This is a genomic window from Bacillus paralicheniformis, assembly GCF_001042485.2.
GTDB lineage: Bacteria > Bacillota > Bacilli > Bacillales > Bacillaceae > Bacillus > Bacillus paralicheniformis.
The window spans coordinates 173015-230685 of sequence record NZ_LBMN02000035.1; the positions used below are offsets into that span (position 1 = coordinate 173015).

General features: G+C 44.6%; 61 protein-coding genes, 1 other RNA gene and 3 pseudogenes (2 of these 65 running past the window's edge). 47 read left to right on the plus strand and 18 right to left on the minus strand.

From position 1 onward, the window contains the following. The 14 genes from recA to ACH97_RS17745 all read left to right on the plus strand — a co-directional run. On the plus strand, nt 1-942 hold the 3' portion of the coding sequence (recA, locus tag ACH97_RS17680) for a recombinase RecA (protein WP_020451456.1). It extends 105 nt beyond the left edge of the window; the window shows 942 of its 1047 coding nt (coding positions 106-1047); its start codon lies off the left edge, out of view; it ends in the stop codon at nt 940-942. A gap of 341 nt (nt 943-1283) precedes the next feature. After that, nucleotides 1284-2843, plus strand: a complete 1560-nt coding sequence (rny, locus tag ACH97_RS17685; protein WP_020451457.1) for a ribonuclease Y — start codon at nt 1284-1286, stop codon at nt 2841-2843. 86 nt (nt 2844-2929) lie between these two features. Continuing rightward, entirely contained in the window at nt 2930-3727 is a 798-nt protein-coding gene (locus ACH97_RS17690; protein WP_020451458.1) for a TIGR00282 family metallophosphoesterase, read from the plus strand. A gap of 201 nt (nt 3728-3928) precedes the next feature. Next, a complete protein-coding gene (spoVS, locus tag ACH97_RS17695) occupies nt 3929-4189 on the plus strand; it encodes a stage V sporulation protein SpoVS (protein ID WP_003181955.1) in 261 nt (86 codons plus the stop codon). A gap of 105 nt (nt 4190-4294) precedes the next feature. Continuing rightward, complete coding sequence (locus ACH97_RS17700) at nt 4295-5215, plus strand: dipeptidase (RefSeq protein ID WP_020451459.1); 921 nt, start codon at nt 4295-4297, stop codon at nt 5213-5215. A 124-nt stretch (nt 5216-5339) separates the two neighbouring features. Next, nucleotides 5340-6383 carry an L-threonine 3-dehydrogenase gene (gene tdh / locus ACH97_RS17705; protein ID WP_095323568.1) on the plus strand — a complete coding sequence of 348 codons (1044 nt, stop codon included), beginning with the start codon at nt 5340-5342 and terminating at the stop codon, nt 6381-6383. A gap of 14 nt (nt 6384-6397) precedes the next feature. Next, nucleotides 6398-7573: a glycine C-acetyltransferase gene (locus tag ACH97_RS17710; RefSeq protein WP_020451461.1), complete on the plus strand. Its 1176-nt coding sequence runs from the start codon at nt 6398-6400 to the stop codon at nt 7571-7573. Nucleotides 7574-7716: 143 nt separating this feature from the next. Then, nucleotides 7717-9246, plus strand: coding sequence for a tRNA (N6-isopentenyl adenosine(37)-C2)-methylthiotransferase MiaB (gene miaB, locus ACH97_RS17715; protein WP_020451462.1), 1530 nt, complete (start codon nt 7717-7719; stop codon nt 9244-9246). 1 nt (nt 9247) lies between these two features. Continuing rightward, nucleotides 9248-9679 (plus strand): regulatory iron-sulfur-containing complex subunit RicA, encoded by a 432-nt coding sequence (ricA, locus tag ACH97_RS17720; RefSeq protein ID WP_020451463.1) that lies wholly within the window; start codon nt 9248-9250, stop codon nt 9677-9679. 243 nt (nt 9680-9922) lie between these two features. After that, nucleotides 9923-10471, plus strand: a complete 549-nt coding sequence (gene cotE, locus ACH97_RS17725) for an outer spore coat protein CotE (RefSeq protein WP_020451464.1) — start codon at nt 9923-9925, stop codon at nt 10469-10471. 110 nt (nt 10472-10581) lie between these two features. Continuing rightward, a complete protein-coding gene (gene mutS / locus ACH97_RS17730) occupies nt 10582-13191 on the plus strand; it encodes a DNA mismatch repair protein MutS (protein WP_020451465.1) in 2610 nt (869 codons plus the stop codon). Between the two features lie 17 nt (nt 13192-13208). Beyond that, nucleotides 13209-15119: a DNA mismatch repair endonuclease MutL gene (mutL, locus tag ACH97_RS17735; protein ID WP_020451466.1), complete on the plus strand. Its 1911-nt coding sequence runs from the start codon at nt 13209-13211 to the stop codon at nt 15117-15119. 311 nt (nt 15120-15430) lie between these two features. Next, the gene (locus ACH97_RS17740) at nt 15431-15712 is read left to right on the plus strand and encodes a putative quinol monooxygenase (RefSeq protein ID WP_020451467.1); all 282 of its coding nucleotides are present in this window, start codon (nt 15431-15433) and stop codon (nt 15710-15712) included. 407 nt (nt 15713-16119) lie between these two features. Next, nucleotides 16120-16581: an SMI1/KNR4 family protein gene (locus ACH97_RS17745; protein WP_020451468.1), complete on the plus strand. Its 462-nt coding sequence runs from the start codon at nt 16120-16122 to the stop codon at nt 16579-16581. Between the two features lie 250 nt (nt 16582-16831). Here the strand turns inward: ACH97_RS17745 and ACH97_RS17750 are convergent, their stop codons facing one another. Then, the gene (locus tag ACH97_RS17750) at nt 16832-17221 is read right to left on the minus strand and encodes a hypothetical protein (RefSeq protein WP_020451469.1); all 390 of its coding nucleotides are present in this window, start codon (nt 17219-17221) and stop codon (nt 16832-16834) included. Between the two features lie 192 nt (nt 17222-17413). Here ACH97_RS17750 and ACH97_RS24100 point away from each other — a divergent pair. The 4 genes and pseudogenes from ACH97_RS24100 to ACH97_RS17765 form a co-directional block, all read left to right on the plus strand. Continuing rightward, nucleotides 17414-17527: pseudogene (locus tag ACH97_RS24100) on the plus strand (ArpU family transcriptional regulator); the annotation flags it as partial. Nucleotides 17528-17731: 204 nt separating this feature from the next. Beyond that, nucleotides 17732-18859: a response regulator aspartate phosphatase gene (locus ACH97_RS17755; protein WP_155519901.1), complete on the plus strand. Its 1128-nt coding sequence runs from the start codon at nt 17732-17734 to the stop codon at nt 18857-18859. Nucleotides 18860-19187: 328 nt separating this feature from the next. Continuing rightward, on the plus strand, nt 19188-20996 hold the full coding sequence (locus ACH97_RS17760) for a T7SS effector LXG polymorphic toxin (RefSeq protein WP_020451472.1): 1809 nt from the start codon (nt 19188-19190) through the stop codon (nt 20994-20996). Nucleotides 20997-21007: 11 nt separating this feature from the next. Then, nucleotides 21008-21400, plus strand: coding sequence for a CDI toxin immunity protein (locus tag ACH97_RS17765; protein ID WP_020451473.1), 393 nt, complete (start codon nt 21008-21010; stop codon nt 21398-21400). Nucleotides 21401-21721: 321 nt separating this feature from the next. On the opposite strand, the gene ACH97_RS17770 is transcribed toward ACH97_RS17765, so the two are convergent. Continuing rightward, nucleotides 21722-22714, minus strand: a complete 993-nt coding sequence (locus tag ACH97_RS17770) for a CobW family GTP-binding protein (protein WP_023857669.1) — start codon at nt 22712-22714, stop codon at nt 21722-21724. A 10-nt stretch (nt 22715-22724) separates the two neighbouring features. Continuing rightward, on the minus strand, nt 22725-23117 hold the full coding sequence (locus tag ACH97_RS17775; protein WP_020451475.1) for a (2Fe-2S) ferredoxin domain-containing protein: 393 nt from the start codon (nt 23115-23117) through the stop codon (nt 22725-22727). Between the two features lie 531 nt (nt 23118-23648). Between ACH97_RS17775 and ACH97_RS17780 the strand changes: the two are divergent. Next, nucleotides 23649-24135: pseudogene (locus ACH97_RS17780) on the plus strand (YjdF family protein). Between the two features lie 182 nt (nt 24136-24317). On the opposite strand, the gene ACH97_RS23110 reads toward ACH97_RS17780, so the two are convergent. Further along, complete coding sequence (locus ACH97_RS23110; RefSeq protein WP_020451477.1) at nt 24318-24428, minus strand: YjcZ family sporulation protein; 111 nt, start codon at nt 24426-24428, stop codon at nt 24318-24320. Nucleotides 24429-24663: 235 nt separating this feature from the next. On the opposite strand from ACH97_RS23110, the gene ACH97_RS17785 reads away from it, so the two are divergent. From ACH97_RS17785 to ACH97_RS17810, 6 genes are all read left to right on the plus strand, one after another. Beyond that, nucleotides 24664-26082: a flavin monoamine oxidase family protein gene (locus ACH97_RS17785; RefSeq protein ID WP_023857667.1), complete on the plus strand. Its 1419-nt coding sequence runs from the start codon at nt 24664-24666 to the stop codon at nt 26080-26082. A gap of 410 nt (nt 26083-26492) precedes the next feature. Further along, nucleotides 26493-27170: a YoaK family protein gene (locus ACH97_RS17790; RefSeq protein WP_020451479.1), complete on the plus strand. Its 678-nt coding sequence runs from the start codon at nt 26493-26495 to the stop codon at nt 27168-27170. 126 nt (nt 27171-27296) lie between these two features. Further along, entirely contained in the window at nt 27297-28766 is a 1470-nt protein-coding gene (locus ACH97_RS17795; RefSeq protein ID WP_020451480.1) for a potassium/proton antiporter, read from the plus strand. Between the two features lie 293 nt (nt 28767-29059). Continuing rightward, entirely contained in the window at nt 29060-30430 is a 1371-nt protein-coding gene (locus ACH97_RS17800; RefSeq protein ID WP_235442595.1) for an MFS transporter, read from the plus strand. Nucleotides 30431-30831: 401 nt separating this feature from the next. Next, on the plus strand, nt 30832-31344 hold the full coding sequence (locus ACH97_RS17805; protein WP_025811465.1) for a ClbS/DfsB family four-helix bundle protein: 513 nt from the start codon (nt 30832-30834) through the stop codon (nt 31342-31344). A 279-nt stretch (nt 31345-31623) separates the two neighbouring features. Beyond that, nucleotides 31624-31935 carry a YbjQ family protein gene (locus tag ACH97_RS17810; protein ID WP_003182008.1) on the plus strand — a complete coding sequence of 104 codons (312 nt, stop codon included), beginning with the start codon at nt 31624-31626 and terminating at the stop codon, nt 31933-31935. A gap of 49 nt (nt 31936-31984) precedes the next feature. Here the strand turns inward: ACH97_RS17810 and ACH97_RS17815 are convergent, their stop codons facing one another. From ACH97_RS17815 to ACH97_RS17820, 3 genes are read right to left on the minus strand one after another with little or no spacing between them, the layout of a single operon-like run. Beyond that, nucleotides 31985-32635, minus strand: a complete 651-nt coding sequence (locus tag ACH97_RS17815; RefSeq protein WP_023857664.1) for a TVP38/TMEM64 family protein — start codon at nt 32633-32635, stop codon at nt 31985-31987. 33 nt (nt 32636-32668) lie between these two features. After that, nucleotides 32669-32980, minus strand: coding sequence for a serine hydrolase domain-containing protein (locus ACH97_RS24105; RefSeq protein WP_241494267.1), 312 nt, complete (start codon nt 32978-32980; stop codon nt 32669-32671). Then, on the minus strand, nt 32941-33675 hold the full coding sequence (locus tag ACH97_RS17820) for a serine hydrolase domain-containing protein (RefSeq protein WP_241494268.1): 735 nt from the start codon (nt 33673-33675) through the stop codon (nt 32941-32943). The genes ACH97_RS24105 and ACH97_RS17820 overlap by 40 nt, the downstream gene beginning before the upstream one ends. A gap of 454 nt (nt 33676-34129) precedes the next feature. Here ACH97_RS17820 and yjiC point away from each other — a divergent pair, with 454 nt between their 5' ends. Both yjiC and ACH97_RS17830 read left to right on the plus strand, forming a co-directional pair. Further along, nucleotides 34130-35320 (plus strand): UDP-glycosyltransferase YjiC, encoded by a 1191-nt coding sequence (gene yjiC, locus ACH97_RS17825; RefSeq protein ID WP_020451485.1) that lies wholly within the window; start codon nt 34130-34132, stop codon nt 35318-35320. Between the two features lie 126 nt (nt 35321-35446). Next, nucleotides 35447-37024 (plus strand): APC family permease, encoded by a 1578-nt coding sequence (locus tag ACH97_RS17830; RefSeq protein ID WP_020451486.1) that lies wholly within the window; start codon nt 35447-35449, stop codon nt 37022-37024. Nucleotides 37025-37070: 46 nt separating this feature from the next. Here the strand turns inward: ACH97_RS17830 and ACH97_RS17835 are convergent, their stop codons facing one another. The 3 genes from ACH97_RS17835 to ACH97_RS17845 all read right to left on the minus strand — a co-directional run bounded on the left by ACH97_RS17835 (nt 37071) and on the right by ACH97_RS17845 (nt 38938). Next, entirely contained in the window at nt 37071-37370 is a 300-nt protein-coding gene (locus tag ACH97_RS17835; protein ID WP_020451487.1) for a spore coat protein, read from the minus strand. Continuing rightward, nucleotides 37367-37567 carry a spore coat protein gene (locus ACH97_RS17840; RefSeq protein ID WP_023857660.1) on the minus strand — a complete coding sequence of 67 codons (201 nt, stop codon included), beginning with the start codon at nt 37565-37567 and terminating at the stop codon, nt 37367-37369. Before ACH97_RS17840 ends, ACH97_RS17835 begins: the two co-directional genes overlap by 4 nt. A gap of 111 nt (nt 37568-37678) precedes the next feature. Further along, entirely contained in the window at nt 37679-38938 is a 1260-nt protein-coding gene (locus ACH97_RS17845) for a glycosyl hydrolase family 18 protein (protein WP_050820745.1), read from the minus strand. Between the two features lie 181 nt (nt 38939-39119). On the opposite strand from ACH97_RS17845, the gene ACH97_RS17850 reads away from it, so the two are divergent. The 3 genes from ACH97_RS17850 (at nt 39120) to ACH97_RS17860 (ending at nt 41078) form a co-directional block, all read left to right on the plus strand. Beyond that, the gene (locus tag ACH97_RS17850; RefSeq protein ID WP_020451490.1) at nt 39120-39704 is read left to right on the plus strand and encodes a TetR/AcrR family transcriptional regulator; all 585 of its coding nucleotides are present in this window, start codon (nt 39120-39122) and stop codon (nt 39702-39704) included. A gap of 88 nt (nt 39705-39792) precedes the next feature. Further along, a complete protein-coding gene (locus tag ACH97_RS17855; RefSeq protein WP_025811473.1) occupies nt 39793-40209 on the plus strand; it encodes a nuclear transport factor 2 family protein in 417 nt (138 codons plus the stop codon). 17 nt (nt 40210-40226) lie between these two features. Beyond that, the gene (locus tag ACH97_RS17860; protein WP_025811475.1) at nt 40227-41078 is read left to right on the plus strand and encodes an NmrA family NAD(P)-binding protein; all 852 of its coding nucleotides are present in this window, start codon (nt 40227-40229) and stop codon (nt 41076-41078) included. 54 nt (nt 41079-41132) lie between these two features. On the opposite strand, the gene ACH97_RS17865 is transcribed toward ACH97_RS17860, so the two are convergent. Continuing rightward, complete coding sequence (locus ACH97_RS17865; RefSeq protein ID WP_020451493.1) at nt 41133-41438, minus strand: hypothetical protein; 306 nt, start codon at nt 41436-41438, stop codon at nt 41133-41135. Nucleotides 41439-41603: 165 nt separating this feature from the next. Here ACH97_RS17865 and ACH97_RS17870 point away from each other — a divergent pair, with 165 nt between their 5' ends. After that, nucleotides 41604-42059, plus strand: coding sequence for an OsmC family protein (locus ACH97_RS17870; RefSeq protein ID WP_020451494.1), 456 nt, complete (start codon nt 41604-41606; stop codon nt 42057-42059). Here the strand turns inward: ACH97_RS17870 and erbB are convergent. The 3 genes from erbB to ACH97_RS17885 form a co-directional block, all read right to left on the minus strand. Continuing rightward, a complete protein-coding gene (gene erbB / locus ACH97_RS17875; RefSeq protein WP_020451495.1) occupies nt 42056-42415 on the minus strand; it encodes an SMR family multidrug efflux transporter EbrB in 360 nt (119 codons plus the stop codon). The two genes, ACH97_RS17870 and erbB, sit on opposite strands and share 4 nt — an antisense overlap. A gap of 13 nt (nt 42416-42428) precedes the next feature. Next, nucleotides 42429-42767 (minus strand): SMR family multidrug efflux transporter EbrA, encoded by a 339-nt coding sequence (erbA, locus tag ACH97_RS17880; protein WP_080131392.1) that lies wholly within the window; start codon nt 42765-42767, stop codon nt 42429-42431. A gap of 373 nt (nt 42768-43140) precedes the next feature. Further along, entirely contained in the window at nt 43141-43362 is a 222-nt protein-coding gene (locus ACH97_RS17885; RefSeq protein ID WP_020451497.1) for a hypothetical protein, read from the minus strand. 124 nt (nt 43363-43486) lie between these two features. On the opposite strand from ACH97_RS17885, the gene ACH97_RS17890 reads away from it, so the two are divergent. The 8 genes from ACH97_RS17890 to ACH97_RS17925 all read left to right on the plus strand — a co-directional run bounded on the left by ACH97_RS17890 (nt 43487) and on the right by ACH97_RS17925 (nt 50161). Then, the gene (locus ACH97_RS17890; protein WP_020451498.1) at nt 43487-43888 is read left to right on the plus strand and encodes a YmaF family protein; all 402 of its coding nucleotides are present in this window, start codon (nt 43487-43489) and stop codon (nt 43886-43888) included. A gap of 101 nt (nt 43889-43989) precedes the next feature. Then, nucleotides 43990-44934 carry a tRNA (adenosine(37)-N6)-dimethylallyltransferase MiaA gene (gene miaA / locus ACH97_RS17895; RefSeq protein WP_025811482.1) on the plus strand — a complete coding sequence of 315 codons (945 nt, stop codon included), beginning with the start codon at nt 43990-43992 and terminating at the stop codon, nt 44932-44934. A 41-nt stretch (nt 44935-44975) separates the two neighbouring features. Next, nucleotides 44976-45197 (plus strand): RNA chaperone Hfq, encoded by a 222-nt coding sequence (hfq, locus tag ACH97_RS17900; RefSeq protein WP_020451500.1) that lies wholly within the window; start codon nt 44976-44978, stop codon nt 45195-45197. A 313-nt stretch (nt 45198-45510) separates the two neighbouring features. Beyond that, complete coding sequence (locus ACH97_RS17905; protein WP_020451502.1) at nt 45511-45723, plus strand: hypothetical protein; 213 nt, start codon at nt 45511-45513, stop codon at nt 45721-45723. Between the two features lie 250 nt (nt 45724-45973). After that, nucleotides 45974-46369, plus strand: coding sequence for a class Ib ribonucleoside-diphosphate reductase assembly flavoprotein NrdI (nrdI, locus tag ACH97_RS17910; RefSeq protein ID WP_020451503.1), 396 nt, complete (start codon nt 45974-45976; stop codon nt 46367-46369). After that, nucleotides 46326-48428: a class 1b ribonucleoside-diphosphate reductase subunit alpha gene (gene nrdE / locus ACH97_RS17915; RefSeq protein WP_020451504.1), complete on the plus strand. Its 2103-nt coding sequence runs from the start codon at nt 46326-46328 to the stop codon at nt 48426-48428. The genes nrdI and nrdE overlap by 44 nt, the downstream gene beginning before the upstream one ends. A gap of 20 nt (nt 48429-48448) precedes the next feature. Next, nucleotides 48449-49426 carry a class 1b ribonucleoside-diphosphate reductase subunit beta gene (gene nrdF / locus ACH97_RS17920; RefSeq protein WP_020451505.1) on the plus strand — a complete coding sequence of 326 codons (978 nt, stop codon included), beginning with the start codon at nt 48449-48451 and terminating at the stop codon, nt 49424-49426. 117 nt (nt 49427-49543) lie between these two features. Then, nucleotides 49544-50161 carry a hypothetical protein gene (locus ACH97_RS17925; RefSeq protein WP_020451506.1) on the plus strand — a complete coding sequence of 206 codons (618 nt, stop codon included), beginning with the start codon at nt 49544-49546 and terminating at the stop codon, nt 50159-50161. Between the two features lie 18 nt (nt 50162-50179). Here ACH97_RS17925 and ACH97_RS17930 read toward each other — a convergent pair whose 3' ends face one another. Next, a complete protein-coding gene (locus tag ACH97_RS17930) occupies nt 50180-50980 on the minus strand; it encodes an MBL fold metallo-hydrolase (protein WP_020451507.1) in 801 nt (266 codons plus the stop codon). Between the two features lie 202 nt (nt 50981-51182). On the opposite strand from ACH97_RS17930, the gene sufU reads away from it, so the two are divergent. The 4 genes from sufU to ACH97_RS17950 all read left to right on the plus strand — a co-directional run bounded on the left by sufU (nt 51183) and on the right by ACH97_RS17950 (nt 53865). Next, nucleotides 51183-51614, plus strand: coding sequence for a Fe-S cluster assembly sulfur transfer protein SufU (gene sufU / locus ACH97_RS17935; RefSeq protein ID WP_048350644.1), 432 nt, complete (start codon nt 51183-51185; stop codon nt 51612-51614). Between the two features lie 94 nt (nt 51615-51708). After that, complete coding sequence (locus ACH97_RS17940) at nt 51709-52173, plus strand: Fur family transcriptional regulator (RefSeq protein WP_026579698.1); 465 nt, start codon at nt 51709-51711, stop codon at nt 52171-52173. 44 nt (nt 52174-52217) lie between these two features. Further along, nucleotides 52218-52883: a GntR family transcriptional regulator gene (locus ACH97_RS17945; protein ID WP_048350649.1), complete on the plus strand. Its 666-nt coding sequence runs from the start codon at nt 52218-52220 to the stop codon at nt 52881-52883. Nucleotides 52884-52890: 7 nt separating this feature from the next. Beyond that, nucleotides 52891-53865, plus strand: a complete 975-nt coding sequence (locus tag ACH97_RS17950; protein ID WP_020451510.1) for a DMT family transporter — start codon at nt 52891-52893, stop codon at nt 53863-53865. Between the two features lie 54 nt (nt 53866-53919). Here ACH97_RS17950 and ACH97_RS17955 read toward each other — a convergent pair whose 3' ends face one another. Continuing rightward, nucleotides 53920-54681: an N-acetylmuramoyl-L-alanine amidase gene (locus ACH97_RS17955; protein ID WP_023857646.1), complete on the minus strand. Its 762-nt coding sequence runs from the start codon at nt 54679-54681 to the stop codon at nt 53920-53922. 159 nt (nt 54682-54840) lie between these two features. On the opposite strand from ACH97_RS17955, the gene ssrS reads away from it, so the two are divergent. Then, a non-coding RNA gene (ssrS, locus tag ACH97_RS23125) (6S RNA) lies at nt 54841-55024 on the plus strand. 173 nt (nt 55025-55197) lie between these two features. On the opposite strand, the gene ACH97_RS17960 is transcribed toward ssrS, so the two are convergent. Beyond that, nucleotides 55198-55683, minus strand: a complete 486-nt coding sequence (locus ACH97_RS17960) for a DMT family transporter (RefSeq protein WP_020451514.1) — start codon at nt 55681-55683, stop codon at nt 55198-55200. Between the two features lie 21 nt (nt 55684-55704). Then, the gene (locus ACH97_RS17965) at nt 55705-56154 is read right to left on the minus strand and encodes a DMT family transporter (RefSeq protein ID WP_048350645.1); all 450 of its coding nucleotides are present in this window, start codon (nt 56152-56154) and stop codon (nt 55705-55707) included. A gap of 442 nt (nt 56155-56596) precedes the next feature. On the opposite strand from ACH97_RS17965, the pseudogene ACH97_RS24525 reads away from it, so the two are divergent. The 3 genes and pseudogenes from ACH97_RS24525 to ACH97_RS17980 form a co-directional block, all read left to right on the plus strand. Next, a pseudogene (locus tag ACH97_RS24525) lies at nt 56597-56719 on the plus strand (hypothetical protein); the annotation flags it as partial. Between the two features lie 298 nt (nt 56720-57017). Continuing rightward, nucleotides 57018-57641, plus strand: a complete 624-nt coding sequence (locus ACH97_RS17975; RefSeq protein ID WP_048350646.1) for a TetR/AcrR family transcriptional regulator — start codon at nt 57018-57020, stop codon at nt 57639-57641. 2 nt (nt 57642-57643) lie between these two features. Further along, nucleotides 57644-57671 carry the beginning of an OsmC family protein gene (locus ACH97_RS17980; protein WP_020451518.1) on the plus strand. The gene runs 359 nt beyond the window's last position, so the window shows 28 of its 387 coding nt (coding positions 1-28); it begins with the start codon at nt 57644-57646; its stop codon lies beyond the right edge, outside the window.

A 57671-nucleotide genomic window follows, 5' to 3' on the forward strand; every position in this document is an offset into this window, starting at 1 on the left:
TCAACAGTTCCGAGCGGTTCTTTAGCGCTCGACACGGCTCTTGGAGTGGGCGGATACCCGCGCGGCCGGATTATTGAAGTATACGGGCCTGAAAGCTCCGGTAAAACGACGGTGGCGCTTCATGCGATTGCCGAAGTTCAGCAGCAGGGCGGACAGGCGGCGTTCATCGACGCCGAGCACGCGCTCGACCCCGTCTATGCACAAAAGCTGGGCGTCAACATTGATGAGCTTTTGCTGTCACAGCCTGATACGGGCGAGCAGGCGCTTGAAATCGCCGAAGCTCTTGTCAGAAGCGGAGCGGTGGATATCGTTGTCATCGACTCTGTGGCAGCGCTTGTGCCGAAAGCTGAAATCGAAGGAGATATGGGGGATTCCCACGTCGGTTTGCAGGCCAGACTGATGTCTCAAGCGCTTCGTAAGCTTTCCGGAGCGATCAATAAATCGAAGACCATCGCGATCTTTATTAACCAGATTCGTGAAAAAGTCGGCGTCATGTTTGGAAATCCTGAGACGACGCCAGGCGGAAGAGCGCTGAAATTCTACTCTTCTGTCCGCCTTGAAGTGCGCCGCGCAGAGCAGCTGAAACAAGGCAACGATGTCATGGGGAACAAGACGAAAATCAAAGTCGTGAAAAACAAAGTGGCCCCTCCATTCCGGACTGCCGAAGTGGACATTATGTACGGGGAAGGGATTTCAAAAGAAGGGGAAATCATCGATCTCGGAACAGAGCTTGACATCGTTCAGAAGAGCGGTGCATGGTACTCTTATCAGGAGGAACGTCTTGGTCAAGGCCGTGAAAATGCCAAACAGTTCCTGAAAGAAAACAAGGACATCCTTTTGATGATTCAAGAACAGATCCGGGAGCACTACGGTTTGGACACTGGAGGCGTTGCTCCTGCTCAGGAAGACGAGGCCCAAGCTCAAGAAGAACTCGAATTTTAATCATGAAACATGTGAAAGGCTGCCGGCCCGATCGGCAGCCTTTTCCTTTCATCTGCGCATTCAGACGCAGCTCCTTTGTCCATCACCTTCATCTGCACCGTTTGAAAAGGCGTTTAATCCGGAAACGTTAAGACCGTAAGCTTGACAAGTATTTCCCACACAATTACAATGAAATTGTATCACTTGTTTTTCTTAACATGATTGATAAACATTTAAACTTGACAAGGGCTGTGAAGCCGCTTCACTCCCTGTGAAGGTTCTGTATGTTGAGAAGAAGTACAATGTACATGCCGACACTTACTTTTAGCAAGACAAGTTCATAGCAAGAGGAGGTGAAAGTTATGAATCCTTTAGCAATTCTCATCTCCATTTTGCTGAGCCTATTCTGTTTAGTTGTTGGCTACTATGTTCGTAAAATCATTGCCGAAGCAAAAATTTCAGGTGCGCGAAATGCAGCCGAACAAATTCTTGGAGACGCAAAGCGGGATGCTGAAGCGTTGAAAAAAGAAGCCCTTCTTGAAGCAAAGGACGAGATTCATACGCTTCGGATAGAAGCTGAACAAGAAGTTCGTGAAAGACGAAATGAGCTTCAAAAACAAGAAAACCGTTTACTTCAAAAGGAAGAGAACCTTGACCGAAAAGATGAATCATTAGATAAACGGGAAGCGATGTTGGAGAAGAAAGATCATTCTCTGAATGAACGACAACAACATATTGAAGAGATGGAAAGCAAAGTGGATGAAATGATTCGTATGCAGCAGTCAGAGTTGGAGCGTATTTCAAGTCTGACGCGAGATGAAGCGAAGCAAATCATTCTGGAACGGGTTGAAAACGAGCTTTCCCATGACATCGCGATCATGACGAAAGAAAGTGAAAATCGAGCGAAAGAAGAGGCTGATAAAAAAGCGAAAAATATTCTTTCATTGGCTTTACAGCGCTGTGCGGCAGATCATGTGGCCGAGACGACGGTTTCAGTTGTCAACCTTCCAAATGATGAGATGAAAGGCCGCATTATCGGACGTGAAGGACGTAATATCCGTACATTGGAAACATTGACGGGGATCGATCTGATCATCGACGATACGCCGGAAGCCGTTATCCTTTCAGGATTTGATCCGATCAGGCGTGAAACAGCCAGGATCGCTCTTGATAAACTCGTTCAGGATGGCCGCATTCATCCTGCCAGAATCGAAGAAATGGTTGAGAAATCCCGCCGTGAAGTGGATGATTACATCCGCGAAATGGGTGAACAGACGACGTTTGAAGTTGGAGTTCACGGTCTTCATCCCGATTTAATCAAAATCCTCGGCCGCTTGAAGTTCAGAACGAGCTACGGACAGAATGTACTGAAACATTCAATGGAAGTGGCGTTTCTGACAGGCCTGATGGCTTCAGAGCTCGGGGAAGACGTGACGCTCGCAAAAAGGGCAGGACTTCTTCATGATATCGGGAAAGCGATTGACCATGAGGTGGAAGGAAGCCACGTTGAAATCGGTGTGGAACTGGCCACTAAGTATAAAGAGCATCCAGTTGTCATCAACAGTATCGCATCTCACCACGGAGATCAGGAGCCGACTTCCATCATCGCCGTGCTCGTGGCCGCAGCCGATGCGCTGTCCGCCGCAAGACCAGGCGCAAGAAGCGAAACGCTCGAAAACTATATTCGCAGGCTTGAAAAGCTGGAAGAAATCTCTGAATCGTACGAAGGTGTTGAAAAATCATTCGCGATACAAGCGGGACGAGAGGTGCGGATCATGGTCAAACCTGACTCAATCAACGATCTTGAAGCCCATCGTTTGGCGCGTGATATTCGAAAACGAATCGAGGACGAGCTTGACTACCCTGGACACATCAAGGTAACCGTGATCAGGGAAACGAGAGCCGTTGAATACGCAAAATAAAGTGGTGCGAATGCGCCACTTTATTTTTTTGTTTCCTTGTGTAACACTATGATTAAAACCTATTTTAAAAAAGAAAGGGTCAAATTATGAGAATTTTATTTATTGGAGATGTTGTCGGTTCGCCCGGCAGAGACATGATCAAAACCTATTTGCCGAAGCTGAAGCTGAAATATAAACCGAACGCCGTCATCGTCAACGGAGAAAACGCCGCACACGGAAAAGGCATTACCGAAAAAATATACCACCAGCTCATTCAAGCGGGAGCCGACGTTCTCACAATGGGAAACCACACATGGGATAAAAGGGAAATATTTGATTTTATTGATGATGCGCCGCAGATCGTCAGACCCGCCAATTTTCCCGAAGGCACGCCTGGAAAAGGCATCACATACATAAAAACAAACGGTTCGAAGGAACTGGCTGTGATCAATTTGCAAGGCCGCACATTTCTGCCTGCGATCGATTGCCCTTTTCGAAAAGCTGATGAATTAATAGAAGAAGCGTCAAAAAGAACACCGTTCATTTTTATCGATTTTCATGCCGAAGCGACAAGCGAAAAGCAGGCGATCGGCTGGTATACGGACGGCCGCGTTTCAGCAGTTGTCGGAACGCATACGCATGTTCAGACAGCTGACAACCGCATTCTTCCGAAAGGCACGGCATATATAACAGACGTAGGGATGACAGGGCCTTACGACGGAATTCTCGGCGTCGACCGCGAGACGATTATCAAACGATTTAAAACGAGCCTGCCCGTTCGTTTTGAGATTGCCGAAGGCCGCACAACACTGAGCGGAGTTGTCATTGACATTGACGAACAGAACAAGAAAGCCGTTAAAATTGACCGGATATTAATTAATGATGACCACATGTTTTTTGAATGACTGAACAGAAAATCATTTTAGAAAAATATTAAAAGGAAAGCAGGAATATCCCGGTCCTATAGTGAATATAGTAAAAATGGAAGGTACCCTGCTATTTTTGAAAAGCAATTAAAAGGGGATGGCTTTGAAAATAGCAACATCTAATAATGATTGTTCTAATGAACACTCACTTATCCATTGTAAACTTAAGGGGGAGCAGGAATGGAAATATTAAAGGTTTCAGCAAAATCAAATCCAAACTCGGTCGCAGGTGCGCTCGCAGGAGTCTTGAGGGAACGAGGAGCTGCAGAAATTCAAGCAATCGGAGCCGGAGCATTAAATCAGGCTGTTAAAGCGGTAGCGATTGCACGGGGATTTGTAGCGCCGAGCGGTGTCGATCTGATTTGCATTCCGGCGTTTACGGACATTCAAATTGACGGTGAAGAACGAACAGCGATTAAGCTAATCGTAGAGCCTCGCTGATAGAAAAATCACTCTTTTTCAAATGCTTCAACCTGCTTACTTTCACGTAAGCGGGTTGTTTTTGGTTTAGCCGTTTTTGAAAAATGCAGCCGGGAGAGGATGAACGTGAAAATTTTTGATGCCCATTCTGATTTGCTGCTGAAGCTCTGGAAAAATCCGAAGCTTAATGAGTACAGTGACCCGTCGCTTCAAACGCCGGTTCAGGCTCTGTTAAACGGAAAGGCGAAAGTGCAGTGTCTGGCGATTTTTCTGCCCGAAACCGTACCCGACACAATAAGGCTTGAAATGGCGCTCGTGCAGATCCGGCTGTTTCACGAAAAAATTGCAAAGTACAAGCGGATCAAACTGATCAAACATAAAGCCGATATCGACAAGCTCAAAAGCGATGAAACCGGCATCATTCTAACGATGGAAGGCTGTGAACCGATCTCAAAAAACTTAAGGCTGTTTGACATCTTTTTTCAGCTCGGAGTCAGAAGTTTCGGCCTGACGTGGAACTGGGCCAATACGTTCGCAGACGGCGCTTTAGAAGAAAGAAACGCAGGTTTGACTTCTTATGGGGAAAGGCTGATTCGCAAGGCGAACAAAAACCGGGCATGGACCGATCTCTCCCATTTATCAGAGAAAAGCTTTTGGGGTGCGGTTGAAACGGCAGCGTATCCGATCGCCTCTCATTCGAATGCGCACAGCCTTTGCCCTCATCCGAGAAATTTAAAAGACGATCAAATCAAAGCGCTTATTGAAAAGAACGGCGTCATCGGTTTGACATTTGTCCCTGAATTCGTGAGAAACGGAAAAACGCCTGTGATCAAAGATATCCTCTCACATATTGACCATGTCTGTTCTTTGGGAGGCGAGCGGCATATCGGATTCGGATCTGATTTTGACGGCATCGACCGGGTCATTCCGGGTCTGGAGGCCCACAAAGATTACGGGAATCTGATCGAAGCTTTGCAGCGCTCATATACACCAAGTCAAGTCGACGGATTTCTCTTTCAAAATTTCTTCAGCCGCATCCCATTTTAAAAAAATATCATACATTTTTCAGAGGGTGTTCATCTGTTTTTATCAGGAGGACACAGGTGTTTACCAATATGAATTATCGTGCTACAATCCTTTTGTAAAGCGATTTTGCAAAGGGGGTCTGTTCATCTTGGACGGAAATATGAAGGCGCTTATCAAGAAGCCGGGGGAGCCAGGCGCCAGCTTCGAGCTCGTCCCGATACCGAAGATCGACAAACACGAGGTGCTGATCAAAGTCAAAGCCGCATCGATTTGCGGAACGGATGTCCATATTTATAATTGGGATGAATGGGCGAAAAGCAGGGTGAAACCGCCTTATGTGTTTGGCCACGAATTTTCCGGCGAGGTTGTACTAGTGGGGGAAAATGTGACTGCGGTACAAGAAGGGGAGTATGTTTCGGCAGAAACGCACATCGTTTGCGGAAAGTGCCTGCCGTGTTTGACCGGAAAAGAGCATGTCTGCAGAAAAACGCTGATTCTCGGTGTCGATACAGACGGCTGTTTTGCTGAATATGTCAAAGTGCCTGCCGCAAACATTTGGAAAAATCCGGACGGCATGCCTGAGGATCTCGCTTCTATTCAAGAACCGCTCGGAAACGCCGTGCATACGGTTCTGACGGGAATGACAGCTGGAGTGAAAGTCGCTGTCGTCGGCTGCGGACCGATCGGATTGATGGCCGTGGCAGTTGCAAAAGCGTCAGGCGCGTCACAAGTGATCGCCATCGATAAAAACGAATACAGGCTCGACCTTGCATTGCAAATGGGGGCAACCGATATCATCTCCGTTGAAAAAGAAGATCCGCTCAAAAATGTAAGCGCTTTAACAGACGGTGAAGGGGCGGACTTGGTTTGCGAAATGTCAGGCCATCCGACGGCCATCCGCCAAAGTTTAAAAATGGCTGCGAACGGAGGGCGGGTGCATGTCTTAAGTCTGCCCGAGCATCCCGTATGCATCGATATGACAAATGATATCGTCTTTAAAGGATTGACGGTTCAGGGAATTACCGGCCGCAAAATGTTTGAAACGTGGAGGCAGGTCAGCGGTCTTCTCCAGTCCGGTACGATTCAAATCAAGCCTGTCATCACCCACCGTTTCCCGATGGAAGAGTTTGAAAAAGGCTTTGAACTGATGAGAAAAGGGCAATGCGGAAAAGTCGTATTGATACCGTGAAGGGAGAGATGGATATGAAAGAATTTAATTTTTTAGCTTCCGAGCTTGATACAATGAAAGAAAACGGAACTTTTCAGGAACTGCCGATCATCGAATCGCTGCAAGGATCAACTGTCAAAATGAAGGGAAAAGACATCATTCAGCTTTCATCCAATAACTATCTCGGGTTGACGTCACATCCGCGCCTCCAAAAAGCGGCCGAAGAGGCGGTAAAACGGTACGGAGCTGGAACGGGATCGGTCCGGACAATAGCCGGAACATTCACCATGCATGATGAGCTCGAAAAGAAGCTCGCTTCATTTAAAAATACTGAAGCTGCGCTCGTATTCCAGTCCGGTTTCACCGCAAATCAAGGCATTCTTTCAAGCATTCTTACCAAAGATGATATCGTCATCTCAGACGAATTAAACCATGCTTCCATCATTGACGGCATCAGACTTACCAAAGCGGGCAAAAAAGTATATCAGCATGCGGACATGGAAGATTTAGAAAAGATTTTAAAAAAATCAATGAATTACAGAATGCGGCTTATCGTTACAGACGGCGTGTTTTCGATGGACGGAGACATCGCACCGCTTCCCGAAATCGTCCGGCTCGCTGAACAGTATGACGCATTTGTCATGGTCGACGACGCGCATGCGTCCGGCGTTCTCGGCGAGAACGGGCGCGGAACGGTTCACCATTTCGGGCTGGACGGGAAGGTTCACATTCAAGTCGGCACGCTCAGCAAGGCGATCGGTGTTTTAGGAGGCTATGCGGCCGGTTCCAAGGTGCTGATCGACTATTTAAAGCATAAAGGCAGACCGTTTCTCTTCAGTACTTCCCATCCGCCGGCCGTCACTGCGGCATGCATTGAAGCGGTCAATGTGCTGATGGAGGAACCTTCATTAATTAAAAAGCTTTGGGACAATACTTCGTACTTCAAAAAAGAGCTTGAAAAAATCGGCCTTCCGCTGATTAAGAGCGAAACGCCGATCACGCCGATTTTAATAGGTGATGAAGCCGAGGCATGCCGCTTTTCAAGCACGCTTTTCGAGCTCGGTTTATTTGCCCAGGCCATTGTATTTCCGACCGTCCCGAAAGGCAAAGCGCGGATCAGAACGATCATGACCGCCCAGCATTCAAAAGAAGAACTTGATAAAGCCCTTGAAATCATTGAAACCGGCGCCAAAAAAGCGGGTCTGCTTTAAACTCGTCGATTTCTTTTTAAACAAAGCAAATAACCATTGATAATCATTTTCAGTTAGTGTACAATGATAGGTTCTGGGTTGTGCTGACAACCGAGAACCTTTATACTGAAGAGTGGAGCTTTGTTTGAAAGGAGATCAAAAACATGAATGAGAAACAGCGCATTGAAAGCGGACAGGTCAATCCATCGGACAAAAAATCCGAGAAGGATTACAGCAAGTACTTCGAAGCTGTTTATGTTCCGCCTTCCTTAAAAGATGCGAAAAAACGCGGCAAAGAAGAGGTTAAATACCATAGCGATTTTAAAATTTCCGAGCAGTACAAAGGGATGGGTGAAGGACGGAAGTTCTACATCCGCACATACGGCTGCCAGATGAATGAACACGATACAGAAGTCATGGCCGGTATTTTCATGACCCTCGGCTATGAGCCGACGGATTCGACTGAAGACGCTAATGTGATTCTGTTAAACACATGCGCCATTCGCGAAAATGCGGAAAACAAAGTATTCGGTGAAATCGGCCATTTAAAAGCTTTGAAAAAAGACAATCCGGATTTGATCCTTGGCGTATGCGGATGTATGTCCCAGGAAGAATCAGTCGTCAACCGGATTTTAAAGAAACATCCGTTCGTCGATCTGATTTTCGGTACACACAATATCCACCGCTTGCCGGAACTTTTGTCAGAAGCTTATCTGTCAAAAGAAATGGTCATCGAAGTGTGGTCTAAAGAAGGCGATGTCATTGAAAACCTTCCGAAAGTCCGCACCGGCAAAATTAAAGGCTGGGTCAACATCATGTACGGCTGCGACAAGTTCTGTACGTACTGCATCGTGCCGTACACAAGAGGAAAAGAACGAAGCAGACGTCCTGAAGAAATCATTCAGGAAGTGAGACGACTTGCGGCTGAAGGCTATAAAGAAATCACGCTTCTCGGACAGAACGTCAACGCTTACGGCAAAGATTTCGAGGATATGGAATACGGACTCGGACACTTGATGGATGAGCTCCGCAAAATCAATATTCCGCGAATCCGCTTCACGACAAGCCATCCGCGTGATTTTGACGATCATCTGATCGAGGTGCTCGCAAAAGGCGGGAACCTTCTGGACCACATCCACCTGCCTGTTCAGTCCGGAAGCTCGGATGTCTTGAAACTGATGGCGCGCAAATACGACCGGGAACGCTATCTCGAGCTTGTCGCCAAAATTAAAAAAGCGATGCCGAACGCGTCTTTAACAACAGACATTATCGTCGGCTTCCCGAACGAAACTGATGAGCAATTTGAAGAAACGCTTTCCTTATACAGAGAAGTTGAATTTGACAGCGCCTATACGTTCATTTACTCGCCTCGCGAAGGAACGCCAGCTGCAAAAATGAAAGACAATGTTCCGATGCGCGTGAAAAAAGAACGGCTTCAGCGATTAAATGAAGTGGTCAACGAAATTTCCGCGAAGAAAATGAAGGAATATGAGGGGCAGGTTGTCGAAGTGTTAGTAGAGGGTGAAAGTAAAAACAACCCTGATATCCTTGCCGGCTATACACGGAAAAACAAGCTTGTTAACTTCAAAGGACCAAAAGAAGCGATCGGCCAGCTTGTCAACGTGAAAATCCACCAGGCGAAAACTTGGTCGCTTGACGGAGAAATGGTAGGAGAAGCAATCGAGGTGAAATAAAGTGACGCTTTATACGAAAAAAGAGATTGTTGCAAAAGCGCGGGAGCTCGCAAAAATGATTGCCGAAACGGAAGAAGTCGACTTTTTCAAAAAAGCGGAGGCACAGATTAATGAGAATGCCAAAATAACTGGCATAATCAACCAAATCAAAGCCCTGCAAAAGCAAGCCGTCAACTTTAAACATTACGAAAAGCACGAAGCGCTTAAACAAACGGAAGCAAAGATTGACGCGCTTCAGGAAGAGCTTGACGAGATCCCGATCATTCAAGAGTTCAGAGACTCCCAAATGGAAGTCAACGACCTTCTTCAGCTCGTCGCGCATACAATATCAAACCAAGTGACAAACGAGATCATCACATCAACCGGTGGAGACCTGCTGAAAGGCGAGACCGGTTCAAGAGTAAAAAATTCATCACCGAGCTGTTCTCTATAATTTGGCGGCGCCTTTTAAAGGCGTCGTTTTTTTGAATGCAATTTCCCGCCGCGACGGCTAATTGAAAAGATTCGGTTTTCGGTCTGTCTTTTTCTTTTCTGATTTAAGTCAAGTTTATCCTTTTATCTGCATACACTTAAACAGATTCATTATATGGGATGTTATTTTGATTTCTCAAGGAACGCACATTAGACGAATGCCCAGCATAGGATAATATGAGGAAAAACAAGGAGGCATGACCGAATGTCTGAATACAGGGAAATTATTACTAAAGCGGTGGTCGCGAAAGGCCGGAAATTCACCCAGTCCACTCATACAATCTCCCCTTCGCAAAAGCCAACCAGTATTTTAGGCGGTTGGATTATCAATCATAAGTATGACGCCGAAAAAATCGGAAAAACCGTGGAAATTGAAGGGACATATGATATCAACGTCTGGTATTCATATGCGGACAACACCAAAACCGAAGTTGTGACAGAACGCGTTTCCTATGTTGATGTTATTAAGCTCCGGTATCGCGACAAAAATTACTTAGATGATGAACACGAAGTGATTGCGAAGGTGCTTCAGCAGCCGAACTGCCTTGAAGTGACCATTTCTCCGAACGGAAACAAAGTGGTTGTACAGGCGGAAAGGGAATTTTTGTCAGAGGTTGTCGGCGAGACGAAGGTCGTCGTTGAGGTCAATTCTGATTGGACGGAAAGCGATGAGGAAGAAGCGTGGGAAGAAGAACTTGATGAAGAACTTGAGGATATCAATCCGGAGTTTTTGGTCGGAGATCCAGAAGAATAAAAGGAAGCTAGGGAAACACCGCCCTAGTTTCTTTTTTTTCAGCATGAATCTTTATGGTATAATGAGTGTTGGAATCAATAGAAACGTTTATACATAGTGAGGGATTAAATATGACAGGCTACACGCCTATGATACAGCAATATTTAAAGATTAAGGCAGAGTATCAGGATGCCTTTTTATTTTTTCGTCTTGGAGACTTTTATGAAATGTTTTTTGAAGATGCCAAAAAGGCGTCTCAGGAACTCGAAATCACGCTGACGAGCAGAGACGGTGGATCGAGCGAAAGAATCCCGATGTGCGGGGTTCCTTATCATTCATGCTCTTCATATATCGAACAGCTCATTAAAAAAGGCTATAAAGTCGCGATCTGTGAGCAGGTGGAGGACCCTAAATCGGCCAAAGGAGTCGTCAAAAGGGAGGTCGTGCAGCTGATCACACCCGGCACCGTGATGGACGGAAAAGGAATTCATGAAAATGAAAACAACTTTATCGCCTCTGTCAGTGAATTTCAGCATACTTACGGGCTCGCTTTTTCTGATTTGACGACGGGCGAGAACTTAGTGACGATTATCGAAAGGCTTGATGATGTCGTTTCCGAGATTTACTCTGTCGGAGCAAGGGAAATCGTCGTCAGCCGCAACTTTGACGAGAAAGATGTCGCGCTACTGAAAGAGCGCTGCGGCGCCACGATTTCTTTCGAGGATGAACAAGCAGATGAATGGCCTGACATTGTGAACGGTCTGGCGTCCAAAGAGCTTGTCGATACGTTTATGAGGCTTTACGTCTACTTGAAGCGGACGCAGAAAAGAAGCCTTGACCACCTTCAAAACGTTCAGGCTTACGAGCTCGAAGAAGCGATGAAAATCGATTTGTATTCGAAACGCAATCTCGAGCTGACGGAAACGATCCGTTCGAAAAACAAAAAAGGCTCGCTTCTTTGGCTTTTGGATGAAACGAAAACGGCAATGGGAGGAAGGCTGTTAAAGCAATGGATCGACAGACCGCTGATCAGAAAGGGACAGATCGAAGAGCGCCAGGAAATCGTCGAAACGCTGATCGCCCATTTGTTTGAGCGGGAAGATTTGCGCGAACGGCTGAAGGAAGTATACGATCTCGAGCGGCTCGCCGGAAGGGTCGCTTACGGCAACGTCAATGCCCGAGATTTGATCCAGCTAAAGGAATCGCTGAAACAAGTGCCGGCCATCAAACAGCTTGTCGGCTCCCTCGACCATCCGAAAGCAAAAGCGCGCGCCGAGAAAATCGATCCGTGCGGCGATCTTTTGAATCTTTTGGAAGATGCGCTATACGAGAATCCGCCGCTTTCATTAAAAGAGGGGAACTTGATCAAAGACGGCTATCACGAGAAGCTGGATGAATACAGGGACGCAAGCAAGAACGGAAAGGACTGGATCGCAAGGCTTGAGCAGCAGGAACGCGAGTACACGGGAATCCGCTCTTTAAAAGTCGGCTTTAACAAGGTGTTCGGCTATTATATTGAAGTGACGAAAGCCAACATCCATCTGCTTGAAGAAGGCCGCTATGAACGGAAGCAGACGCTGACCAATGCAGAACGCTACATCACGCCGGAGCTGAAAGAAAAAGAAGCGCTGATTCTCGAAGCGGAAAACAATATTTGCGAGCTGGAGTATGAGCTGTTTTCCGAGCTTCGCAGCAAGGTGAAGGAATATATTCCGCGCCTGCAGCAGCTGGCAAAAATGATGAGCGAGCTTGATGTGCTCCAATGTTTTGCGACGATCAGCGAAAACCGCCACTATGTTAAACCGGAGTTTTCCGAGGACGTCGTTCAGGTGATCGACGGACGGCATCCGGTCGTAGAAAAGGTGATGGACAGCCAGTCTTACGTTCCGAATAGCTGCGAAATGGGCAAAGGCAGACAGATGCTTTTAATCACCGGGCCGAATATGTCAGGGAAAAGCACGTATATGAGACAGATGGCGCTGATCTCCATTTTGGCGCAGATCGGCTGTTTTGTTCCTGCCAAAAAAGCGGTGCTGCCGATCTTTGATCAGATCTTTACAAGAATCGGTGCTGCGGATGATCTTATATCCGGGCAGAGCACGTTTATGGTGGAAATGCTTGAAGCCAAAAATGCGATCGTTCATGCGACGAAAAACAGCTTGATTCTATTTGACGAAATCGGCCGGGGTACGTCCACTTACGACGGAATGGCGCTTGCGCAGGCAATCATCGAGTACGTTCACGAGTACATCGGCGCGAAGACTTTATTTTCCACTCACTATCACGAGCTGACAACCCTTGAAGAAAAGCTTGCCGACTTGAAGAATGTTCACGTTCGTGCGGAAGAATACGAAGGAAAGGTCGTATTCCTTCACCAGATAAAAGAAGGCGCAGCAGATAAAAGCTACGGTATCCATGTTGCGCAGCTTGCCGAATTACCCGACGGTTTGATCAGCAGGGCGAAAACGATCCTGAAAGAGCTTGAATCCGGCGCCAAAGAAGCGGTTCCATCAACGGCTCCGAATACGGTAAAAGAGGCGGCGGAAGAAGTCGCGGCAACTGTTGCAGATCAACCGGCCCAGCTGTCATTTTTTGAAACGGACAAGCCGAAAGAAAAAGAGACGAAGCTCTCCAAAAAAGAGCAGGCTGTTTTAGCCGAATTTAAAACGATGGATCTGCTCGATATGACGCCTATACAAGTCATGAATGAACTGTACAGGCTGCAAAAAAAATTAAAGTAATAAAGAGGTGACCCAACTTGGCAAAAATTGTTCAGCTGCCAGACGATTTATCGAATAAAATCGCGGCGGGTGAAGTAGTGGAAAGGCCTGCGTCGGTCGTCAAAGAGCTTGTCGAAAATGCAATCGATGCGAACAGCTCCGTGATTGAAATCGATGTTGAAGAAGCGGGTCTCGCCTCGATTAAAGTGCTTGACGACGGCGAAGGGATGGATGCAGAAGACTGCAGAACGGCTTTTTTGCGTCATGCCACAAGCAAAATCAAAGACGAAAACGATCTGTTTCGCGTCAGAACGCTCGGATTTCGCGGAGAAGCTTTGCCAAGTATCGCGTCTGTCTCACATCTAAGCATTAAAACGAGCACCGGAGAAGGAGCAGGCACCCATTTGACGCTTCAGGGGGGAAGAATCATTTCCGAGCAAAAAGCGTCAAGCCGCAGAGGAACCGAAATTACGGTTACCAATCTGTTTTTCAATACGCCGGCAAGGCTGAAATATATGAAAACGATCCATACGGAGCTTGGCAACATTACAGATGTGGTCAACAGAATCGCCCTTGCCCACCCGGAAGTTTCGATCAGGCTGCGTCATCAAGGGAAAACGCTTCTGCAGACAAACGGAAACGGCGATGTCCGCCACGTGCTTGCGGCGATTTACGGCACGGCGGTTGCCAAAAAAATGCTCCCGCTTGAAGCGAGATCTCTTGATTTTGAAGTGAAAGGCTATATCGCCCTTCCTGAAATTACGCGTGCATCGCGAAATTACATGTCATCTGTCGTCAACGGCAGATACATTAAAAACTTTCCGCTCGTGAAAGCGATCCACGAGGGCTACCATACGCTTCTTCCGATCGGCCGCCATCCGATCACGTTTATTGAAATCAACATGGACCCGCTGCTTGTGGATGTCAACGTGCATCCGTCAAAGCTGGAGGTCAGGCTGAGCAAAGAGACGGAGCTTCACGAACTGATTCGCGACGCCATCAAAGACGTCTTTAAACAGCAGCAGCTCATTCCAAGCGTGCAAGTTCCGAAAAAAACCGCACCTCTGATCAATAAACCGGAACAGCAAAAGCTTGATTTCGACCAGGTACGAGAGCCGGCACCTCTTTCTGATCCTGATATTGAAAGAGAATATAAGCCGGAGCCATCGTTTTCGGCGATGAAATTAAGCTCGGTAGTCAAAGACCCGCCTCCTCCCGCTCCCGCAGAGCGCGAAGAAAGCATTATGCAAGACACCGAACCTGAATGGCCCGGAGCGGAAGAGTATACGCCGGAAGCCGAAGCGGCCGTACAAGCCGAACCGGAACAGGCAGGCGAAAACGCCCATGACGAAGAGACGCCAAAAGAAAGGGTGCCGATCATGTATCCGATCGGCCAAATGCACGGCACCTACATTCTCGCCCAAAATGAAAACGGGCTGTACATCATCGATCAGCACGCCGCACAGGAGCGGATCAAATACGAATATTTCCGTGAAAAAGTCGGAGAAGTCGAACCGGAAGTCCAGGACCTGCTTGTGCCGCTGACATTCCATTATTCAAAAAATGAAGCGCTGACGATCGACCAGCACTTGGACGACTTAGCCAAAGTCGGCGTCTTTCTCGAATCGTTCGGCGCCGGCAGCTATATCGTCCGATGCCACCCGACTTGGTTTCCAAAAGGGGAAGAAACGACGATCATTGAAGACATCATTCAACAGGTCCTTGATGACCGCACGATCGACATCAAAAAACTGCGTGAAGAAGCCGCAATCATGATGAGCTGCAAAGGCTCCATCAAAGCCAACCATCATCTGCGGGACGACGAAATCACCGCCCTGCTCGATGAGCTGCGCAGAACATCCGACCCATTCACATGCCCGCACGGCCGGCCGATTATCATCCACTACTCCACCTATGAGATGGAGAAGATGTTTAAGCGGGTCATGTAAATATCTAATCGCTCACAGCCCATGCTACATCAACGGCTGAGAGCGATTTTCATTTTATTGGCCACATTTTGACCACTTTTAGACGGATTGTTTCAACACCCATTAAAAAGTTTAGTGTCCAGAACATCAGGAAGCGGCGCGTATATCGTCCGGTTATTCTCAAGATAGGGAAAAAGGGCTTCATCTCATAGAGAGCCCTTTTTTAAGTGGAAACCCATAAGGCAGCCATTAGACAAATTTCGCAGTTGTTTTCATTTTTTGAGAAAATGTTATAATGAAAGGCTATGAAATGATTTGAAGGGGGAATTTGGATGCATTACATAACGGCATGCTTAAAAATTATCAGTGATAAAGACCTCAATGAAATAATGAAGGAATTCAAAATACTTGAGGAAGAAACGAACAAAGAAGAAGGATGCATTAAATTCCATGCGTATCCCCTTGAACCATCAGAACGCAAAATCATGCTCTGGGAGATTTGGGAAAACGAAGAAGCTCTTAAGGTCCATTTCACAAAAAAACACACAAAAGACGTTCAAAAACAAGAATTAACGGAAGTAGAATGGTTAATGAAAAGCAATGTGAAAGATTAAAAGGCTCCTTGAGATTTATATGAAGGTGGCCTTAAAAGGATAAATACGATCAAATAAAACGGCGGGTCAATTTACAATCTCACGACAGCTCTCGGATAATCCCGAGGGCTGTTAAGAACAAAAAAGCAGACCCTTTAGGAGTCCGCTTCAGTCATTGAAACACTGATTTAATTTTTTAGCCGGTGATTGCTTTTTCGGCAACATGAAACCCGTGCTCTTCCCCAAAAATTGGAGCGCATTTAGCATTTTGGCTAGCCTCTCGAATTGAAGCAAAATCAGATCAAATGTTTAATAAGCTGTTTGTATCTATCAAGAAAGTAATAAGTTTGGCTGGAGTAACAGAATTAAAAAATCACGAAGAAAAAAGAATGAAACAATTTGAGAATCAAGATTAAGAGGTGATTTCTGTGAACTATTCGGAAGTTGAACAATTCATAAAAGAAAATGCTGAAGATGATGATTTTACAGGTGGCATTAGCATCGAAAAAATTAATGATATTCAAGAAAACCTAAATGTAAAACTACCCGAAAGTTATAAATGGTTTTTAAAAAACTATGGGTCCGGTGGAATTTACGGTGTAGATATTTTAGGTCATGGAAAAGTTTCAAGAGTAGTAACAGTTACTGAAGATTACAGAGATCACTATGGTTTAATTGATGGTATCGTAGTCATTGAATACGTAGATGAATTCTCTTATTGTCTTGATACAAACAGGATGGTAGATGGTGAATGCCCAGTTATACTTTGGGATAATCAAGAGGGTTATGGTCGAAAAGTAGCTACTAATTTTCTAGAGTTTTTCATAGAAAACCTTAAGGAGTCTAAAGAAAACTGGGAAGAAGACGAAGAGTGGGACGATGAAGAATAATTGCATATAGCAAGCACTCGATCTCTAATTGAGTACTTTTTAAAAGGGGATAAAATGGTGGGCTTTTGGTTATTCTACTTTGTCATACGTTAAAGACAAGAAAAACGAACGTGAAGAGCGAGTCCATGACGGAGAGCCTGCGGACACTATTTGTGCACGGGTTGTATCCGCTTTTAATGGCCCTTTTCCCCTAATGATGCATGGTTTGAATGTGATTCTGATTCTACTTTAATGAAGCAAATTCTAACAATTAAGGCTCTATAGGTCGAACCATTCCCTGTAGCGCGGCGACAACCTGATCGACATGTCTTTTAGCCTCTTCATCAGTAGTACATTCAGCAAGAACGGTTTCCTCGTAACTTCTGCCCTCAAGGTGTTTATGATAAATCCAGATTTCACATAGCTCTTGGTAGGCTGTACCGGGTCTTTGGCCTGTAACTCCTAGATTATTAAATTGATCCACTCCAATTCTGACTAATACATACCCCATCCTGCCCAATAAACGAACAATATTTCTGCGAAGGTGGTCAAGATCTCTAAATGCTCGCATATTCCGAACATAGGTACTGGATTCAATTCCAAATGGCCGATGAAAAGATGGGAATGAAAACGGGTTTACAGGATATTGATCATAAAACAAGCCCTATCACTCCTTTTTATCTTACGATTTATAATAAAGAATTATATTCGACTATTTTTGGACTGGAAGTTTGTCTATACATAATTGTATATTTGCCTAGAAATCGGTGATGCAATCTTCAACGTTCAAAAAAGGCCATTATATAAAGTTTATGATTAGGTAGAAGTATATGAATTCCCAGCCTGTTGCTCTCAAAAAATAAAGGACATTGAGATTTATATGGAGATGGGGTTGAAAAAGGACAAATACTATCTGGTCAAACGGCGAGCCATTTACAATTTTTCGACAGCTCTTGGGATTATATAGCGCTCCCTTTTAAAAAGCCGCAATAGCATCTAACTTTAATCACCTAAAATCACCCCCATTAAATCAATAGTTCTTAACCCTTTCTCAAATTGCTGTTGCGGGGGGAACCGAAAATTTAATTGCGGTGGCCCGAACGTCTTTTTCGAATGATGAAATATTGTTAAAATTTACATCATTAGTATAGTTAAGGGAAGGGTGAAAAGGTTGGATAGAATCTCATCTGCAGAAGTGGGGATGAAAATTACTGAGTGGCACCAGCATATTCAAAAATTCAATGTGACAGACGCCGAAATGCTTAAAGCTGAAATTGAAAGGGATATAGAGGTTATGGAAGAAGATCAGGATTTACTAATCTATTATCAGTTGATGGCTTTCCGCCACAGTATAATGATAGAATATATAGCACCTTCGGGTGAAAAACAGATGGAATTATCAGAATATTTGAAGAGAATTGAAGGGAATAAACGAAAATTAGATCATATGCTTATGTATTATTATCATTTTTTTCGAGGGATGTACGAATTTAGGAATGGAGAATATACGAAGGCAATTACTTATTATAAAAGAGCGGAACGTCAATTTCCTGCTATATCAGATTCGATTGAAAAAGCGGAATTTCACTTTAAAATGGCTGAAGTCTATTACCACATGAAAATGACCCACGTTTCGATGTACTTTGCAGAGCGTGCATATAACATTTACAAAAAATATGAACTCTATTCTGTTCGCCTTATTCAGTGTCATTTTGTCATTGCTGGGAATTATGATGATTTAGAGAATCATGAAAAGGCTCTTCCACACCTAAATCAAGCACTTAGAGGCGCAGAACTATTAAAAAAGAAAAATCCACAGATATACGCTTCTGCTTTTTACAACCTTGGCAACTGCTATCACAAAATGGACAACTTAAATAAGGCTGCAAGATATATTGAACAAGCTCTCATTCAATATAAAAAATTAAAATCAAAAAATTTGCCGCAAGCATATCACGACTTGGCACTAATCAATTTCAAACAAAATAAGCATGATAAAGCCAAGGATTATTACCGAAAAGGGCTTAGAAGTGCTGTGGAGCTTAAAGATCATCTGTTTATAAGCCTTTTTGAAGCTCTCGAGTCACTTTATATAAGACGGGGTGAAACTACATCACTTTTTAAAATTTTCAACCGACTGGAAACAAGCAAAGGATTTCCGTATTTGGAAGAGCTGGCATTGTTAGCCGGCACCTATCTAGATTATAATGGAAAAACAGAGGATAGTCTCATCTGTCTTAAAAAGATGGTCTATGCTCAAAAGCAAATATTGAAGGGGGAATGTTTGTATGAAGTCTAAAATGAAGATCGGTTTAGGAATTATGATAATTGGACTTGGCTTTCTCAGTCATTTTTCGAACAACGATGATATCAACACAGCTTCAAGAAACATCACAAGCGCACCCAATCATTATTTTGTTATTTAATCTAAAAATGAGTTTTTGGAATATCCTTTTAGCCGTTTAATTAGCGGCTTTTTTTATGTATTTCAATCCCTTAACAAATAGGTTCAATGACCTAATCTAAAAGATTCATTTTCATGGGTTGACAGGTTTTATTCACCAATTATTTTTATAAAGTGGTAAAATATCTCGAGATATGTCACTTTAGTATTAGAGGAGAATGCTATGAAGACTCTGGATGTTCAAGCGTTGCACAAAGCCATTGATCAAACGCTGGAACAATTAAAACATCAATCAGACGAAATTGCCAAAGTTAAAAAAAGTGTTGAGGGCATTACATCACTTGATGATGCTTTAAAGGGGAAAGGGGGAGACGCGATACGTAACTTTTATGAAGAATGCCATACTCCATTCCTTCAGTTTTACGAAACTCTTATTAGGGAATATCAGTCTGCATTGAAAAAAATCAAAAATGCGCTGAATTCCTTTGAACCGAATCATAACGGATTTATATCGCAAACCTTTCTCGAACACGAGCTCGAACAAGGGGTGAATTCAGCCGACCGCACAACGAAGCGTTTGGTATCTAAAACAAACGCCACGGTCGCAAAAGTCAGCCACATTGTCGATTTGCCTGATTTGAATGACAGCGGCTTTCACGAACAGAATCAGAAAGCCTTAAAGGAAATCAATCAGACAATTGAAAAGCTGCACACTTTTGACCGCGAACAGACAAGTGCTCTTAAAACCGCTGAAAACGACCTGGAAACGATGCAGAGATACATAACCAGGCTTGAAAAAATGTACACAGGGCCTAAAATTGAAATTACCGGCTATCAAAAAGGTTCGATTTTAAAGCCAGATGAGATGGATACTTTGCGTGGTGGACAAGACACAGCAATGGGTGTCATGTTGGATAAGCTCGATAAGAGATCAAAGCTTGAAAAAGAGGCCAGCAAAATAGAACCTATGAGTCATACTGATACGTTGAAGAATAAACTTGAAAAGTTGTATGATGATCCGGATGAGTTTCTCAAAGTTGCTAGAGAGATTGGATATGATAATCTTACATCTGAACAGATGAATTATGTTACTGCCATTGAAGAAGCTTATGAGTTCAGAGCAGATCCAATTAAAGGAACTCTGGAAGATGGAAAACATGTCTTAGAAAGTATGAAAGGCTTTGTGGTTGGAGGATATGAATTTGCAAAAGATACGATCCAAGGAACGATTGAAACAGGTAAAGTTCTTATTGGACACGCAGACAACTTTGTTAAAAACCCAAAAGCAACTGTAAATTCAGTACTTGAGTATGATTACAAAGCCACTTTTGAAAGTATGTTGCAATCAATTGCAGATTCTTGGGATGAAAAGATGGTACATGGGGATTCATATTCTCGCGGACACTATATTGCTTATGCGATTGGTACGATATGGGGGTTGGCAGAGGCCGGGCCTACTGTCGTATCAGGCTCAAAAAGTCTCGGCAAAGCTGGCAAGGCTGCAGCCCAAACAGCAAAGAAAAGTGTTAACTCTTTTAAACAACATTTCAGCCCGCCTAAAAATCGCTATACTCCTGCATTAGAAGGGATGCTCCAAAGAGCGGGAGAGGCCCCTAATGTGAAAAATACGCCTTTGCTGAGAGAGCTGCTTGAGGATAAGAAGAAGAGTGTTTTATTTAAATCCTCTAAATCTATTGGGAAACCATCTAAAAGTGGAAAAGAAATAGCCCTTCCAAAGGTAAAAACTTACGAGCAAGCTAGAAATAAAGCCATGGAGATTATTGGAGATCTAGGGCCGGACTCAAAACCACTTGTAGGGAGGTTAGAAGTAAGCGCAGGTTATGGTAAAATTATCGGCAGAAGATCTAGTGACAAAAAAGTAAGGTGGCGTTTGGATTACGATCCCGAAAAGGGACCTCATATAAATATTGAAGATTTCCGAAAGGGAAAAAAAGAAGCAAAAAAATATTATATTCCTTTTGATGGTGACGAGAAGACATTCAAAGCGCTATTGAAGCATCTTAACAGATAGAGGTGGATATTTTGGATTTATTTGATGAGTGTTTAGAAGCTTTAGGAGAGCAAAAAGAAATTTTATCTGAGGAGCTCACTGGGGAATACTTTAATTCTCTAAGTAAGCAGTTTCCTATAACAAGTTGGGCAAGAATTGATTGGGAAAAGGTAAAAAACAAAAAGAGAATTGAATATTCTGATGAATTATTCAAATGGTTAGAAGATAACGGTATAACTGACACTTCTGTCATTATTCTGTGGAATCCTTCTGATGATCCGGCAGTTAAGACTACTTTAGAAAACGCCTTAACTGTTATTGATGACGTGACTGCGGTTGGTTCAGATACGTTTATGTATAGTGAACTTGGCTATGTCATTGAGTTTTACCATGATGGAGAAGTGACAGTAGGAATGGCAAACTGAAGTTAAACCCTAATTATGGGCTTCTAGAGTTAGGTCTATTGACCTTTTTTATATTGGTATTTTCTCTCATGTCTTATTAAGCACTTAATCCTTTGATTGAGTGCTTGTTTTATATCCGCCAAAATGGAGGGCCTTTTCCCAAAAGAGCGGCTGTAAACTACTATGCAGGCCGATAGTCAGGGGACACAGGGAAGTCCTTATAAAAAAAGAAAAGCAGGAGATAACCTGCTTAAAACCTCATTTTGCCCTTGAAAAAGACTCGCAAAATCAAATCTCGGGTCTTTCTATTAAGCAAAGAGAGGGCCAACAAAGCGAGAAATGTTACTTTGCGATGCAATTTTTAAATTGCCGCTCCAGTTCCTCTTTGTCCAAGTCCTTTCCAATGAAAACAAGTTCGCTTTGTTTTGTCTCGTTTTCGTTCCACTTGCGATCCGGACGTCCTGAAAACAGCATATGCAACCCTTGGAATACGATTCGATATTCTTCCTCTTTAATATAAAGGATCCCTTTATAACGTAATAAATCTTCGCCTTTTTCCCGTACGAGATAACTCATCCAATGATCCACTTTTGCCAAATCAAGAGGCTTCTCTTCCCGAAAAGCAATAGAAGACACTTTATCATCATGATGATGGTGATGATGATCCTCTAGAAAATGAGGGTCGATTTCAAGTTTTCGATTGACGTCAAACGTATTGATCCCCAGGATATCTTTTAAATTGATCTTGCAATCTCTGGCATGCAGCCTCTTAGCCGCAGGATTAATGTTGACAAGTCTTTGCTCCAAGGATTCCAAATCGTCATTTGATACTAAATCTGTTTTATTGAGGATGATGACGTCAGCAAAAGCAATTTGTTCTTGAGCTTCATCCTGATCATCCAGATGTCTGGCGATATGCTTGCTGTCTACTACCGTGACGATGCTGTCAACTTCAAATATGTCGGACAGCAGCTCATCCATAAAAAAAGTCTGGGCAACAGGTGCTGGGTCAGCCAGTCCTGTTGTTTCGATTATAACCCGGTCGAATGCAACTTTCCCTTGATCCATTGAGAATACAAGAGTTCTCAGAATGCGAATCAAATCTCCGCGGACCGTGCAACAGATACAGCCGTTGTTCATTTCCAAAATTTCTTCTTCAGAATCAACGACGAGCTGATTGTCTATCCCGACTTCTCCGTACTCATTGACAATAACCGCAATCTTTTGATTGTGTTTTTCTGTAAGTATTCGATTTAAAAGTGTGGTTTTCCCGGCGCCTAAATATCCAGTGAGAATAGTGACAGGAATTTTCTTTTTAGTTAAAGGCATGATCATTCGACCTCATTTACAATTTTTTTGATACTTTGATTACTTTTTCTTTGTCTTTTGGAATCCCGGCGATGACGCCAGATGAACGTTCGAAACGTTGGCCATCATACAAATGACTTGCTTTTTCTTGATAATCTTCATTGGTACAAAGCGAGTCAATCAGGAGGGGGACATCCTCCGGTTTTAAATCTTTATACCATGTTCCTTTCGGATAGTGGATGACCACGCACTTATCTTGGCATCTTCCATTACACCGCGTGCGCGTTGTATGAATGACATCGTCAAGCTCCCGGTCTGAAATTTCTTGCCGAATCACTTGAGTCAGTTCCTCAGCTCCGACCCGATTGCAGCTGCTGCCGTTGCATATAAAGATATGATGTTTCATATTACTTAAATCCCATGTCGCCATATGTATCTTTCCTCCAAGTAAAACAGAATCATTACGATTTGAAAGCGGTAAAATGATAAAGAACTAAGTAAGCCCCGGTCGATAACTGTCCCGAAAGGTGATACCGATAAAGGGGAGAAGGCCCCGGTAACCTCCGCAGTATTTCATCGTCACCTTGAGTTTTTTACTCCTTTCGCAAGCTCTCTATATTTCTGCCTTCTCTTCCCGTTTTCTTTTTTTGCCGCCTTTGGTTGTTTATTTATATGGCCTTTCTATCAATACGGCAATCAAAACGTAATTATTACGATTTAACAATCATTTTATCTCTTTTTCAAGTCAAACGCAAATAGAAGAGGTTAAACGGTGCCAATGAGATCTGAGCAGCTTCTTTTTCAGCCAGAGCCTATCTGGCTCAGGGGAGGGTTTGCATTATATTATTGTACTGAATATAAAAGAACTTTACCCCTTTTCCTAAGCTGGAAAAATTGATAAAATTTTTAGCGGAGAATGAAAAAACACGATTCGGTTGGTAGTCCGGGTGCATGATTGATCATGCCAGTAACCTTCCCCTCCTCGGGATGTCCGTCATTCTCTGAAGTACATGTTGATGGAGGAGGGAATCGTTATGAAATTAACGGTTTACTATGATGGTCAGTTTTGGATAGGAGTCATTGAAGTTGTGATTGAAGGTAAGCTGAGAGCCGTCCGGCATTTGTTTGGCAAAGAGCCGAAGGATTCGGAAGTTTTGCATTTTGTTCATCATCAACTTTTACAGGCACTGTCACAAGCAGATCAGGAAGGAGTTAGGCTGGACGCCCGCCGCCCGCGCAAAATAAATCCGAAAAGGCTGCAGCGGCAAGTGTCTAAAGAATTGAAAAATGCTGGTGTGTCTCATAAGGCGCAAGAAGCGATAAAACAAGAGCTGGAAGCAAGAAAACGAAAGAAAAAGCGGCTGACAAAAGAGCAGCGGGAAAAGGAAAAAGAACAAAAGTATTTACTCAGAAAGCAAAAAGCGAAACAAAAGCATAGTGGAAAATAGAATTTCTTTGGAGCAAAGTGAAGCTCAATAGAGGCGCGTTTTCCTGTATTGTATTAAAAAAAGGCTCTTTTTAAAAAGAGCCTTTCATAATGGAGTCAATAACGATAAGCAAGAGGGGAGAACATGTAAAATAAGGAGAAGGTCATAGGTTATTGCTTTTTAAAACAGAACCATTTTAGAACTTAATAGCCTCCATAACCACCGCCGAACCAGCTGGCACCAATGATGATTAAGAGAATGAACAGGACAACAATTAAAGCAAAACCGCTTCCGTATCCGTAACCTCCGCTCATATGTTTCACCTCCCTAAAGATACATAGTTTATCCTATGTATCTTTATCAATTCGGTATAGGATATTGATTTACATTTTTAAAAATAGTTGACCCATTTGCAACTGCGCCCTCATGCGGAGTCTTCGTGCAGAGAGGATGAAAATGGTGATTGGCGTCCTTTAAACGGAATATAATGCAATAAATCCACCGAAAAGGGCGCTGAGTAAATTGAATTTTCAATTAACTGAGGGAGACATGCTTTATATCATTAGAAACGGCCTTCAAACAACACAGTATCCCAAGCAAGTAATGATCGTTGGTGCCGGGTTGTCCGGGCTTGTCGCAGCGTCTTTATTAAAGAGTGCCGGGCACAGAGTGACGATCGTGGAAGCGAATGACAGAGCGGGAGGACGTGTTTTTACTTCCCGTGCGCCCTTTAGCGAAGGGTTGTATTTCAATGCCGGTCCGATGCGCATCCCCGATATTCATACTTTAACGATAGAATACATTAAGAAATTTAATCTGCCTGTCAATGAGTTTATCAACAGAACCCCCATGGATATTCTTTACGTCAACGGCGTGAAAACTCGTCTTCATGAGTTTGAAAGATATCCGGGTGTTTTAAGATTCCCGGCTGCTCCCCATGAGCAGGGGAAAACGGCTGAACAGCTGATGCTTTCTGCATTGCAGCCTATCCTCAATTTTATCAGCCAAGATCCGGCGAGAAATTGGCGTATTGTTGAAAAACAATACAGAAACGAATCGTTGGGCTCTTTTCTCAACACTCATTTTTCACACGGCTCCATTGATATGATTGGTGTGCTTTTGGACATGGAAGCGTACATGGGATTGTCACTTGTCGAAGTATTAAGGGAATCGATCTTTTTTACATCGCCGTCTCGTTTCTATGAGATTACAGGTGGCATGGACTTGCTGACGCAAGCTTTTCTTCCGCAATTAAAGGGCGATATTTTATTTGGTCATAAATTGATGAAAATATCTCAAACTGAAAACAATGTGACAGCCCATTGTATCCACCAACAGTCGGCAGAACATTCAGCTCTGACAAGTGATTTCACAATCGTAACAATTCCTTTTTCAACTTTGCGATTTGTGACCTTTGAGCCGTTTGATTCGTTTTCCTACCATAAGCGGAGAGCGATTCGGGAGCTTAACTATATTGCCGCGACAAAAATAGGAATCGAATTTAAGAGCAGGTTTTGGGAAAGAGTCGGGCAGCGCGGCGGGAGATCCATTACCGATTTGCCGATTCGCTTTTCATATTACCCAAGCAGCGGCATAGGGACACACGGTCATGCTGTTATTTTAGCGAGCTATACGTGGGCTGATGAAGCGCTGATATGGGACAGTCAGCCGGAAGAAGAGCGGATCCGCTATACGCTGAAAAATTTAGCGAGAATATATGGAGATATCGTGTATTCCGAGTTTGTATCAGGCGCTTCTTTCAGCTGGACGCAAAATCCTTTTTCAGCGGGAGCATTTACAGCTTTCGAACCTGGTCAGGAATTGGAGCTGTATCCTTATATTCCTATGCCTGAGGGAAGGGTGTATTTCGCCGGGGAGCACGCTTCCCTCACTCACGGGTGGATGCAGGGAGCGATTGAATCGGGAATACGGGCGGCATATGAAGTGAATCAGTCCTCCCGCGTGTAACCATGAACTTTGCAAGTATTGAAGGAATGGGAAAGAGTCGCTTTTAAAAGGCGGCTCGTTCGTTTTTATTTAAGGCAAACAGACGGATCATGCAATAAACGCCGATCGGCTGCTTCCTAAACAGTAAGAAATGTGTTCCCGGTTCTTAAAAACAAGTTTTTAAGAACTTCATTTATAAAAAATTTTAATGCTTATGATACAATTGAATTGTAGATGTAACACGATGAGCGATAAGTGTTTTGCTGAGGTGCATGATCGGATCGCCCGCATTTTTTCGTTAAGAACCCCTCTTTTTCTAACAATAAAAAAGCCCCCAAATCGAGTTTTCCCTTAGGAAAGGCTCATGACATACCGGATGGAATGGTTTAACATTCCGCCGGGCAGAATAGCTTCGAAAGGATTGAATCACATTGAATGCTGCTCTTGAACGAAACATCATGCTTTTGCTTCTCTGTTTGACAGCAGGTATTGTAGATGTGATTGGGTACTTAAGTATCGGTCACGTATTTACTGCTAATATGACCGGGAATATCGTACTGTTAGGATTATCAATCGGCAATTCTCTTCATGCGACCGCCGTGTACTCGCTGATCGCATTGTTCGGATTTATCATCGGCGTGATTATTTCAGCAGCCATTGTCGGAAAACAAGAAAAATCGTTCTGGCCGTCAGGCGTCACGATTGCACTTGCTGTTGAAGCAGCCGTATTGCTTCTATTTGCTTGTCTGACTTTCTATGAAAGTTCGCCACACTTTTTGATCTTGCTGTTAAGCATGGCGATGGGGCTTCAGACTACAGCAGCCAGAAAGCTCGGCATTGCAGGGATTTCCACTACTGTCCTAACGGGGACGCTCGCAAACTTTTTCGAAGATGTGACAAAACGGTTCCTCAGCAAAAACGACCAAAAGGTCATCCATAAGGACGCATGGCTTCGCGCTTTGACGATTGTGCTCTATTGCCTGGGGGCCGTCATCGCCGCACTTGCTGAGCCTGCGCATCCGTTTGCCGTGATTTGGATTCCAATCACAATCATTATTGGGATTATTGCGATTGCAGGCACAAAGTTTCACGGACGGAGTGAAGACTGAAGGACGGTCCCATACACGAGCATACGCGAACATCGTTTGTTACATACGTTTTATGAGGGTGCCTGTTCGGGTAAAAGAACGGGGGACAGCACCAGTATCGGTTAAGATTGGGAGGAGGATAAATGGTTGGAACACATTAATATGGAGCAGTTTATTTTATTAGCGGCCTTATTGCTGATTATCGGTGTACTGACAACGAAATTTTCGACTAGGCTCGGAGTGCCCGCTCTCGTCTTGTTCTTGATTGTCGGGATGATCATGGGGAGCGACGGTCTCGGAATTATTTATTTTAATAATCCCGAGTTAGCCCAGCTGATCGGAGTTATCGCACTCGTCGTCATCCTTTTTGAAGGCGGTCTGCAAACAAAATGGTCTTCAATCAAAGCGGTCGCCGTTCCTTCATTGTCGCTCGCAACGATTGGCGTTTTGCTGACCACCTGTGTGGTTGCGGTTGCGGCCAAACTGATTTTTAATGTTTCCTGGATGGAAGGCTTTTTATTCGGAGCGATTGTCGGTTCTACAGATGCGGCCGCGATTTTCGCCGTTTTGAAAGGCCAGAATATTAGAGACAGATTGAGCTCTACACTGGAAGCAGAGTCGGGTACAAATGATCCGATGGCGATGTTTTTGACTTTATCGCTCATCCAGCTGCTGACGGCTGATCATTCATCTTATTTCATGCTTGTGATTTCATTTTTCTGGCAGATGGGAATGGGGCTTTTGCTCGGATATGTACTCGGGCGGTTCGCCAGCTTTGCCATCAATAAAATCAACTTGGATTCAAGCGGACTTTATCCGATCTTTGCTCTTGCTTTTGCGCTTCTTACCTACAGTCTTACAGATGTCATCGGGGCGAGCGGCTTGCTTGCCGTCTACATTGCTGCGCTTGTCATCGGAAATCAAGATTTGACTTACCGACATTCTATTTTCAGGTTTAATGAAGGCTTTGCCTGGATGATGCAGATTTTGATGTTTATTATTCTAGGATTATTGGTTTTTCCTGCCCAATTTTTATCTTTCGATATCATTTTCAAAGGCTTCCTGCTTTCGCTGATTTTAATTTTTATCGCCAGACCGGTTGCCGTTTTTCTGTCGACCATCAAAATGGGCTTTCATTTTAACGAAAAAATCTTCTTGTCGTGGGCCGGATTAAAAGGGGCCGTTCCGATCGTTCTCGCAACATTCCCCATGACGATGGGGCTTGAAAACAGCCAATTGGTCTTCAATGTCGTATTCTTCGTCGTTTTAACATCTGCTTTGATCCAAGGATCAACCATATCGGTCTTCGCAGAAAAATTGAAATTGAACGGACCGCAGAAAGTCGAAGCGCCGCATTCGCTCGAGCTTGTTTCCATCGGCAAGGCGAACGCCGAAATTATCGAATTTGAAGTCGATGACCAAACAGCCATCACCGGGCAGGCACTGAAAGACATCAGCTTTCCGAAAGATGCCCTGATCAATGCGATCATCCGAAACGGGGATTTGGTCACGCCGCACGGAGAAACGAAAATTAAATCAGGCGATATTTTGTATATTCTCGTATCGAAAAAACAAAAAAAGGAACTGAAAAAATTATTAAACAGGGAATTTGATTAAGCTTTCGGAAAAGCACAGGACAAGGCTGGCTTGCTCAGTATGTCACGAATAAAGGTCAATGAAGGGTACTGCACCGGTATTCTTCATTGGCCTTTTTTTGCAATGTGAAAGTTCAGCTTATGTTCCTTACATTGATCCCTTTGTTGATCAATTGTATAATTTAAAAATCAAATATGAGGAGGCGCATGAATGATGAAGTGCAAAAAAATAAATGGGTTAACATTTGAGGGGAAAGCGCATCATTAACCCTATAAACTGCGTGATTCCCCTATAATTTTGGGGGTATCATTCAATTGAAAAACAGTAAAATGCAGTCCTTCAAGCATCAAAAGAAGGCGTTTTGGTGGCTTAGCTTTGTCGCTTTCTTCAGTGTGATGAACGAAACCGTATTTAATGTTGCATTGCCGGACATAAAAAATCAATTTGGCGTGTCGCCTGCCGCGGCAAATTGGGTGAATACGAGTTTTATCATTTCCTTTGCTGCTGGTTCGGTCGTTTACAGCAGGCTTTCTGATATGTATGGTGTCAGAAAGCTGTTTGTGGCCGGACTAATCATCTATGGCGGAGGTTCATTAATAGGTCTTTCGGCTCAGTCTTATTTCACGGCCGTGATCTTTGCGCGCTTTGTTCAAGGAGCCGGGGCTTCCGCTGTACCCGCGCTTATCCTGGTCATCATTACACGCTATGTTCGTCCGGAGGGCCGGGGCAAAGCGTTCGGCCTTGTCGGATCACTGGTGGCAATGGGCGAGGGAATAGGTCCGGCTATCGGCGGAATGATTGTACATCATATTCATTGGTCGTTTCTGTTCCTTCTTCCGATGGCGGCGCTGATGTCGATTCCATTCTTCCTCAGAAATATGCCTGCTGAAGCCGCTGTAAAAGCAAATCTGGATATCATTGGGATCGTCCTGCTGACAATCAGCATTGTGATGTTCGCTGTATATATATCGCTGTATCATGTCTTTTATTTAGCGGCGGGCATTTTTTGCTTGATTGGAGCTGCGGTTCATACCCGATATGCGGAACATCCTTTTATTGACCGGTCTTTAATCAAGAATCGCAGATATATAGGCGTCGTTTTGGCAGGATGTATCGTATTGGGAAGCGTTGCGGGAATCGTCTCTGTCGTTCCATATATGATGACAGTCTTGTTCAGTTTAAATGCCGATATTATCGGAAGCGGCATTATGCTTCCGGGTAGTGTGGGCGTTATCTTTTTCGGCGTCGCGGGGGGAGCCCTTACCGATCGCTTCGGCAGCCGGTTTGTTTTTACTCTTGGATGGTTATTGATCTTGGCAACCATAGCGGCCGCGTCACAGTTCGGTGACCGGACACCATGGTTGATGACGATGCTGCTCGTGTTTATATTTGGCGGTCTTTCATTTGTGAAGACGTCGATTTCCAATAGTGCCGCAGAAAGCTTGGAAGAAGAGGCTGCAGGCGCTGGAATGGGGATGCTGAATTTTGCCTGTTTTTTATCTGAAGGAATAGGCGTCGCATTTGCAGGAGGCTTGATGGCAGTGCGCGGGTTCGGCTATTCTGCGCTTCCGGCAATGGACAATGCCTGGGGCGCTGTATTCAGCCGCTCGTTTGCCATATTCACAGTCTTTGTATTGGCTGGCGGATTGCTATATTTATTGACTTGCAAACGCAAAAAATCTTAACATATTCGAATGGTTGGGCGGGACCGCCCAGCCGTTTTTTATGTTGTATGGATTTTCTGAAACATGATGAAAGTAAAGGATGAAGAAATTATGAAAGAAGCATCGGCACCTTTGAAATTGACGGACTGACAATTGAATATTCGCGAATAGGTGAAGGGAAGCCGATTCTAGTGATGCATGGAGGCATTTGAATTGAATTTGGGTATCAAGAGAGGTTGACGTAGAGTCGACGGCAGGGGAGCCGATTCACATTACCTCATATTGAAGCGAGAACCGTCGAACAAATTAATATACATGCAATGTAAGGGAAGTCTCGCAAACTGCTCTTAAAAGTTCATGATTTGTTTTAAAATAAGGCGGACAATCCGTGTAGTGTACACTATAGTTGATATCAAGGAGGGATTACGGTGTACGAGTCCAAGAAACATTTAAAAGAAGAAATTCATAAGCGTTATTTGTTACTAGATGGGGAGTTTGACGATATCCCCGATCAGTTTAGAGATGTTCGGGATCAAGACGTAGATCGAACGCCAGGGGAAATCCTTGCTTATCAGCTCGGATGGTTAAACCTGTTGATGAGCTGGGACAGGGATGAGCGCTTGGGAAAAACCGTTGTCACTCCCTCTCCTCATTATAAATGGAACCAACTGGGTGCTCTTTATCAATCTTTTTACGATATGTATTCTCACTTTTCGTTAACTGAGCTTCGCCAAGAATTCAAGAAAGCAGAGGCACAACTTCAGTCTTGGATTGATACGCTCACGGATGAAGAATTATTCACCCAAGGTACTTTGAATTGGACAGGTGAAAACCCGAAGTGGCCTGCTATAAGGTTCATTCACGTCAACTCTGTGGCTCCATTTAAAAACTTCAGGACTAAAATAAGGAAGTGGAAGAAGAATCAACTGGGATGAAAGAGTGTTAACATGAAGAAGTGCATTCAAAAGAAACTCAATTTTTCTTGTGAAGCTGAAATTAACAACGCTATAAAGTTATCTATATTCACTTCTTTCGAGTCATTTTCCATTTTACGGAAATCCCGCGATTGAAACGATGCGGCTATGCAATGTGGTAAAACTTTGCATAAAAAACTTAACATTTTAAAAATCCAGCCGATATGATGGATAAATAACTGCACGCTTCCGGCGTATATGGTATGGTAGCTAGTAAGTATAGGAAAAGGGAGGATATGAATGATCATCGTCACAACAGATACAATCGCGAATCAAAATATCGTCGAAGTCAAAGGGCTTGTCACCAGCAGCATCGTTCAGTCGCGGAATATCGGAAAAGATATTCTGTCAGGATTGAAGTCGGTCATTGGCGGAGAATTAAAAAATTACACCCAAATGCTTGAGGATTCGAAAAAAGCTGTGAGGGAACGGCTCGTGAATCAAGCTGAAGAACTCGGAGCAAACGCGATCGTCGGTCTAAGGTTCGAACTATCTGCAGGCCAGGGTACCTCCGAACTAATCGGATATGGTACGGCTGTTGTAATCGGCTGACGTTCAACCGAAAAACGAAGGCGGCGGCTATCATTGCCGCCTCAGCGGGTCAAGAAGGCTTCCCTGTCTGTTTGGTCTCTTTATGTTTTTGAGTCAGATGGGGATACTTTCTGTAGATGACAAGCGCTATGATCGCCATGTATAAGCCGTAGACACCGATAGAGATCAGCTTGTTTTCACTGAAATTGGCACCTGCGATCGAGACGACGAGAACGTTAGGGATTTTTCCAAGTGTCGAAGCCGCGAAAAAGACAGCCCATTTCACCTTGCTTAATCCGCAGACAATATTCATGACAACGGCGGGGATAACGGGGATCAGTCTGCCCAATAGTACGGCTGTAAAAGCATTTTGGTTAAAATAGGCTTCATATTCGCTCATTTTCGGGTATTTCGTTAAGCGTTTGCGAGCCAAATCTCTGAATCCGTAACGTGAGAGGAAGAACAAGAGCATGGTGCCGAGCATCGACCCTGTCAGCGTGATCAGCACGCCGTTTGCGATTCCGAACAAAGCGCCGTTTAATCCGGCAATGAGCGCAAACGGGACGATCGGGAAAAATACACAGGCCGCCACAAGCAGCATGCTGAATAGCACCGAATAAACGCCTCCGTCCCTGATGACGCCGAGCCAGGAATCTTTGCAGACGAATCCGACCGCGATGATACTTGCCATGATGATGATAGTGAATAGTTTTTTGATCATACCGCTCCCGCTGCCTTTCTTTGTTTTTAGCTTCTATATTTGCAATAAAGCTTCTTCCACGTTTGCCAAAATCTCGTCTGTTTTTGACAGGTTGCAATTGCTGAGCATAATCAGCACTTTTTTCTCGTTTATGTATCGGTTAATCGAGCTGATAAAACCGTGGATTTCTCCATCATGCCATATTTTATACTTGTTTTGATGATTAATAAACCATCCGTATCCGATCGAATTGTTTTGAATGAGTGCCGGAGAAGGGCCTTCGGCTGCAAAAGCCGGTTTTTTGACACAGCTGTAAAGCGCTTCTTTCAAAGCGCCTTTTGTGACAAGCTTTGCGCCCTGTCCCATAAGTACAAGTCTTCAACGGTTGAATACAGCCCGCTTTCCCCGTAGCCGTATACGATAGGCGCTTTGATCATTTCGCGATTCAGGCATAAGTATCCGACTGTGGGCGAAATATCTTCCGGGGAAGCGAAGAAACCGGAGTTTTTCATGCCTAAAGGGTCAAAGATCAATTCTTGAATGACATCTCCATAAGCTTCATTTGTGATTGTTTCAATGATTTTTGTGAGTAATATGTATCCTGAATTGCTGTAATTAAACATTTGTCCCGGGCGAAATTCGAGCGGTTTGTCAATAAACCGGCCGATAAATTGGTCTAACGGTGCGCGCTCCAGCTCAATATCGAGCAATTCTTCCTCTAGAAAATCAGGAATTCCGGACGTATGGCTTAATAAATGTTTGATGGTAATGCTGTCGCCGTTCGGATAGCCTTCTAAATAGTTTTGTACCGGATCATCAGTACGAAGCAGCCCCTTTTCTTGCAGCTGCATGACCGCTATGGCTGTGAATTGCTTTGTCAGCGAAGCAATTTGGTAGCGTGTAGACGGTTTATTCTTCACTTTGTCCTTGCAATTAGCATAACCGTATCCTTTCGATAGCAGAATACCGTTTGAGTCTGCCAGCAAAATGCTGCCGTGAAAATGATTGTTGGATGCTTGTTCCATTAAATAATCATCAAGATGTTCCGCTGTATATACCAATAACAACAGTCCTTTCATATCTAATTATGATGAGAAGGAAACGATAAACGATAGTTTTGAAAGGAAATGAAGCAGGAAGCGCGACAAAATAACATTATAAAAATTTTTTTGTATTTACCATCATTTACAGAATAATTTAAACTAAATTTAAAATATGGCAATTTCATGACATCCGTTAAAACGAGTGCTGTTTTGACGGTTGTTTTTTGTTTTAAAACGATTGAAATATAAGTCGGCAGTATCGAAAAGGGGAATAAAGTCGAGTGCGGCCTTAAACTAAGGTCTAAAGTTTGGTGTTTTTTTGTGAGAAAAAGGACTATATTAGTATTTTTTAATTTTAATTTAATTTTGAAGGGTTTTTCCTTTATTATCTATAATATGTTGTTTAACATAGTGAAAGAGATTTAAAATCATCGTTACTGTTATGAAGCGAAAAATAACGGGAGGTTAAAAAATGGGCCAAAAACATATCGCGATTTTTAATATTCCCGCTCACGGGCATATTAATCCGACGCTTGCTTTAACGGCAAGCCTTGTCAAACGCGGTTATCGGGTAACATATCCGGTAACGGATGAGTTTGTGAAAGCTGTTGAGGAAACTGGGGCAGAGCCGCTCAACTACCGCTCAACTTTAAATATCGATCCGCAGCAAATTCGGGAGCTGATGAAAAATAAAAAGGATATGACACAGGCTCCGATGATGTTTATGAAAGAAATGGAGGAGGTTCTTCCTCAGCTTGAAGCGCTTTATGAGAATGACAAGCCTGACCTCATCCTTTTTGACTTTATGGCCATGGCGGGAAAAATGCTGGCTGAGAAGTTTGGAATAGAGGCGGTTCGCCTTTGTTCTACATATGCACAGAACGAACATTTTTCATTCAAATCAATGTCTGAAGAGTTTAAGATCGAGCTCACGCCTGAGCAAGAAGCCGCTTTGAAAAATGCGAATCTTCCGTCATTTAATTTTGAAGAGATGTTCGAACCGGCAAAATTGAACATTGTATTTATGCCTCGTGCTTTTCAGCCTTACGGCGAAACGTTTGATGAACGGTTCTCTTTTGTCGGTCCTTCTCTAGCCAAACGCAAGTTTCAGGAAAAAGACACGCCGGTTATTTCGGACAGCGGCCGTCCTGTCATGCTGATTTCTTTAGGGACGGCGTTCAATGCCTGGCCGGAATTTTATCATATGTGCATCGAAGCATTCAGGGACACGAAGTGGCAGGTGATCATGGCTGTCGGCACGACAATCGATCCTGAAAGCTTTGACGACATACCTGATAACTTTTCGATTCATCAGCGCGTTCCCCAGCTGGAAATCCTGAAGAAAGCAGAGCTTTTCATCACCCATGGGGGTATGAACAGTACGATGGAAGGATTGAATGCCGGTGTACCGCTTGTTGCCGTCCCGCAAATGCCTGAACAGGAAATCACTGCCCGCCGCGTCGAAGAACTCGGGCTTGGCAAGCATTTGCAGCCGGAGGACACAACAGTTGCTTCATTGCGGGAAGCCGTCTCCCAGACGGACGGTAACCTGGATGTCCTGAAACGCGTAAAGGACATGCAAGAGCACATTAAACAAGCAGGAGGAGCCGAGAAAGCCGCAGATGAAATTGAGTCATTTTTAGCACCGGCAGGAGTGAAATAACCATATGAAGGAACCCGGGAAATCCCCGGGTTTTTTGTTGCAGCCGAAAGGAAGCGGGAAAAGTATACAGAGGCGCTTTTTGAACATACTACCTTCTATTAAATGTATTAAAAAGGAGGAAGTGATTTGTCAAATCAGGGCAATTTCAAAAAAACGATCTCTCTGCTTGACCTGATTTTGATCGGCATGGGAGCGATATTCGGCTCGGCTTGGCTGTTTGCCGTCAGCAATGTCGCTTCAAAAGCCGGGCCCGCGGGAAGCTTTTCGTGGATTATCGGCGGCGTCATTATCCTTTTAATCGGCCTCGTTTATGCCGAGCTGGGAGCTGCTTTGCCGCGGACGGGCGGGATTATCCGCTATCCGGTGTATACCCACGGCCACCTTGTCGGATACTTGATTTCATTTATCACGATCGTTGCCTATACAAGCCTGATTTCAATCGAAGTGACCGCTGTCAGGCAATACGTAGCTTATTGGTTTCCCGGTTTGACGATAAAAGGTTCTGAATCGCCGACGATTATCGGCTGGCTTTTGCAGTTTGTGCTGCTTTGTTTGTTCTTTTTACTCAATTATTGGAGTGTCAAAGCGTTTGCGAAATCAAATTTAATCATTTCGGTTTTTAAGTATTTTGTTCCTTTGACGATCATTGTCGTATTGATATTCCATTTTAAGTCGGCCAACTTTGCGGGAGAATTTGCCCCGTTTGGCTTTGACGGGGTGCAGGCGTCCATTTCGACCGGCGGGGTGATGTTTGCATACCTCGGTCTTCATCCGATCGTTTCGGTCGCCGGTGAAGTGAAAAATCCGCAGCGGAACATCCCGGTCGCTCTGCTGATTTGCATCATTGTTTCGGCTTGCATTTATACGATACTGCAAGTGGTGTTTATCGGAGCCATCCCGACTGATATGCTGAATGACGGCTGGAAAGCGATCGGCAAGGAATTTTCTCTTCCATTCAAAGACATCGCGGTGCTTCTTGGGATGGGCTGGCTTGCCACTCTTGTCGTTCTGGATGCGATCTTATCACCCGGCGGAAACGGCAATATTTTTATGAATACGACGTCGCGCTTGGTTTATGCATGGGCGCGGAACGGCACGTTGTTCAAAGTGTTTGCCAAGGTGAATAAATCGACGGGAATTCCGCGTCCGTCGTTGTGGCTGTCGTTCGCGCTCGCCGTTTTTTGGACGCTTCCTTTTCCGTCTTGGGACGCGCTCGTCAATGTTTGCTCTGTAGCCTTGATTCTTTCCTATGCGATTGCTCCGGTTTCAGCGGCAGCGCTGAATGTGAATGCCAAGCAGCTCAACAAGCCTCTGCAAATCAAGGGGATGGCTGTCATTGCTCCTGTCTCCTTCGTATTTGCGTCGTATATCGTCTATTGGTCAGGCTGGAACACCGTGTCATGGCTGCTCGGATCGCAGCTCGTGATGTTTGCCGTTTATTGCGCGTGTAAAAAATATGTTCCCCAAGACGATGTTTCGTTTGCACAGCAGCTTAAATCAAGCTGGTGGATTGTCGGTTATTATGTCATGCTCTTGATTTTGTCGTATCTCGGCTCATTCGGTAATGGCGTGGGCCTATTGAGGACGCCGGTCGATTTAATCTTGATCGCAGCAGGATCGATTGCGGTATTTTACTGGGCGAAATATACGGCCCTTCCAAAGGCAGTCATTGATTATGATGAGAAAAAAGAAGAAACCGTTTAAATAAGAATCCCCCGCGTATGGACTGCGGGGGATTCACGCGTTTTCATTACAGTTGCGGAAGATCTTTAGCTGTTTCGGCAGCTTTGGTATCAACTTGAATTTGTTGAGATAAATTGGCAGGATGGTAATAACCTTTTGACATCATATAGTTTGTGATCTGTTCATGAGTATCAATCGCGTCATTTAAATACTGCTTAAGCGTTTCACGCACTTCTGGAGAAGATGTTTCTGTGATAGCAGTGGCAATGTTTTTGACACCGGTTTTCGCTGAGATTAAAAAGTCGGTCGCTATCACTTGTTCAGTCATCGCGCCCATTCCTGTCATGTTTTGGATGAATTCGTTCATACGGTTTCACCTCTCATTGACAGCAGTCCTTGCAAATGCTCGATCTGATGCTTTGTTTGGGAAGCATCACGTTCCAAGATGTCGCGAAGCTCTTGATCCTGCACCATTCCCGTCATTGTTGATGACTTAGTCAGGCAAAGGTTTTTAAACATTAACAGCTCATGCAGTTCCAATGTTTCATGAATCCCATTATTCAATTGCAAACATTCCTTTCAGATTTGTTATTGTGTGAAGGACACATCATTAGTATCAAGGTTCGTTAGCGGGATTATTCTGTTTGCTGTTTTACAATAAATTACATGTTGCTGTCAGGCTTTTCTGACGCGAAAGAATTTGGTCAAGAGCCAGGTTCCTTGCGGAAAACTGAGCGTGAGCTGCCAGACACCGCCGCCGCCAAGTCCGTATTCGATGATGAGTTGCAGTTTTTTTCCAATACTGCGTGCGTCTTCAAACCATATGATGTGCCTTCTGCCTTGTTCATCTGTGTATTGGAGAAAAGGGGACTCAGACTTTGTATCATATTGAATCGGTACCTGGTGCTTCATGGCGAGCTGAACGGCGCCTTGGTTGGCGATTCCCGGGTATACGGTACCAGGCTGATAGGGCAGCGTCCAGTTATAGCCGTAAAGCGGAAAGCCGAGAATGATTTTTTCTTTTGGAATATGGCGAAGGGCAAATTGAATCGTCTGCCGGACTTCATTGATCGGAGCGACGGGGCCGGGTTCGCTTGTTCCGTGGTGCCAGTCGTATGCCATGATAAAGACAAGGTCGCTCACTGCGCCGATTCCGCCATAGTCATACCCTTTCAGCCAGGCGATATTTTCATTTGTTTTCGGCGGAACGGCAACCGTCAACACATAACCGGAAGGCTTCAGCCGCTCTTTCAACAGGCGGAGAAAACCTGAAAATAAATCTCTGTCTTCCTCCACAATCTGTTCGAAATCAATATTGACGCCAGCATATCCTTTTCTGGAAATCGTTTGAACAATATTGTCGATGAGTCGGTTTCTTACGTCAGGCTGATTTAATACGCGGTGCGCAAGAGACGGACTAAAGCCTGTTTCTGTCAGATTGGTGACTGTCATGAGGGGAGGAACGCGCCGCCTCCAGGCCGTTTGTACCGCCGGTGAATCATTCAGCTCGCTTAACGATCCGTCGCTTGAAATATGGTATTCAAAAAATGCCAGATATGTGGCGTAGGGGGCAAAATTATGAATCAATTCCTGGTCTAAGCCGGGGTTTCTCAATGTGTAATATCCTAAAGCGGTGATCGGTTTTTTCGGCAATTCCGGAATCGTCACTTTCATCCCCGGCCTCATATTGGCAGGCGTTACAGACGGATTTGCTTTTTGCAATGCTACGGCGGATACAAACGTCCGGCGGGCGATCGAATCATAATTGTCTCCCTGCTGAACCGTATATGTATAAAGCGGTATTAAAAGAGCCTGTCCGGGGACAATGTTTGTTTCGACCAACCCGTTTACCAATCGGATCTGGTCAATCGAAATTCCGAACCTGGCACCGATGACAAATAATGAATCTCCCGGCTGAACCGTATAAATAAACAACGGGCACACTTCCTTTTGTTCCTCTGTATGTGACAGGGGTTTTATGCTATGTCTATGACCGGCGCTGAAGGATCATGCGCCGATTTTCTCAATCGGAATGGTGAATAGATCCGTGAAGCGGATAATTCTTGACTGATCGATCTAAAAAGTGTATTCTTCAAATAAAGGAGGTGATAAAGGCTTGGGAAGAAGCAAAGAATTCGATACCGCCCTCGTCCTTCATAAAGCAATGGAGGTTTTCGGCCAATTCGGCTATGAAGGCGCATCGATGCAAGAGCTGCTCAGCCGCCTGGGAATTGCCAGGCAAAGTCTGTACAATACATTCGGCACGAAACGGGATCTGTTTATTGCCGCTCTTACAAGATATCTTGATGATAAAAATGCTCAAGTAATCGCCAGGCTTGAAAGCCCCGGCTCAGTGAAGCAATCGGTTCGGCAGATCTTTCAGGAAAGCTTAAACGCTCTGAAAGACCCCGAGCGCTCAAAGGCATGCTATATCATCAACAGTGCAATTGAACAAATTCCCCGTGATCAAGAGGTTGCCGAATACTTTGATAAGCAGACAAAGCAACTGGAAACCGCCTTTTACAAAGCGCTTGTCCGGGCCGAGTCACAGGGGGAACTAAAGAAGGGAGGTCAAGATCTTTCAGCAGTTGCCCGTTTTTTAAATCAAACCCGGCTGTCGCTCACGTTTCAGGCGAAGTTAACGGGGGACTTTGACGCCCTTCAGGATTTGATCGATGTCAGCCTGTCTGTTCTTGATTAAAGAATTTTTTCGTCAAGGAAGATGGGCTGCCGCTCGTTTTTATCACTATTTTAGACCAAGTGGTCAAAAAAATAATGGGGGAAAGAAAATGGCGCATACGATAACCGATGTGATGGAACAATTTTTGCAGTCGATGCTCGAAAAGGATATGGAAAAGTGGATACAGCTTTGGGATCAAGACGCGGTGTTTGAGCATCCATATGCACCGCCAGGTTTTCCTAAAAAACTAGAAGGAAAGTCGGCGATTTACGAATATATAAAGGATTTTCCCGAAAAGATCGATATTGTCCGCTTCACAGCACCCACTATTCATCAAATGGCAAATACGGGCTATGCAGCTGTCGAATTTGAATGTGAAGGCACGGTGTGCGAGACGGGGCTTCCTTATAACCAACAGTACATCAGCCTTGTAAACATGAAAGAGGGCAAAATTGTCCTTTACAAAGATTATTGGAATCCTCTGACTGTCATCGAATCGTTCGGGGGACGGCTGCAGACTTTTTAATGACGTAACAAGGAGTGATAAAAGTGGAGAAAAAAATATTGATTACCGGCGGAACCGGCACGACTGGAAGCCGAATCGCCAAACGGCTTGTACGTTTGGGGGCCGGTGTCCGGATCGCAAGCCGGAGAATGCCTGCAATGGCCGGAACGGAACATGTGTATTTTGACTGGAATGATCAAAAAACTTACAGAGACGCATTAAAAAACACGAACTCATTGTATTTGGTTGCGCCTGTCGGTGTATTCGAACCGTCGCCGCTCGTTGTGCCGTTTTTGGAAATGGCAGCGGCATCCGGCGTCCGCCGCATTGTTCTGCTCAGCGCTGCCATTATTGATGAAGACGGACCCGTATTCGGGAAGCTTCATCACGCGGTCAGGCGATATGTTCCTGAATGGACGGTGCTAAAGCCTTCATATTTCATGCAGAATTTTGACCATCAGCATGGCGCTTCGATTCGGAAGAAAAATGAAATCGTCACGGCGTCAGGCAGCGGCAAAGTCGGGTTTATAGAGGCAGACGATATTGCTGAAGTGGCTGTGCGCGCATTGCTTGATCAAAAGCCGCATAATACGAGCCATATCTTGACCGGGCCGGAAGCCTTGAGTTATGCTGAAGCCGCGGCAATCATCGGCAGAGCGGCAGGCCGCGACGTCAGGCATGTCAATGTCGAAGTGTCCGCTTTGAGGGAAAGGTATATAAAAGCAGGATTATCTCCCGATTATGCCGGATTCATGTCGGAACTAGACGAGAAAATCAAGAATGGCAAAGAAAACCGCATCACAGATACAGTGGAACGCATCACGGGAAAAAAACCGCGTTCACTGGCTGATTTCGCCAATGAACACGCCGGACGCTGGCGTCTGCTTTAACCCGTTCCTGAGACTGAACGGTCTTTTCTCTTTATTTTTGACCGTTCAGTCTAATTAGTAGAATGTTTCGTTGATTTCCCATGACTCAACTGTACAGTAGGCCAAGTGAGGGTCCATACCCATGCCCATTAAATAAGCCATTGCCGCTACTTCTTCCATGGCGTGGTGATAGGAAGTGGTTTGCGCTTCATTTAAACCGTAATGAACAAAAGGCGCAACTGTGCACAACGTCTTATGTTTCAAGTGCGGAAACAACGGACATTTGATGTGGTGCACGGCTGCTTCGGCGTGCTGATACTGGGGGATATGCATATGCTGTTCGGGAGCCGGTGTCTGCTGTAAATGTTCTACATTCTCCATTTCTTTTCGTCCTTTCTTGCGCGGATTTTCGTTGTATTCTATGTTCCGCTCATGCCCCGTGTGTTAGACGGCTGTCACGGTTTACCGGTTTTTTAGGCAAATCAACAGACAGAAAGGTCAAATACCGGTAGACTTTAAGCAGGATAAAAAAAGGAGGTATTTTTTATGGCTAAACATCATTTTTACCTTCAGGCAGACTGGCCTGGAAAACGTAACGACATCGGAAGGATTGAAAGCGGGAATTTAAAAACAGAAATTTCAATTCCAAAGGAAATGGACGGTCCGGGGGCAGGGACAAACCCTGACGAAATGCTGCTCGGCGCCGCTGCGACTTGCTATATCATCACGCTTGCAGCCATGATGGAAAGAAGCGGATTGGAAAAAGAGAGCCTGACGATGGAATCCGAGGCTGTTGTCGATGTGACAGGCGGGGTGTTTACGTACGAAAAAATCATTCACAGACCTCTGATCCGCCTTCCGAAAGAAGCGGCGGAAAAAGAGGTCCAACTTGCCGGAAGGCTGGCTGAAAAGGCGGAGACATCCTGTATGATATCAAGGGCGGTTCAGGGCAATGTCGCCATTGAATTAGACCCGAAGATTGTCGTCTCCAAAGCGGATTAGATTTCGATCGTGAGCTGAGCCTTTTGGTCTGCGGCGTCAGCATGCTTTGAATTGAGCAAAAAGACGCCGCAGATGATCAATACAAGCCCAATAAGAGTTTTGAGATTGAATGGCTCCTGAAATATAAAATACCCGATCGCAGCTGTCAAAGCCGTCCCGGTGCCGGCCCAAGTCGCATAAGCCGCAGATAGAGGCAGTGTTTTTAATGAAAAGCTCAGAAACGTAAAAGAAGCCGCAAAACCGATTATGACACCGGCCGCGGGCAGGGGGGCGCTAAAGCCTTCTGACAGCTTCAGCATCGTGCTTCCGAATACTTCGGACAAAATGGCAGCCGCCAAAAAGATCATGCCTTTCATGACATTCTCCTCCTTATGACAGATTGATCAGGACAACGCCTGACACGAGACAAATAATGCCGGCGATATTTCGCCGGTTCAGCTTTTCTTGAAACCACAAGACGCCGATGATTGCAGTCAGAACGGTGCCAGCTCCGCTCCAAGTCGCATAGGAGAGGCTTAGCGGGATGACCTGCAATGTGAGCGACATCATGTAAAATGCGAGACCGTAGCCGATCACTACGAGAACCGACGGCCGCCAGCGCGCGAACCCGTCAGAGATTTTCAGCATGGCGGCTGCCGCCGCTTCTGACAAGATGGCGATCAGCAGAAAAATGTAGCCTGCAATCATATGAAATCCTCCTCTATCAATGTTATTCCATGATTCAAAAGGAGAGCTTTCTCTTCGTCAGCCAGCAGTTCCAATTGAAACAAAAGACTTTGACCATTTGCCAGCGCTCTTTTCACACAACTCACGCTGCGGTTTAAGACATGCTGCCGCAGCAAGGGCGCTTGTACAAAGTTAGTTTTCATTCGAATATCAAAAAACGCAGCCCATAAACGATCTTAAAGTGTTAAAGGTGTATTCCGCAATCGTCATGAGGCCGCTTCAAAGATTTCTTCTTTTTTAGACATAAAAAAAACCCGTATTACTAACCGGTTGGTAAAATCCATCTTAATTGATGCAAAAGTTCTAAGTCAAGAAAAAAGTTATGTAAAAAGGCCCCTGGAAGAGCCTTTATCTGTCAGAAAAAAGGATAGTAAGGATACGGCGGATACGGATATCCCCAAGGGCCGAGAAGCGCTCCGGCAGTAAGTCCGCCCAAAAAACCTCCGAAGAAGGGGCCCGGACCGAAAAACGGACGCGGGCCGAAAAACGGGCGCCCAAAAGGTCCGCCAAAGAAAGGTCTGCCGATGATGCGCTGGTTGTCGTCGCCGTATACAGGAGCGTGCTCGAAATGATTCATAAAAAAATCCCTCCAATAATAAAATGAAACCTGACTAACATCACTGTATTCTGCCCAGCCGTTTTTGCTTGGGCGCCCGTCGTATTTTTTAGTGAAGCCGCCCTTAAAAAGGAGTGAATGAAACATGACGCTGTATCAGTCGGATTGGTCAAAAGCGCCTCCCCATGCCCACGCCTACAGGGCGAGAACATCGACTGCCAATGGCCATTACCACCTAATTGAAGGCTTTTCCCAGCCGGCAAACGGGAGCAATACAGATGGGCACGTTCATTTTTATTCCGGCATCACTTCTTTCGATAAGGGACATTATCACAGGTATTACGCGATTACGGGGCCCGCGATTCCGCGGGCGGACGGCACGCATTATCATGAAATCGGGGGCACGACCTATCTGGCATATTCTGCGGCTCCCCCGATCAGATTTGGCGGAGTCGTGTATGTAAGCGATGGAATAAAGGAGAGGCACCGGCATACTTTTAAAGGTTCCACTAGAGAAATTGTGGGGAATGAGCCGATAGGGTGGTGAGGGAATGTTTGGAAAGCAATGAAAACGGGTAAAATGAAATGGATGTTTTTGAACGTGAAATGGTATAATGGGAGGAGCTTGTTTAAAGAGAGTGATCAGCAGTGAATAAAACGAAACCGCCGGTCATCGTTTTGATCGGACCGACCGCTGTCGGTAAAACAAAATTAAGCGTGATGCTGGCCGAGCATTTGAATGCGGAAATTATCAGCGGAGATTCGATGCAGATTTACAAAAGAATGGATATCGGCACAGCAAAAATTAAAGAAGAAGAAATGAACGGGGTTCCGCATCACTTGATCGATATTAAAGAACCGACGGAATCTTTCTCGGTTGCTGAATATCAGGAGATCGTCAGACAAAAAATCGCAGAGATTGGCAGGCGAGGGAAGCTTCCGATGATTGTGGGGGGGACAGGGCTCTATATCCAGTCTGTCCTTTACGACTATTCATTCACAGAGGAAGCGGGCGACCCTGAGTTCCGAGCGGAGATGGAGGCGCTCTCTGACAAGAGAGGAGCCGAATATGTTCACTGTCTATTGAAAGAGCGCGATCCCGGAGCGGCAAAAGCCATTCATCCAAACAATAAACGAAGGGTCATCAGGGCGCTTGAAATTTTCCATACGACAGGAAAAACGATGTCTGAACATATGGAAGGACAGCGGAAAGAGCTTTTATACACCACGGCTCTCATCGGTTTGACGATGGAGCGGGAAGTGCTGTATGACAGGATCAACAGCCGCGTAGACCAGATGATGGATGAGGGGCTGCTGAATGAAGTGAAACAGCTTTATGATGAAAACATAAGAAATTGCCAGTCTGTTCAGGCCATCGGGTACAAAGAGCTTTATGCGTACCTTGAAGGCAGAGCGTCCTTGGAAGAGGCGGTTGAGACGTTGAAGCGGAATTCGAGACGCTACGCCAAAAGACAGCTGACATGGTTCAGAAATCAAATGGATGTCGCCTGGTATGACATGACGCCCCCTGTCAATATCGAGCAGAAAAAACAGGAAATTTTCACTTACATAGCAGGAAAGCTCGAACTTTAATCGAAACAGTATGGTATAGAGAAACAAGGAGGACCAGAAACATGAAATCGATAAATATTCAAGATCAGTTTTTGAATCAGATTCGGAAAGAAAGTACATTTGTCACGGTCTTTTTACTGAATGGATTTCAGCTGCGCGGACAAGTAAAAGGATTTGACAACTTTACAGTGTTGATTGAATCGGAAGGAAAGCAGCAGCTTATATACAAACATGCCATTTCCACATTTGCACCGCAAAAAAACGTTCAACTCGAACTCGAATAGCGATTTACGGCTAAAAGACCATGCCTGGCATGGTCTTTTCAGATTGCCTGACAAAATCCTGAAACAGTTTACTGTTTTGGGATTTTGTCGTTTTCGAGGCGACTTTACAATCAACTGCGGCCGTTGCCGGTCCGAGCAGGAGTCTGGGAATAAAAGGAACGGCGACCAATTGCCTGACATCCTGTCTAAAACGCCGCCGTCATCACGTCCTGTGAAAGACCGAGGCATTCAAATTTACAAAGCGGCATCTAATCGCTAAACTAAGTAGTGTTTACATCAATTCAGTTTGAAAATGAAAAGGAATGAGCGAACAATGAAACCTAAGATCGTCATCAACCATTGGGAAGAGACGTGTGAAGATGATTCCTGCTATGAATACGGCACAAGTATTCTCGTCAATGGAAAAGAACTTGTCAGGGAAGCGTCGATCATGACGGCTGTTCAGTCGGTTCTTAAGGAACTCGGCATCGAAGCCGATATTAAAGAGGTATGCGAGAACAAGTGCTGTGACACTTACAAAAAATAAGCGAAAAAGTCTAGTCTACTAACTCAATTTTTTTCGTGTTATGATAGATTTCGGTTTGTGAGTAGGATGAGCGAACGGCTCTCATTCTACTCATATTTCTTTGGCCTTAGGCCTCCTAAGCTGAAGCAAATTGTGAACTTTCATCAACCTGAGCACAATATATTGTGTTTTCTTGAATGATAGTATACTATATATTGTGTAAGGTTCGAGTTGAAAGACTCGGAAACAATTTTACTAGGTCGTGATAATGATGATTCAGATCGTATTTGATTCAAAAACGGGAAACGTTCAGCGCTTTGTGGATAAGACGCCTTTTCGCAATAAACGGAAAGTCAGCACAGAGGAGTATCTAGACGAACCGTTTGTTTTGATCACGTACACGACAGGGTTTGGGGAAGTTCCGAAAACGACTGAGATGTTTCTTGAGAAAAACGCCCATCTTCTTTTGGGAGTTGCGGCAAGCGGAAACAGAGTGTGGGGAGACAATTTTGCGAAAAGCGCAGAAAAAATCTCGAAGCAGTATCAGGTTCCGATTCTCGGCAAATTTGAGCTCAGCGGGACGGCCAAAGACGTTGAACTGTTTACTCAGGAGGTAGAAAGAATTGTCACAAAATCAAGTGCCAAAATGGATCCAGTTAAACAATGAGATCATGATCCAAAAAGACGGGAAATTCCAGTTTGATAAAGATAAAGAAGCTGTACATAGTTATTTTGTAGACTATATCAACCAAAATACGGTATTTTTCCATGATCTGAAAGAGAAAATCGATTACTTAATCAAGAATGACTACTATGAAGAAGAGTTTTTAAGCCGCTACACGTTCGAAGAAATCAAGGAAGTGTTCAAAGAGGCTTACGCTAAAAAATTCAGATTCCCGTCCTTTATGAGCGCTTTTAAGTTTTACAATGACTATGCGCTGAAGACAAACGACAAGAAAAAAATTCTTGAACGCTATGAAGACAGAATCTCTATCGTAGCTTTATTTTTTGCAAACGGGGATAAGGAGAAGGCGAAGGAATTCGTCAGAATGATGATCAACCAGGAGTATCAGCCGAGCACGCCGACGTTCTTAAATGCCGGCCGCAAACGCCGCGGAGAGCTGGTCAGCTGCTTCCTCTTGGAAGTCAATGATTCCTTGAACGACATCTCGAGAGCGATTGATATTTCAATGCAGCTGTCAAAGCTAGGCGGAGGCGTATCGTTGAACCTTTCAAAACTGCGTGCGAAAGGCGAAGCGATCAAAGACGTCGAAAACGCGACAAAAGGCGTCGTCGGCGTGATGAAGCTTCTTGACAACGCATTCCGTTACGCTGATCAGATGGGACAAAGACAAGGCTCAGGGGCTGCATACTTAAACATTTTCCACCGTGACATCAACGATTTCCTCGATACGAAGAAGATTTCGGCTGATGAGGATGTCCGGGTGAAAACATTGTCCATCGGAGTCGTCATTCCAGATAAATTCATCGAGCTTGCAAGAGAGGATAAAGCGGCATACGTATTCTATCCGCACACCGTTTATAAAGCGTACGGCGAGCACCTCGATGAAATGGACATGAACGAGATGTACGACCGGCTTGTGGAAGATCCGCGCGTCAAAAAAGAAAAAATCCACCCGCGCAAGATGCTCGAAAAGCTTGCGATGTTAAGATCGGAATCAGGATATCCGTACATTATGTTCCAGGACAATGTCAACAACGCGCATGCGAACAATCATATTTCCAAGGTTAAATTTTCCAACCTTTGCTCAGAGGTTCTTCAGGCTTCACAGGTTTCTTCATACACAGACTACGGTCAAGAAGATGAGATCGGCCTTGACATCTCCTGCAACCTTGGTTCATTGAACATATTGAACGTCATGAAAAACAAATCGCTTGAGCAGACGGTTAAGCTTGCAACCGATTCGCTGACGCACGTTTCTGAAACGACGAACATTACGAACGCACCGGCGGTCAAAAAAGCGAACAAAGCGATGAAATCCATCGGCCTTGGAGCGATGAACCTGCACGGATTCCTGGCACAGAACAATATCGCCTACGAAAGTGAGGAAGCGAGGGACTTCGCGAACACTTTCTTTATGATGATGAACTTTTACTCGATTGAACGGTCTGCCGAAATCGCCAAAGAAAAAGGTGAGACGTACCATAACTACGAAGGTTCGGCTTACGCAACGGGTGAATACTTCGAAAAGTATGTTACACAAGATTTCTCGCCTAAATTCGAAAAAGTGGCCAAGCTTTTTGAAGGCATGCACATCCCGACAAAAGAAGACTGGGAACAGCTGAAACAGTTTGTCAAAGAACACGGATTGTATCACAGCTACAGACTGTGCATCGCACCGACCGGGTCCATTTCATATGTACAGTCAAGTACGGCATCAGTCATGCCGATCATGGAGCGGATTGAAGAAAGAACTTACGGCAACTCCAAGACGTACTATCCGATGCCTGGACTTGCGCCGAGCAACTGGTTCTACTATAAAGAAGCGTATGATATGGACATGTTCAGAGTTGTCGACATGATCTCGACGATTCAGCAGCACGTTGACCAAGGCATAAGCTTTACATTGTTCCTGAAAGATACAATGACGACACGCGATCTGAACCGGATCGATCTTTATGCCCACCATAAAGGAATCAAAACACTTTACTATGCAAGAACGAAGGATACAGGGCAAGAAGGCTGCCTTTCTTGTGTCGTTTGATTAAAGGAGAGTATGCGAAAGTGACGAAAATTTATGATGCAGCAAACTGGTCAAAGCATGAAGATGATTTTACCCAAATGTTTTACAACCAAAATGTGAAGCAATTTTGGCTTCCGGAAGAGATTGCGCTTAATGGAGATCTTCTGACATGGAAGTACTTGGGTAAAAATGAACAGGACACATACATGAAGGTGCTCGCGGGGCTGACGCTTCTCGATACAGAGCAGGGGAACACGGGAATGCCCCTTGTCGCTGAGCATGTAGAAGGGCATCAGCGCAAAGCGGTGCTGAACTTCATGGCGATGATGGAAAACGCGGTCCACGCCAAGTCCTATTCAAACATTTTCATGACGCTTGCCCCGACAGAGACGATCAACGAAGTCTTTGAATGGGTTAAACAAAACAAATATTTGCAGAAAAAAGCTCAGGTCATTGTCGGACTCTATGAGAAAATCCGCCAGGGCGATAAAATTTCGCTGTTTAAAGCGATGGTCGCATCCGTTTATTTAGAAAGCTTCCTGTTCTACAGCGGCTTCTACTACCCGCTTTATTTTTACGGACAGGGCAAGCTGATGCAAAGCGGCGAAATCATCAACCTGATCTTGCGGGACGAAGCGATTCACGGCGTCTATGTCGGCCTGCTCGCTCAGGAGATTTACAATCAGCAGACACCTGAGAAAAAAGAAGAGCTGTACGCGTTTGCCATTGATCTATTAAAAGAGCTTTATGAAAATGAGCTTGAATATACAGAAGATCTGTACGACCAGGTCGGCCTTTCACACGACGTGAAGAAGTTCATCCGCTATAATGCCAACAAAGCGCTGATGAACCTTGGCTTTGAAGCTTATTTTGAAGAAGAAGAGATCAATCCGATCGTGTTGAACGGGTTGAATACGAAAACGAAGTCACACGACTTCTTCTCAATGAAAGGAAACGGCTACAAAAAAGCAACAGTTGAACCGATAAGAGACGACGATTTTTACTTTGACGATAAGTAAGCCGGCCGGGCTAAAAGGGCGCATCCGCGCCCAAGCCCCGCCTTTCAGTTATAGATACACGGCAAAATGAGAGCAGAACGAATCTGCTCTTTTCACTTTGAGGAGGAAACGGATACAATGGGAAAAATGGATGAAATCATTCTCGTGGTTCCGCGGGAAAACGTATTTGCAAATGAAACGCTGACCTTCCAAGGCGTCAACAGCGACGGTGAGAAGGTTGGGAAGATCATGGCGCATATTGAACAGCACTTCAGTGAAATGAGAAGGGGAGACGCCGAAGAAGATCCTGCGTTTAAACAGCCGATCCCTTATGTTGTCATCAAAAGAGAAGACGAAATATTTGTATACGAGCGGCTCGAAGGCGGAGGGGAAGCGCGGCTTCACAACAAGCTGTCACTCGGCTTCGGCGGCCACATGAACTTTGCCGAAGGGCTTGATTTTTCCGGTATTCTGAAGTTAAACACAGACCGTGAACTTGATGAAGAGCTTCTGATTGAGGAATCAGATAAAGAAAAAATGGTGACGCTCGGACTGATTAATGATGATGAAAACAGCGTCGGAAAAGTACATATCGGAATCCTTTCAGCGCTTGAGTTAAAACCGGGCGCACACGTTGAAGTTAAAGAAAAGGAGCAGATTGCCGGCCGGTGGATGAAAGCCAGTGATCTGAAAGATAAAAGCGTCTATGACAGACTTGAATCTTGGTCACAGTTTGTCGTTGATATCTTAGTTTAAATGGGAAAACTCGCTGATTCAGCGAGTTTTCTTTTCGTATTGGACCGGTTTCCATTGAAAAAGTGAGCCCTGCTTTTCGATTAACCCGAAACCAGGGTAGGGGAAATGACACCCGTGGAGCAGGACCTGTCCGTTATAAGCCTGCCGGGCCAGCAGTCTTCTTGTCTTTTCTCCCTCTTTAGGGTCATGCTCAAGCGAAACCCGCAGCTTTGGATTGGAGATGCTTTCGGGAATGTGAAATGCGTCATTGATGATCTGACAGACCCCGTCTTTTGTCTGTAATTCAATAGTCAAGTGTCCAGGCGTATGTCCGGGCGTATGGATCAGCTTCAGTCCGGGAAGCAGTTCGGTATCTTCTGTCAGCAGCTTCAGAAGCGGCCGGACAGTGGAGAGAATGCGAAACTGTTTAGAAGCCGGCGTTTGTTTTGCGTACAGCCATTCTGCTTCACTGATCAGATGAACAGCGTTTGGAAAAGCGGGTTTCCCGTTATTCAGAAGACCTCCCGTATGATCTAAATGACTGTGTGACAAAATGACATAGTCTATGGAGTCAGGCATAATTCCCGCCTGTGTCAGGTGATGAATCAAGTGCCCGCTTTCTTGTCCGCCTGTTTCGCCAAATCCCGTATCAATCAGTATCCGTTTTTCGTTCGTTTCCAGGCAGATAAAGTTCAGCGCTACTTCAAATTCTTCAGGATAATGTTCTGCTTCATGAGGGTCTCCTCCCGCCAAAAAGAAATCCCTTGAAACTCGAAATGCTCCATCAGATAAAATTGTCATTTGAAAAGAATCGAGTTGAATGCGGTCTGGCTCCTTCATAATAAATCTTCCCCCTTTGCGTTTGACCGATCTGTCTCTTTATTAGAAGAGGCAGTTTCATTGTGTCTTTTCATTTGCGGTGAGCTTCTTGATCGGTTATTATTAAATCGTAATGATTACGATTTAATAACGGAAGTATAACTAAATTCGTTTGTTCTTTCAACCAAAATACAACTGTTTAAAAGGGAAGGAGCATCATTTCATGCCGAAACTGGAAGAGCTGTATCGGTCCGTCATTATGGATCATGCAAGATACAGGCGAAATTTTCGAAAAATCGATAAACACAGCGCGTATTACGTCCATTACAAAAATCCAACATGCGGTGATGTGATGACTTTGTTTATCGACATTAAAAATGAAAAGATCGAAGACACAGCTTTTATCGGAGATGGGTGCAGCATCAGCATGGCTTCCTCATCAATCATGACTGAACTGATAAAAGGAAAGACGTTAAAAGAAGCCGGGCTAATGCGTGAAGCGATGGAAAATATGATCAGAAAAGGAGAAGAACCGGCAGAGGATCTGCTGGGAGATGCCGTTTCCCTGATTGGCGTCCATCCGTTACGGGCCCGCCATAACTGTGCCCTGATGCCTTGGCAGGCGCTCGATCGGATCAAGGAGAACGTTTATTAAATGAACATCACATCTAAAGCACTCCGTTTCTAAGGCAGCCAGGCAAAGAATATCGGAAGATTCAAGGGAAAAAAGGGGCAGTGACGAAAGAGGTATGGAAAACGAAACGAATGTAAAGCAGGAAGCGATGGCGCAGCTTAAACGGAAAGGCATTCGAATGACGCCGCAGCGGCTGGCCATCTACCATTATTTTTTAGCCAACAGGAACCACCCTACAATAGCTGAAATTCAACAATCATTGAGGGAGATATATCCTGCCGTCAGTACAGCGACGATATACAACACCATCCGCTATTTTAAACAAGAGGGCCTTATAAAAGAAATGGGGTTTACCGATCCGCTTCGTTTTGATCTGGCTCTAGAGGAACATGATCATGTCATATGCGAAGTATGCGGGAAAATCGTCGATTTTCATTGTCCGCAACTGGAGAAAGTAAAAGACATTGCGGCACGGCTGACCGGATTTAAAGTGACACATCACCGATTGGAACTGTACGGCATCTGCAAAGATTGCCAGGCGAAAAGAAAATACGCCGCTAAAGAGAAAGGGGTTAGATAAAAAATTTGGTTGTGCATAAAACCAAAATCCGATATATTGGTTTTATGATGAAAAATAACATTAAACGAATCAAACGAATTTCGCTTCGGGAAGAAGTGTATCAAACGCTGAAGCGCACCATCGTACATTTGGAACTAAAGCCGGGGGAGCGCTTGCATGATCAGGAGCTTGCAGAGCAGTTTGGCATCAGCCGCACACCTGTCAGGGAGGCGCTCAAACGCCTGGAAGATGAAGGACTTGTTGAAACTGTTCCGGGTTCAGCAACACGTGTAGCACCGTTAAATCGCGAGGAAGCTGAACATGCTTTTACAGTCACTGCAGCACTGCATGCGCTGGCTGTCAAGCTGTCGTTTCCTTTTTTAACGGATTCAGACCTTGATCAACTGGAGAGGCATAATCAAACGTTGCAGCAAGCGATTCAAAAAGAAGACATTATCGAAGCAATCGAATCGGATGCTGCTTTTCATGAGGTGTTTTTACAAGCATCAAAAAACCCGGAAATTACCCGGGCATTGGAGAGAATTTCTTCAAAAATTTACCGCCTTGAGATGTCGCAGTTTTCCTCGATCGGCAGCTTGAAATCTGTCGAACAGCATCAGAACATCATCGATGCCTGCAGACAGGGGGATCGGAATGCGGCCATCAAGCTTGCCGAGGAAAACTGGCTCAGTCTCGGAGACCGATTGGCCGGACATCAGGAAAAGGAGTGAGGGGATTGTGAGGCCGATTATACTGGGCGTTTTTGCAGCCTTCTTTTTTGCTTTTACATTCGTTTTAAACAGGGCGATGGAGCTTGAAGGGGGAAGCTGGATCTGGAGCGCATCGCTAAGATTTATCTTTATGGCGCCTCTTTTATTTGTCATTGTTTGGCTGAGGGGGAACGTAAAAGAACTTTTTCAGGAAATCAAAAAAGCACCGGGCATTTGGCTGAGATGGAGCATCGTCGGCTTCGGCCTCTTTTATGCGCCGCTCTGTTTTGCGGCGGCTTACGGGCCGGGCTGGCTGATTGCAGGAACATGGCAAATCACGATTATTTCCGGCTCCCTTTTGGCGCCGCTTTTTTACGAAACCATCCAAACAAAAACAGGTCCCGTACAGATGAGGGGCAAAATTCCCTATAAAGGGCTGGCGATGTCGTTGATCATTTTAATCGGGGTGGCGCTGATGCAGGCTGAGCATGCGGCACAGCTTTCTTTGCATGAGATGCTGCTGTGCGTCGTGCCGGTTATGTTGGCTTCATTTGCATATCCGCTTGGGAACAGAAAAATGATGGAAGCTTGCGCCGGGCGCCTTGATGCTTATCAGCGGGTATTGGGGATGACGTTGGCAAGCCTTCCGTTTTGGCTGATCCTCTCACTGTACGGGCTGGCATCGGCGGGTGCGCCCAGCCGGGGACAAGTCATTCAGTCAGGTTTGGTGGCTGTCTTTTCCGGAATATGCGCAACTGTGCTGTTCTTTGCCGCAACCGATCTTGTAAAAGGGGATATGCGAAAATTAGGGGCTGTCGAGGCCACACAATCGTTTGAAGTGCTGTTTGCTGCCGCTGGTGAAATTTTGCTTCTTTCAAGTCCGCTTCCTGGTGCCATCTCATGGAGCGGCATGGCACTTGTGATTATCGGAATGGTGTTGAACAGCCATGCATCGAATCAAACGCAAAAGCCGGCGATTCAAAGTAAAGCTGCAAAAGCATGAAAAAAGCCTGCGATCTATACGAGACAGATCGCGGGCTTTTCTTGATGATTGTCCCTATTCCTGGTAAATGAAAGCGTCAAATCCGGCGTTTTTGGCTTGCTGAACGAGCGCTTCGGCATTTTCTTTTGAAGAAAAAGCGCCAATTTGCACTTTGTAAAGGCTGTCCCTGTAAATCACAAGGGCATCAAACCCTTTCGCTTCCGCTTGAGCGGCAAGCGAATCGGCATTGGCTTTGGTTCTGAAAGCGCCGATCTGCACTTTATAGAGAGCTGCTGCGTTTTTGGAAAGGTTAAATGCCCTTGCGAGTCCGTTGGCGTGGCCTCTGGCAATGGATTGAATAAACGCGGAAGACTTCAGTTTCTCGGCGTCGCTTGTATTGTCTACAAAGCCATTTTCCGTAAGGAGTGCGGGCATGGCTGTTTCTCTTAGAACATGAAAATTGGCCGTTTTCTTGCCGCGATCCCTGAAATCGACAACTTTTAAAATCTCTTCATGCATGATATCCCGATAGGTGGTGGTAGGTGCACCGACGCCGGGATAAATGTAATCCTCGAAACCTGTCCCGCCCCCGGCATTCATGTGAATCGATAGAAAATAGTCCGCTCCCCAGCTGTTCGCGGCGTTCGTGCGTTGCGTCAGACTGACGGTTTGGTCGCTTGTCCTGCTCAACAGGACTGAAACATTTTGATATTCATTCAGCAGCATGTTTCTTAAAGCCAAGGCGGTTTGCAATGTTAACTGTTTTTCTTGCAAACCATTAGCTGAAGCACCTGTATCAGACCCGCCATGGCCGGGATCGATAAAAATTTTTACCACAAGACATCACCTCAATAGACAGTCTATGAACAGATGGACATGAAGGGTTGTACGAACGCCACAGTATTGCAGAATTTTGTAAATATTCAACTTATTATAGAGCGTCATATTCTCTTCAGGCAAGAGGTTGCATTTTTAATGTTTTTATCATATAATTCAATTACGCTGCATTGTACGTAATGATAATTAAGTTTTAACCTTTAAGCTGTAATAGGGAGTTTTATATCGGAACCGGAATGTCATGCCTTCCTCGAAAGGACGACAGGAACGTTTCTGCAGACACCCACTTTGAGGAGTGTGGTTTAAAACTTTCTTACTTGCATACGGCAATTGCAGCACTTCACTTAAGTCATTTGAATAAAATGGCTTTTTTTATTTGCTTAAAATCGGTTTACTGTAAATGTTTTATGTAAACTAACTTGCTGTAAATAAAGGGCGGACACCGCCCTTTTATTCATTTTAAAGAAAAACGAATGCCTGAATTCCAGCAAGTAGAAGGTGCAAAAATGACTGGCATCAAAAATGCTGAATGATGATAATTCCCGTGATCATCAGGACAATTCCCAGCATGCGCTGCACATTTAAGCGGTGTTTGGGGGTTCCGAACCAGCCAAAATGATCGATGATGAGGGCGATGATCATTTGGCCGCTTAAAGCCAAAACAACAGTAAGTGACGCTCCGACAATCGGCAAAAGCAAAATATTGGATGTGATAAAGATGACGCCAAGTATTCCGCCAGTCCAGAGCCACCAAGGGCTGCCCGTGATAAAGGTTTTTGCTGTATGTAAATTGTTTAAATGAAATAACCGCCGATGTTCAATGATCGACGTAAGAAAGAGAAGAATGACCATTCCAACCAAAAACGAAATAAGTGAAGCGATAAAAGGTGATTGGAGAGCATTTCTCAGCTCTGAATTAATAGATGTTTGAATCGGTGATGCCATTCCGGCAAAAAGCCCGAGCATCATGTAAAGAAAAACGTTCATAGTGTTGTTTTTCATCGGTGATGAACTCCCTTGCTATTAATATTTTTTGATAATGAAAACCCCGGAGATGATGAACAAAATGCCGATGATTCTAGGAAAGTTTAATTCATGAACGGGAATATGAAACCATCCGAAGTGATCGATGGCCAGAGCCATCACCATCTGTCCAAGCAAAGTGACGACAACTGTCAGTGCTGATCCAAGACGCGGAAGCAACAAAATATTTGAAGTTAAATAAAAAACGCCTAAACATCCGCCTCCAATGAGGATCCACAAGGGGATGGAAGGGAGAAGTCCGATGATAGACAAAAAATGGCGCTCTGTCACTAAGGCGACAATGACCAGGATAAGCGTACCGGCAAAAAAAGATATGGCCGCCGCCCCGTAAGGAGACCCGATCTTCATGCCTAGCCGTGAATTAATTGAGGTTTGAACAGGAACGGCCATTCCGGCCAAAATCCCGGCTATAAGTATTAAAATGATCATATTTTTAAAAACTCCTTTTTGCGGTAATTGGAACGATTATTTCAAAGCTGAAAGTCTTGCTGTTTTTGAGGGACACTTTGTATTTTGGCGAAAAGGAGTTCATGATGCAAGTGCTGATTGATGAAAAGAATTCAAAATTTGCAGCTTTGTATCTATATCATGTTTTTCTTTTTTGAAAATCATGTTTCAAGAAGATTTTGAGATTCAATAAGGTGATGTAGCGATAAAAAAACCAAAGAGGACTCCGGCTGAGTTCTCTTTGGTGTTTGTAAGTCCGGTTCCTCGTGTTCAAAGCCGTAAAATCTCTCCATAAAAAGTAAGTTGGAATCCCGGCAAAATTCACCTCATCCAAATCGTACAAGCAAATTTTCATGAAAGAAGAATTGTTAAACTGAAAAAAGTCCTATAAACTACAAGTAATATTTTGTTAGGGGGTGGGAATGTGTTCAACGAAAGAGAGGCGCTCCGATTAAGACTGGAACAACTGAACAATGCCGAGATACAAGCCATACGCGAACTCCAAAATGAGCGGAAAGACATTTATTCCAGGCTGCGGGAATTAGATTGTCAAAAAGTTTCATCATCACATCATAAAAAAACGTTATTAGAATTAGTCGATGAAACTGTAAATCTCTTAAAAAAATAAACCGAAAGCCGTTTGATCCAGTGGCCGTGAGAGGGATGAAAGAATGAAATAGAGGTTTTGCTTTGCTCATATTTTGTAATTGCGCGAAAAATGGAAAGGTTAGCAACTTGACTAGGAAAAGAACATTGTATAAGATTATTCTTACAAATCCAATAGGAATAACGGCCCTAAAACTGACTGACTTGTCAATCGAGATTCCGGGTAAGGAGGAAAACACTTGGGAAATACGGATACAAGAGAGGAATTGCTACATATCGCGCTTGAGATTTTTGCTACGAAAGGATATCACGCGACAAAAATTTCAGACATCGTAAAACAGGCTGGCGTTGCACAGGGAACTTTTTACTGGCACTTCAAAAGCAAAGAAGAAATCGTCAAGGAAATCATAGACAAGGGGAAAGAAAACCTTCTTGCAGCCATTCATCAAGGCTACAGGCAGACGTTTGCTCTTACAGATGATATGATCCAATCCACGACAGCCCTTATGAAAAGAATTTTTACGTTTGCACAGGAGAACCGAAACTTAATGACGTTTTTATTAGTCAAGGGACAAGGCGCCGATCCGGAAATCAGGGAGGCAATCGAAGAGGCGCTGATCAGTGTTGAACAAGCATTTAAAAAGAACATCCAAAGGGCTACAGAGCTTGGCATGCTAAATTCCTCCCATAATACTGATCTGCAGGCCACCATGTTAACAAGTCTTGTGTTGGGCACACTATCAAAATGGCTGTTTGGACCAAAGCATGATCTGAATTATGTCCCCAAGTTTTCAGTTGATGAAATGACTGAAGAATTGGTTCATTTTGAATTTTTCGGGCTGATTGGCCAAAGGAGGAATTAAATTTGTCTATTATTCAAAAAACAAATGGAG

Coding starts and splice junctions, on each gene's coding strand:
- ACH97_RS17690 (WP_020451458.1), top strand. CDS start 2,930: ATGAGAATTTTATTTATTGGAGATGTTGTCGGTTCGCCCGGCAGAGAC.
- ACH97_RS17925 (WP_020451506.1), top strand. CDS start 49,544: ATGGGAAAAATGGATGAAATCATTCTCGTGGTTCCGCGGGAAAACGTA.
- rny (WP_020451457.1), top strand. CDS start 1,284: ATGAATCCTTTAGCAATTCTCATCTCCATTTTGCTGAGCCTATTCTGT.
- miaB (WP_020451462.1), top strand. CDS start 7,717: ATGAATGAGAAACAGCGCATTGAAAGCGGACAGGTCAATCCATCGGAC.
- ACH97_RS17740 (WP_020451467.1), top strand. CDS start 15,431: ATGCATTACATAACGGCATGCTTAAAAATTATCAGTGATAAAGACCTC.
- ACH97_RS17855 (WP_025811473.1), top strand. CDS start 39,793: ATGGCGCATACGATAACCGATGTGATGGAACAATTTTTGCAGTCGATG.
- nrdI (WP_020451503.1), top strand. CDS start 45,974: ATGATTCAGATCGTATTTGATTCAAAAACGGGAAACGTTCAGCGCTTT.
- ACH97_RS17770 (WP_023857669.1), bottom strand. CDS start 22,714: ATGATCATGCCTTTAACTAAAAAGAAAATTCCTGTCACTATTCTCACT.
- ACH97_RS17710 (WP_020451461.1), top strand. CDS start 6,398: ATGAAAGAATTTAATTTTTTAGCTTCCGAGCTTGATACAATGAAAGAA.
- ACH97_RS17940 (WP_026579698.1), top strand. CDS start 51,709: ATGGAAAACGAAACGAATGTAAAGCAGGAAGCGATGGCGCAGCTTAAA.
- hfq (WP_020451500.1), top strand. CDS start 44,976: ATGAAATCGATAAATATTCAAGATCAGTTTTTGAATCAGATTCGGAAA.
- ACH97_RS24105 (WP_241494267.1), bottom strand. CDS start 32,980: ATGGGACAGGGCGCAAAGCTTGTCACAAAAGGCGCTTTGAAAGAAGCG.
- ACH97_RS17785 (WP_023857667.1), top strand. CDS start 24,664: ATGCTTTATATCATTAGAAACGGCCTTCAAACAACACAGTATCCCAAG.
- ACH97_RS17965 (WP_048350645.1), bottom strand. CDS start 56,154: ATGATCATTTTAATACTTATAGCCGGGATTTTGGCCGGAATGGCCGTT.
- spoVS (WP_003181955.1), top strand. CDS start 3,929: ATGGAAATATTAAAGGTTTCAGCAAAATCAAATCCAAACTCGGTCGCA.
- ACH97_RS17905 (WP_020451502.1), top strand. CDS start 45,511: ATGAAACCTAAGATCGTCATCAACCATTGGGAAGAGACGTGTGAAGAT.
- ACH97_RS17885 (WP_020451497.1), bottom strand. CDS start 43,362: ATGAATCATTTCGAGCACGCTCCTGTATACGGCGACGACAACCAGCGC.
- erbB (WP_020451495.1), bottom strand. CDS start 42,415: ATGAAAGGCATGATCTTTTTGGCGGCTGCCATTTTGTCCGAAGTATTC.
- ACH97_RS17890 (WP_020451498.1), top strand. CDS start 43,487: ATGACGCTGTATCAGTCGGATTGGTCAAAAGCGCCTCCCCATGCCCAC.
- ACH97_RS17760 (WP_020451472.1), top strand. CDS start 19,188: ATGAAGACTCTGGATGTTCAAGCGTTGCACAAAGCCATTGATCAAACG.
- mutS (WP_020451465.1), top strand. CDS start 10,582: ATGACAGGCTACACGCCTATGATACAGCAATATTTAAAGATTAAGGCA.
- ACH97_RS17945 (WP_048350649.1), top strand. CDS start 52,218: ATGATGAAAAATAACATTAAACGAATCAAACGAATTTCGCTTCGGGAA.
- ACH97_RS17930 (WP_020451507.1), bottom strand. CDS start 50,980: ATGAAGGAGCCAGACCGCATTCAACTCGATTCTTTTCAAATGACAATT.
- ACH97_RS17835 (WP_020451487.1), bottom strand. CDS start 37,370: ATGAACGAATTCATCCAAAACATGACAGGAATGGGCGCGATGACTGAA.
- ACH97_RS17960 (WP_020451514.1), bottom strand. CDS start 55,683: ATGAAAAACAACACTATGAACGTTTTTCTTTACATGATGCTCGGGCTT.
- ACH97_RS17810 (WP_003182008.1), top strand. CDS start 31,624: ATGATCATCGTCACAACAGATACAATCGCGAATCAAAATATCGTCGAA.
- ACH97_RS17815 (WP_023857664.1), bottom strand. CDS start 32,635: ATGATCAAAAAACTATTCACTATCATCATCATGGCAAGTATCATCGCG.
- ACH97_RS17865 (WP_020451493.1), bottom strand. CDS start 41,438: ATGGAGAATGTAGAACATTTACAGCAGACACCGGCTCCCGAACAGCAT.
- sufU (WP_048350644.1), top strand. CDS start 51,183: ATGCCGAAACTGGAAGAGCTGTATCGGTCCGTCATTATGGATCATGCA.
- yjiC (WP_020451485.1), top strand. CDS start 34,130: ATGGGCCAAAAACATATCGCGATTTTTAATATTCCCGCTCACGGGCAT.
- cotE (WP_020451464.1), top strand. CDS start 9,923: ATGTCTGAATACAGGGAAATTATTACTAAAGCGGTGGTCGCGAAAGGC.
- ACH97_RS17870 (WP_020451494.1), top strand. CDS start 41,604: ATGGCTAAACATCATTTTTACCTTCAGGCAGACTGGCCTGGAAAACGT.
- ACH97_RS17775 (WP_020451475.1), bottom strand. CDS start 23,117: ATGGCGACATGGGATTTAAGTAATATGAAACATCATATCTTTATATGC.
- ACH97_RS23110 (WP_020451477.1), bottom strand. CDS start 24,428: ATGAGCGGAGGTTACGGATACGGAAGCGGTTTTGCTTTAATTGTTGTC.